Source organism: Paucibacter sediminis, assembly GCF_030254645.1.
Lineage (GTDB): Bacteria > Pseudomonadota > Gammaproteobacteria > Burkholderiales > Burkholderiaceae_C > Paucibacter_B > Paucibacter_B sediminis.
On sequence record NZ_CP116346.1, the window covers coordinates 3,080,102 to 3,137,068 of the forward strand.

At 68.9% G+C, this 56,967-nt stretch carries 46 protein-coding genes and 1 tRNA gene (2 of these 47 only partly in view); 22 read left to right on the forward strand and 25 right to left on the reverse strand.

Features of this window, described 5'->3' with window-relative positions; translation table 11 throughout:
- The 7 genes from PFX98_RS14255 to PFX98_RS14285 form a co-directional block, all read left to right on the forward strand.
- On the forward strand, positions 1-886 hold the 3' portion of the coding sequence (locus PFX98_RS14255; protein WP_285231166.1) for a GAF domain-containing protein. Its footprint begins 6,902 nt before the window's first position; 886 of the gene's 7,788 nt are visible here — the last part of the coding sequence; its start codon lies off the left edge, out of view; it ends in the stop codon at positions 884-886.
- A complete protein-coding gene (locus tag PFX98_RS14260) occupies positions 876-3,071 on the forward strand; it encodes a response regulator (protein WP_285231167.1) in 2,196 nt (731 codons plus the stop codon). The genes PFX98_RS14255 and PFX98_RS14260 overlap by 11 nt, the downstream gene beginning before the upstream one ends.
- A gap of 3 nt (positions 3,072-3,074) precedes the next feature.
- The gene (locus PFX98_RS14265; RefSeq protein WP_285231168.1) at positions 3,075-3,434 is read left to right on the forward strand and encodes an Hpt domain-containing protein; all 360 of its coding nucleotides are present in this window, start codon (positions 3,075-3,077) and stop codon (positions 3,432-3,434) included.
- Positions 3,427-4,464 (forward strand): adenylate/guanylate cyclase domain-containing protein, encoded by a 1,038-nt coding sequence (locus tag PFX98_RS14270; RefSeq protein ID WP_285231169.1) that lies wholly within the window; start codon positions 3,427-3,429, stop codon positions 4,462-4,464. Before PFX98_RS14265 ends, PFX98_RS14270 begins: the two co-directional genes overlap by 8 nt.
- Positions 4,461-5,174, forward strand: a complete 714-nt coding sequence (locus PFX98_RS14275; protein ID WP_285231170.1) for a Crp/Fnr family transcriptional regulator — start codon at positions 4,461-4,463, stop codon at positions 5,172-5,174. The genes PFX98_RS14270 and PFX98_RS14275 overlap by 4 nt, the downstream gene beginning before the upstream one ends.
- Positions 5,175-5,275: 101 nt before the next feature.
- Entirely contained in the window at positions 5,276-6,220 is a 945-nt protein-coding gene (locus PFX98_RS14280) for a hypothetical protein (protein WP_285231171.1), read from the forward strand.
- On the forward strand, positions 6,220-6,738 hold the full coding sequence (locus PFX98_RS14285) for a nuclear transport factor 2 family protein (protein ID WP_285231172.1): 519 nt from the start codon (positions 6,220-6,222) through the stop codon (positions 6,736-6,738). Before PFX98_RS14280 ends, PFX98_RS14285 begins: the two co-directional genes overlap by 1 nt.
- A 20-nt stretch (positions 6,739-6,758) precedes the next feature.
- Here PFX98_RS14285 and hutH read toward each other — a convergent pair whose 3' ends face one another.
- Together hutH and hutU are read right to left on the reverse strand one after the other, a co-directional pair.
- Positions 6,759-8,306, reverse strand: a complete 1,548-nt coding sequence (hutH, locus tag PFX98_RS14290; protein ID WP_285231173.1) for a histidine ammonia-lyase — start codon at positions 8,304-8,306, stop codon at positions 6,759-6,761.
- 19 nt (positions 8,307-8,325) lie between these two features.
- On the reverse strand, positions 8,326-10,008 hold the full coding sequence (hutU, locus tag PFX98_RS14295) for a urocanate hydratase (protein WP_285231174.1): 1,683 nt from the start codon (positions 10,006-10,008) through the stop codon (positions 8,326-8,328).
- Between the two features lie 93 nt (positions 10,009-10,101).
- On the opposite strand from hutU, the gene hutC reads away from it, so the two are divergent.
- From hutC to PFX98_RS14325, 6 genes are all read left to right on the forward strand, one after another.
- Positions 10,102-10,824, forward strand: a complete 723-nt coding sequence (gene hutC / locus PFX98_RS14300) for a histidine utilization transcriptional repressor HutC (protein WP_285231175.1) — start codon at positions 10,102-10,104, stop codon at positions 10,822-10,824.
- Positions 10,821-11,372, forward strand: a complete 552-nt coding sequence (locus PFX98_RS14305; RefSeq protein WP_285231176.1) for a HutD/Ves family protein — start codon at positions 10,821-10,823, stop codon at positions 11,370-11,372. The genes hutC and PFX98_RS14305 overlap by 4 nt, the downstream gene beginning before the upstream one ends.
- Positions 11,369-12,592 carry an imidazolonepropionase gene (gene hutI, locus PFX98_RS14310; protein WP_285231177.1) on the forward strand — a complete coding sequence of 408 codons (1,224 nt, stop codon included), beginning with the start codon at positions 11,369-11,371 and terminating at the stop codon, positions 12,590-12,592. The genes PFX98_RS14305 and hutI overlap by 4 nt, the downstream gene beginning before the upstream one ends.
- A 5-nt stretch (positions 12,593-12,597) precedes the next feature.
- Positions 12,598-13,401: an N-formylglutamate deformylase gene (gene hutG / locus PFX98_RS14315; protein WP_285231178.1), complete on the forward strand. Its 804-nt coding sequence runs from the start codon at positions 12,598-12,600 to the stop codon at positions 13,399-13,401.
- Positions 13,398-14,777: a formimidoylglutamate deiminase gene (locus PFX98_RS14320; protein ID WP_285231179.1), complete on the forward strand. Its 1,380-nt coding sequence runs from the start codon at positions 13,398-13,400 to the stop codon at positions 14,775-14,777. Before hutG ends, PFX98_RS14320 begins: the two co-directional genes overlap by 4 nt.
- Positions 14,778-14,854: 77 nt before the next feature.
- The gene (locus PFX98_RS14325) at positions 14,855-16,411 is read left to right on the forward strand and encodes a methyl-accepting chemotaxis protein (protein ID WP_285231180.1); all 1,557 of its coding nucleotides are present in this window, start codon (positions 14,855-14,857) and stop codon (positions 16,409-16,411) included.
- Positions 16,412-16,414: 3 nt separating this feature from the next.
- Here the strand turns inward: PFX98_RS14325 and PFX98_RS14330 are convergent, their stop codons facing one another.
- The 3 genes from PFX98_RS14330 to PFX98_RS14340 all read right to left on the reverse strand — a co-directional run bounded on the left by PFX98_RS14330 (position 16,415) and on the right by PFX98_RS14340 (position 21,460).
- A complete protein-coding gene (locus PFX98_RS14330; protein ID WP_285231181.1) occupies positions 16,415-18,088 on the reverse strand; it encodes a GGDEF domain-containing protein in 1,674 nt (557 codons plus the stop codon).
- 48 nt (positions 18,089-18,136) lie between these two features.
- Positions 18,137-19,816 carry a GGDEF domain-containing protein gene (locus PFX98_RS14335; protein WP_285231182.1) on the reverse strand — a complete coding sequence of 560 codons (1,680 nt, stop codon included), beginning with the start codon at positions 19,814-19,816 and terminating at the stop codon, positions 18,137-18,139.
- Between the two features lie 141 nt (positions 19,817-19,957).
- A complete protein-coding gene (locus tag PFX98_RS14340; RefSeq protein ID WP_285231183.1) occupies positions 19,958-21,460 on the reverse strand; it encodes a S10 family peptidase in 1,503 nt (500 codons plus the stop codon).
- 33 nt (positions 21,461-21,493) lie between these two features.
- Between PFX98_RS14340 and PFX98_RS14345 the strand changes: the two genes are divergently transcribed.
- Positions 21,494-22,336 carry a DUF429 domain-containing protein gene (locus PFX98_RS14345; protein ID WP_285231184.1) on the forward strand — a complete coding sequence of 281 codons (843 nt, stop codon included), beginning with the start codon at positions 21,494-21,496 and terminating at the stop codon, positions 22,334-22,336.
- Between the two features lie 10 nt (positions 22,337-22,346).
- Here PFX98_RS14345 and rocF read toward each other — a convergent pair whose 3' ends face one another.
- The 5 genes from rocF to PFX98_RS14370 all read right to left on the reverse strand — a co-directional run bounded on the left by rocF (position 22,347) and on the right by PFX98_RS14370 (position 27,803).
- Positions 22,347-23,267, reverse strand: coding sequence for an arginase (gene rocF / locus PFX98_RS14350; RefSeq protein ID WP_285231185.1), 921 nt, complete (start codon positions 23,265-23,267; stop codon positions 22,347-22,349).
- A 13-nt stretch (positions 23,268-23,280) separates the two neighbouring features.
- A complete protein-coding gene (locus PFX98_RS14355; RefSeq protein WP_285231186.1) occupies positions 23,281-24,165 on the reverse strand; it encodes an LOG family protein in 885 nt (294 codons plus the stop codon).
- Between the two features lie 52 nt (positions 24,166-24,217).
- Complete coding sequence (locus tag PFX98_RS14360) at positions 24,218-24,991, reverse strand: HesA/MoeB/ThiF family protein (protein WP_285231187.1); 774 nt, start codon at positions 24,989-24,991, stop codon at positions 24,218-24,220.
- 86 nt (positions 24,992-25,077) lie between these two features.
- A complete protein-coding gene (locus tag PFX98_RS14365; RefSeq protein WP_285231188.1) occupies positions 25,078-26,514 on the reverse strand; it encodes a S41 family peptidase in 1,437 nt (478 codons plus the stop codon).
- A gap of 194 nt (positions 26,515-26,708) precedes the next feature.
- Positions 26,709-27,803, reverse strand: coding sequence for an ABC transporter ATP-binding protein (locus PFX98_RS14370; protein WP_285231189.1), 1,095 nt, complete (start codon positions 27,801-27,803; stop codon positions 26,709-26,711).
- 70 nt (positions 27,804-27,873) lie between these two features.
- Here PFX98_RS14370 and PFX98_RS14375 point away from each other — a divergent pair, with 70 nt between their 5' ends.
- Together PFX98_RS14375 and PFX98_RS14380 are read left to right on the forward strand one after the other, a co-directional pair.
- Complete coding sequence (locus PFX98_RS14375) at positions 27,874-29,502, forward strand: ABC transporter permease (protein WP_285231190.1); 1,629 nt, start codon at positions 27,874-27,876, stop codon at positions 29,500-29,502.
- A gap of 64 nt (positions 29,503-29,566) precedes the next feature.
- Positions 29,567-29,926, forward strand: a complete 360-nt coding sequence (locus PFX98_RS14380; RefSeq protein WP_285231191.1) for a hypothetical protein — start codon at positions 29,567-29,569, stop codon at positions 29,924-29,926.
- A 3-nt stretch (positions 29,927-29,929) separates the two neighbouring features.
- On the opposite strand, the gene PFX98_RS14385 is transcribed toward PFX98_RS14380, so the two are convergent.
- The 6 genes from PFX98_RS14385 to PFX98_RS14410 all read right to left on the reverse strand — a co-directional run bounded on the left by PFX98_RS14385 (position 29,930) and on the right by PFX98_RS14410 (position 41,035).
- A tRNA-Arg gene (locus PFX98_RS14385) sits at positions 29,930-30,004 on the reverse strand.
- A 54-nt stretch (positions 30,005-30,058) separates the two neighbouring features.
- Positions 30,059-32,122 carry a hypothetical protein gene (locus tag PFX98_RS14390; protein ID WP_285231192.1) on the reverse strand — a complete coding sequence of 688 codons (2,064 nt, stop codon included), beginning with the start codon at positions 32,120-32,122 and terminating at the stop codon, positions 30,059-30,061.
- 11 nt (positions 32,123-32,133) lie between these two features.
- On the reverse strand, positions 32,134-33,315 hold the full coding sequence (locus PFX98_RS14395; protein ID WP_285231193.1) for a hypothetical protein: 1,182 nt from the start codon (positions 33,313-33,315) through the stop codon (positions 32,134-32,136).
- Positions 33,316-33,792: 477 nt separating this feature from the next.
- The gene (locus PFX98_RS14400; RefSeq protein ID WP_285231194.1) at positions 33,793-38,010 is read right to left on the reverse strand and encodes a translocation/assembly module TamB domain-containing protein; all 4,218 of its coding nucleotides are present in this window, start codon (positions 38,008-38,010) and stop codon (positions 33,793-33,795) included.
- An 8-nt stretch (positions 38,011-38,018) separates the two neighbouring features.
- Positions 38,019-39,857 (reverse strand): autotransporter assembly complex protein TamA, encoded by a 1,839-nt coding sequence (locus PFX98_RS14405; RefSeq protein ID WP_285231195.1) that lies wholly within the window; start codon positions 39,855-39,857, stop codon positions 38,019-38,021.
- The gene (locus PFX98_RS14410) at positions 39,854-41,035 is read right to left on the reverse strand and encodes a vWA domain-containing protein (protein ID WP_285231196.1); all 1,182 of its coding nucleotides are present in this window, start codon (positions 41,033-41,035) and stop codon (positions 39,854-39,856) included. Before PFX98_RS14410 ends, PFX98_RS14405 begins: the two co-directional genes overlap by 4 nt.
- An 88-nt stretch (positions 41,036-41,123) precedes the next feature.
- Between PFX98_RS14410 and PFX98_RS14415 the strand changes: the two genes are divergently transcribed.
- Complete coding sequence (locus tag PFX98_RS14415; protein ID WP_285231197.1) at positions 41,124-42,404, forward strand: sensor domain-containing phosphodiesterase; 1,281 nt, start codon at positions 41,124-41,126, stop codon at positions 42,402-42,404.
- A 3-nt stretch (positions 42,405-42,407) separates the two neighbouring features.
- On the opposite strand, the gene PFX98_RS14420 is transcribed toward PFX98_RS14415, so the two are convergent.
- The 4 genes from PFX98_RS14420 to PFX98_RS14435 are packed head-to-tail and all read right to left on the reverse strand — an operon-like array spanning position 42,408 to position 46,151.
- Positions 42,408-44,420 carry a S9 family peptidase gene (locus PFX98_RS14420; RefSeq protein WP_285231198.1) on the reverse strand — a complete coding sequence of 671 codons (2,013 nt, stop codon included), beginning with the start codon at positions 44,418-44,420 and terminating at the stop codon, positions 42,408-42,410.
- Between the two features lie 47 nt (positions 44,421-44,467).
- Entirely contained in the window at positions 44,468-45,082 is a 615-nt protein-coding gene (locus PFX98_RS14425) for a GNAT family N-acetyltransferase (RefSeq protein ID WP_285231199.1), read from the reverse strand.
- Entirely contained in the window at positions 45,079-45,297 is a 219-nt protein-coding gene (locus PFX98_RS14430) for a hypothetical protein (protein ID WP_285231200.1), read from the reverse strand. The genes PFX98_RS14425 and PFX98_RS14430 overlap by 4 nt, the downstream gene beginning before the upstream one ends.
- Entirely contained in the window at positions 45,297-46,151 is an 855-nt protein-coding gene (locus tag PFX98_RS14435) for an AAA family ATPase (protein ID WP_285231201.1), read from the reverse strand. Before PFX98_RS14435 ends, PFX98_RS14430 begins: the two co-directional genes overlap by 1 nt.
- Before the next feature lie 354 nt (positions 46,152-46,505).
- On the opposite strand from PFX98_RS14435, the gene PFX98_RS14440 reads away from it, so the two are divergent.
- The 5 genes from PFX98_RS14440 to PFX98_RS14460 all read left to right on the forward strand — a co-directional run bounded on the left by PFX98_RS14440 (position 46,506) and on the right by PFX98_RS14460 (position 52,116).
- Positions 46,506-47,150 (forward strand): c-type cytochrome, encoded by a 645-nt coding sequence (locus PFX98_RS14440; protein ID WP_285231202.1) that lies wholly within the window; start codon positions 46,506-46,508, stop codon positions 47,148-47,150.
- Between the two features lie 147 nt (positions 47,151-47,297).
- Positions 47,298-48,548: an HD-GYP domain-containing protein gene (locus tag PFX98_RS14445; RefSeq protein WP_285231203.1), complete on the forward strand. Its 1,251-nt coding sequence runs from the start codon at positions 47,298-47,300 to the stop codon at positions 48,546-48,548.
- A gap of 71 nt (positions 48,549-48,619) precedes the next feature.
- Positions 48,620-50,224 (forward strand): ABC transporter substrate-binding protein, encoded by a 1,605-nt coding sequence (locus tag PFX98_RS14450; protein WP_285231204.1) that lies wholly within the window; start codon positions 48,620-48,622, stop codon positions 50,222-50,224.
- 38 nt (positions 50,225-50,262) lie between these two features.
- Positions 50,263-51,117 carry an urease accessory protein UreD gene (locus tag PFX98_RS14455; RefSeq protein WP_285231205.1) on the forward strand — a complete coding sequence of 285 codons (855 nt, stop codon included), beginning with the start codon at positions 50,263-50,265 and terminating at the stop codon, positions 51,115-51,117.
- A gap of 72 nt (positions 51,118-51,189) precedes the next feature.
- Positions 51,190-52,116, forward strand: a complete 927-nt coding sequence (locus PFX98_RS14460) for an NF038122 family metalloprotease (RefSeq protein ID WP_285231206.1) — start codon at positions 51,190-51,192, stop codon at positions 52,114-52,116.
- A gap of 6 nt (positions 52,117-52,122) precedes the next feature.
- Here the strand turns inward: PFX98_RS14460 and urtE are convergent, their stop codons facing one another.
- From urtE to urtA, 5 genes are all read right to left on the reverse strand, one after another.
- Complete coding sequence (gene urtE, locus PFX98_RS14465; protein WP_285235595.1) at positions 52,123-52,815, reverse strand: urea ABC transporter ATP-binding subunit UrtE; 693 nt, start codon at positions 52,813-52,815, stop codon at positions 52,123-52,125.
- An 8-nt stretch (positions 52,816-52,823) separates the two neighbouring features.
- Positions 52,824-53,669, reverse strand: coding sequence for an urea ABC transporter ATP-binding protein UrtD (gene urtD, locus PFX98_RS14470; RefSeq protein WP_285231207.1), 846 nt, complete (start codon positions 53,667-53,669; stop codon positions 52,824-52,826).
- Positions 53,666-54,769: an urea ABC transporter permease subunit UrtC gene (gene urtC / locus PFX98_RS14475; protein WP_285231208.1), complete on the reverse strand. Its 1,104-nt coding sequence runs from the start codon at positions 54,767-54,769 to the stop codon at positions 53,666-53,668. Before urtC ends, urtD begins: the two co-directional genes overlap by 4 nt.
- Complete coding sequence (gene urtB / locus PFX98_RS14480) at positions 54,769-56,367, reverse strand: urea ABC transporter permease subunit UrtB (protein WP_285231209.1); 1,599 nt, start codon at positions 56,365-56,367, stop codon at positions 54,769-54,771. Before urtB ends, urtC begins: the two co-directional genes overlap by 1 nt.
- Positions 56,368-56,447: 80 nt before the next feature.
- Positions 56,448-56,967: the end of an urea ABC transporter substrate-binding protein gene (gene urtA, locus PFX98_RS14485; protein WP_285231210.1), read on the reverse strand. 755 nt of this gene lie beyond the right edge of the window; 520 of the gene's 1,275 nt are visible here — the last part of the coding sequence; its start codon lies beyond the right edge, outside the window — the gene reads right to left on this strand; its stop codon occupies positions 56,448-56,450.

Sequence of the window (56,967 nt, forward strand, 5' to 3'; positions counted from 1 at the left end):
GGCGAGCTTCCACTTCACGCTCGCGCTGCCGGCGGTGACGGCGCCGGCGGCGCGCAGCGCCCTGGTGGGCCCTCAGCCGGCGCTGCATGGCAAGCGCCTGCTGGTGGTGGACGACAACGCCACCAACCGCCGCGTGCTGGCCCTGCAGACGGCGCGCTGGGGCATGCTGCCGCAGGACTGCGCCAGCGCCGAGCAGGCCCTGGCCTGGATGGCCGCGGGCGGGGTCTGCGACCTGGCCCTGCTGGACATGCACATGCCGGGCATGGACGGCGTAACGCTGGCGCGCCTGCTGCGCAAGACCCGACCCCAGCTGCCCCTGGTGCTGTTCAGCTCGCTGGGGCGCAAGGAGGCAGGGGTGGAGGAGGGCGTGTTCGCCGCCTATCTGCACAAGCCGCTGCGGCAGAGCCAGCTGTTCGACACCTTGATGAATCTGCTGGGCGAGCGCAGCGCGGCGCGCGTGCTGGCGCCGGTGGGCCCCAGCCAGCATGCCGGCCTGGCCGAGCGCCACCCGCTGCGCATCCTGCTGGCCGAGGACAACGCCGTGAACCAGAAGCTGGCGCTGCGCCTGCTGAGCCAGATGGGCTACCGCGCCGACCTGGCCAGCAACGGCCTGGAGGCGGTGGAGAGCGTCGAGCGCCAGCCCTACGACCTGGTGCTGATGGACGTGCAGATGCCCGAGATGGACGGCCTGGAGGCGAGCCGGCGCATCACCGCGCGCTGGCCGGCCGGGGCGCGGCCGCGCATCGTCGCGATGACCGCCAACGCCATGCAGGGTGACCGCGAGGACTGCCTGGCCGCCGGCATGGACGACTACCTGGCCAAGCCGATACGCGTGGAGGCGCTGGTGCAGGCGCTGCTGCGCGCGGAGCTGCGAGATGCCCGCTGAGCCGCTCGATCCCTCCCTGCGCCAGTTGGTCCAGGCGGCGCAGTTCGACGTGCTGGCGCGCAATATGCGCAAGGGCATCGCGGCCTCGCCGGTCGCCGTGGCCCTGTTTGGCTGGGCGCTGTTCCAGCGCGGTTCCACCGCGGGTTTCTGGTGGTGGGCCGGCCTGGTCTGGCTGATGACGCCGTTCTACTACCTCGTGCTGGCCCCCTGGCAGCAGCGCCTCGCGACCCAGGGCCGGTTCGACCGCCTGGGCCGGTCGCAGCTGTTGTTCCATGCCTGGTTTGGCGGGCTCTGGGGGGCGGCATGCGTGATCTTCTACGACGACGATCTTGTGCGCCTGCTGGTGCTGCTGGCCGCGGTGCTTGGCAATGTGACCGCGGTGGCGATGGCGGCGGCCAATCACCTGCCCAGTGCCTATGCCTACTGCCTGGCCATCTCGCTGCCGTTTGCGCTGCGCGCGGCGGTGGCCGGCGAGGGCGTCAGTCTGATGGTGGGCGCAGCGGCGCTGCTGGTGGTGGGCAATGCGCTGGCCTATGCGCACCAGCATGGCCTGGCGCTGCGCGACGCCGTGCGGGTGCGTTTCGAGAACCAGCGTCTGCAGGAACAGCTCACCGAGCAGAAGGTGCGCGAGCGCACGCGCGCGCTGGAGGCCGCCAGCCAGCACAAGTCGGAATTCCTGGCCACGGTCAGCCATGAGATCCGCACGCCGCTGAACGCCATCATCGGCATGAGCGGGCTGATGCTGGACACGCCGCTGGATGCCGAACAGCGCGATTACGCGGGCACCATCCGCGACTCCGGCGAGACCCTGCTGACCATCATCAACGACATCCTGGACTTCTCCAAGATCGAGGCCGGGCGCATGGACATCGAGCACCACCCCTTCGAGCTGCGCGACTGCGTGGAGTCGGCGCTGGAGCTGGTGGCGGCGCGCGCGGCCGAGAAGGGGCTGGACCTGGCCTATCTGTTCGAGGGCGAGCTGCCGGTGGCGTTGAACGGCGACGTCACGCGGCTGCGCCAGATCCTGCTGAACCTGCTCTCCAACGCCGTCAAGTTCACCGAGCGCGGCGAGGTGGTGCTGAGCGTCAGGGCGCTGGGCGACGACGCGTGGCAGTTCAGCGTGCGCGACACCGGCATCGGCCTCAGCGAGGCCGGCATGAGCCGGCTGTTCCAGAGCTTCAGCCAGGCCGACAGCTCGACCACGCGCAAGTACGGCGGCACCGGCCTGGGCCTGGCGATCAGCAAGAAGTTATCCGAGCTGATGGGCGGGCGCATGTGGGCCGAGAGCGCCGGCCCGGGCTGCGGCAGCAGCTTCCATGTCTGCATCCGCGCCGAGCCCGCCGAGCCGCCCGCCAACGCGCGGCGCGAGTTCATCGGCCAGCAGCCGGCGCTGCGCGCCAAGCAGTTGCTGGTGGTCGACGACAACGCCACCAACCGCCGCGTGCTGGCGCTGCAGACCGCCAAATGGGGCATGCTGCCGCGCGACTGCGCCTCGGGCGAGGAGGCGCTGCAGCTGCTCGAGCAGGGCGGGCGCTTCGACCTGGCGGTGCTGGACATGCACATGCCGGGCATGGATGGCCTGACGCTGGCGCGCCGCATCCGCAAGACCTGGCCCCAGCTGCCGCTGGTGATGTTCAGCTCGCTGGGGCGCAAGGAGGCCGGTGCCGAGGACGGGCTGTTCCAGGCCTATCTGCACAAGCCGCTGCGCCAGAGCCAGCTCTTCGACGCCCTGGTGGGCCTCTCGGGCGAGGCGCTGGCGCCGCGCCCGCCGGCGCAGGACAGGCCCGGCATCGACGCCGGCCTGGCCGCGCGCCACCCGCTGCGCATCCTGCTGGCCGAGGACAACGCGGTGAACCAGAAGCTGGCCTTGCGCCTGCTGGCGCAGATGGGCTACCGTGCCGACGTGGCCAGCAACGGCATCGAGGCGGTGGAGAGCGTGCAGCGCCAGCCCTACGACCTGGTGCTGATGGATGTGCAGATGCCCGAGATGGATGGGCTGGAGGCGGCGCGCGAGATCTGCCGCCGCTGGCCGGCCGGCCGCCGGCCGCGCCTGGTGGCGATGACCGCCAACGCCATGCAGGGCGATCGCGAGGCCTGTCTGGCCGCGGGCATGGACGATTACGTGACCAAACCGATACGCACCGAGGCCCTGGTACAGGCCCTTATGCGCGGCCAGGGAGGCTGAGAGATGAATGTCATCGATGCACAGATCTTCACCGAGCTGCAGGACAGTGCCGGCGCCGACTTCGTGGCCGAGCTGGTGCAGACCTTTCTGGAGGATGCGCCGGGCCTGCTGCAGACGCTGCGCCAGGCGCATATGAGCGGCGATGCGGCGGGCTTCCGGCGCGCCGCCCACACGCTCAAGTCCAATGGCAACACCTTCGGCGCGCTGCACCTGGCCGAGCTGGCGCGCGAGCTGGAGCAGCGCGGCCAGCAGCCGCTAAGCACGGGAGAGGCCGACGATGCCGAGCTGGCGGCGCGCCTGCAGAACCTGGAGCAGGCCTACGCGCATTGCGCCGCGGCGCTGCGGAGCCTCGGCCATGCGTGACGATGCCGCCCGGCTGCTGCTGGTGGATGACAACCGCGTCAATCGCCTGTTGCTGGCGCGCCAGCTGGGCCAGCTGGGCCACCAGACCGAGCTGGCCGAGAACGGCCGCGAGGCCCTGCGCATGCTGCGCGAGCGCCGCTACGACCTGCTGGTGCTGGACATCGAGATGCCCGAGATGGATGGCTTCGAGGTGCTCAGCCGCATGCTGGAGGACCCCGAGCTGCGCGAGCTGCCCGTGATCGTGACCTCGGCCCTGGAGGGGCTGGCGAACGTGGTGCGCTGCATCGAGCTGGGCGCCGAGGACTATCTGTCCAAGCCGGTCAATCCGGTGCTGCTGAAGGCGCGCATCGGCGCCAGCCTGGAGAAGAAGCGCCTGCGCGACGCCCAGCGCGAGCTGGTGAGCCGCTTTGCCACCCTGGAGGTGGCGCAGGACCTGGAGCGCTCGGGCTTCAGCCTGGGCGGGCGGCGCGTGCATGGGGCGGTGCTGTTCTGCGACATCCGCGGCTTCACTGGCCTGGTGGAGACGCTCGCGCCCGAGCAGGTGATCGAGCTGCTCAACACCTACTACACCCTGATGTTCGACGCCATCAGCGGCATGGGCGGGGTGGTGAACCAGATCATCGGCGACGGCCTGATGGCGATCTTCGGCGCGCCCCTGCCTCTGGAGCAGCCGGCGGCCGCGGCGGTGGCGGCGGCGCTGGAGATGGTGGCGATGATGGAGCAGTTCAGCCGCGAGCAGCTGGCCGCCGGCCTGCCGCCGCTGCGCATCGGCATCGGCATTGCCAGCGGCGACATGGTGGCCGGCTACACCGGCACGCAGCAGCGCGCCACCTACACCTGCGTGGGCGACACGGTGAACCTGGCGGCGCGCCTGGAGGCCCATACCAAGGAGGCGGGGCGCGCCATCCTCATCGATGCAGCCACCCAACTGGCGTTGCAGGGGCAGGTCCCGACGGAGGCACTCGGCCCGGTGCTGCTCAAGGGCAAAGCCGCCGCTGTCGAGGTGTATGCAGTGCTGGGTGATCGATGATGTGGCAGACGCTGCTGGCGGCGATACAGAGCAGCTTCTTGGACAGCCTGGCCACGCCGCTGCAGATCCTCGCTCTGGGCTGCGCCGTGCTGGGCGTGGGGCTGCAGGTCGGCGGCTCGCTGGTGCGCACCATGCTGCCCTTGCGCTGGCTGACGGTGGCCAGCAGCCTGGCCCTGATGGTCTATGGGGCCTTGAGCCCCTCCATGAGCACGCTGGCGGCGTCGCTGCTGCTGTTGCCCATCAATGTCTTCCGCGCCGTGGAAGTGACGCGGCTGACGCATGCCGTCAAGGGCGCGGCGGCGGCGGCCGATCATGTCGGGCATTGGCTCAAGCCGCATATGAAGGTGCGCAAGCTCAAGGCCGGCCAGGTGCTCTTCCGCAAGGGCGATCGGGCCGAGCATCTCTACCTGCTGGTGCAGGGCGAGATGCGGCTGGCCGACATCGGCCAGCAGCTGCCGCTGGGCCGCATCTTCGGCGAGATCGCCCTGTTCGCGCCCGACCACCGGCGCACCCACACCGTGCAGGCGCTGAGTGCCTGCACGGTGCTTCAGATCCACGAGAGCACGGTGCGCCAGCTCTACTACCAGCATCCGGCCTTCGGCTTTCACCTCATCGACCTGCTGGCCGAGGGGCTGGCGCACGACGTCGCGCGCGCCGAGGCGGCGGCGCAGGCGACCCCCAGTCAGGGGGGGGCGATTCCCGAGGCCTAAGTGCTTTCCCCAGCACGCTGCCGGCGCGGCCGGCGTAACTTGATCAAGCTCAGTCCGGGCGCAGCCCGGCTCGTCAACGTCTTCCACTGGAGCGCAGCACCATGACATCGATCACCGGAACCAGTTTGCTGGCCTTGGCCCTCGGCCTCTCGGGCGCCGCGATGGCGGACGCCGACAAGGAAACCGTGCCGAACAAGATCTCGCACCGCCTCAACCCCGGCCATCCCACCATCGAGGCGGCGTCCACCGGCGGCACCGGCACGCTCAGCGCGATCAGCTGGCGCGGCGGGCCGGTCATGACCGGCGCTCCCAATGTCCACCTGATCTGGTACGGCAACTGGGCACAGAGCAATGGCAGCGATACCGCGGCGGGCCAGCAGATCGTGCGCGACTTCATGTCCGGCGTGAGCAACTCGCCCTACCTGGCCATCAACAGCACTTACACGGGCTCCAATGGCACGGTGAGCGGCCTGATCGGCACGGTCAGCGAAGCCAGCGTCGGCTATACCAATGGCACCCGCCTGCGCGATGCCGACATCTCCAAGATCGTCTCCAACTACATCAGCAGCAGCGGCAAGAAGGACAGCAACGCGGTCTACTTCGTGCTGACCTCCTCGGACGTGGCCGAGACCAGCGGCTTCTGCAACAAGTACTGCGGCTGGCATACCAGCGCCAACATCCAGAGCACCAATATCAAGTACAGCTTCGTCGGCAATGCGAACCGCTGCCTCGCCAGTTGCGCGGCACAGTCGACCAGCCCGAACGGCAACGCGGGGGTGGACGGCATGCTGTCGGTGGTGGCGCATGAGCTGGAGGAGACGCTCACCGATCCGAACCCGAGCAGCGGTTGGGTCGACTCCAGCGGCGCCGAGAATGCCGACAAATGCGCCTGGACCTTCGGGCATTTCCAGCAGACTGCCGCCAATGGTGCTTCCTACAACATGACCCTGAACACGGTCAGCGGCAGCAAGAACTATCTGATCCAGCGCAACCTGTCCAATGTGGACAACAAGTGCTACATGAACGGCGCGCGCACCATCTACTGATGGGCTTGATGCCATGCGGCCTGCGCCGCCGTCAGCTGCTCGCCCTGGCCCTGGCGCCGGCCCTGCCGGCGCCGGCCTGGTCGCAGCAGCATGTGACGCGCGCCGTGCAGGCCTTTTTGCAGCTCGAAGAGGCCCTGCTGCGGGCGCTGCGCGAGGCCGACACCGCCCAGCTCGATGCCTTGCTGGGGGCGGAGTTCGAACTGCTGGTGCAGCAACAGCCGTCCACCAGCACGCCGCGCGAGACCTGGCTGCAGCGCATGCGCCAGCCCGGCGCGACGGACTATCAGCCCGCCGACATGGCGGTGCGCGAACTCGGCGCGGTGGCCATCGTCAGCTTTGTGCTGCGCCCCCAGGGTAGGGAGGGCCGGGCCGGCCGTCCGCCCATCGCGGTGGTGGATGTGTGGGAGCGGGACGGCAGCCGCTGGGTGCTGACATCCCGCCATGCCTCGGCGCTGGCCGGGCCGCGCCGCCTGCTACCCGGCGAGGCGCCGGGCGAGGGCTTGCGCAAGCAGATCTGAGCCGCCGGGCCGGCTGAGCCTCAGCCGAACACCTTCAGGCCGGTCTCGGCCACCAGCAGCACGCTCAGCTGGCCGTCTTCCACCAGGGCGCTGGCATGCTCGATATCGGGCGCCAGGTAATGGTCGGTGGGCATAGGCGGGCAGTTCTGGCGCACCAGGGCGTGCACCCCTTCCAGGGCCTTGGAGCTCGCCAGCGGGCGCAGGAACTCGATGCCCTGCGCGGCCGCCAGCAGCTCGATGCCGATGATGTGGCCGGTGTTGTCCAGCATCTGGCCGAGGCGGCGCGCGCCGTAGGTGGCCATCGACACATGGTCTTCCTGGTTGGCGCTGGTGGGCAGGCTGTCGACGCTGGCGGGATGGGCCAGGCTCTTGTTCTCGCTGGCCAGGGCCGCGGCGGTCACATGGGCGATCATGAAGCCCGAGTTGAGGCCGGCGTTGGCGGTCAGGAAGGGCGGCAGGCGCGACACGCTGGCGTCGATCAGCATGGCAATGCGGCGCTCGGCGATCGCGCCCACCTCGGCGATGGCGCAGGCCAGCGCGTCGGCGGCCAGGGCCACCGGCTCGGCGTGGAAATTGCCGCCGGAAACCATATAGCTCGTGCCGTCCTGGTTGGCGAACACCAGCGGGTTGTCGGTCACCGCATTGGCCTCGCGCAGCAGCACGTCGCGCACATAGCGGGCCTGGTCGAGGCAGGCGCCCATCACCTGGGGCTGGCAGCGCAGGCAGTAAGGATCTTGCACGCGCTCATCGCCCTCCTGGTGCGATTGACGGATGGCGCTGCCGGCGAGGATCTGGCGGTAGGCGGCGGCCGCCTCGATCTGGCCGGGCTGGCCACGCACCGCATGGATGCGCGGGTCGAAGGGGCCGTCGCTGCCGCGTGCGGCATCCAGGCTCAGCGCACCGCTGACGATGGCCGAGGCATAGACCTGCTCGAAGCGCAGCAGGCCCTCCAGCGCCAGCGCGGTGCTGGTCTGGGTGCCGTTGATCAGGGCCAGGCCTTCCTTGGCCTGCAGCACCAGGGGTGCGATGCCATGCTTGTTCAGCTCGGGCAGGGCGGGCACGCGCCGGCCGTCCACCAGCATCTCGCCCTCGCCCAAGAGGGCCAGGGTCATGTGCGAGAGCGGGGCCAGGTCGCCCGAGGCGCCCACCGAGCCCTTGGCCGGCACATAGGGCACCAGGCCGGCGTTGAACACGTCCAGCAGGCTTTGCACCACCGCCTCGCGCACGCCGGAATGGCCGCGCGCCAGCGAGGCCGCCTTGGTGGCCAGCATCAGGCGCACCACGCTGGGCTGCAGGGGTTCGCCCACGCCCACGCAATGCGAGCGGATCAGGTTGAACTGCAGTGTGGCCAGCTCTTCCTTGCTGATGCGCTTGGAGGCCAGCTTGCCGAAGCCGGTGTTGACGCCGTAGACCGGCGCATCGCCGGCGGCCGCGCCCTGCACCACGGCGGCGCTGCGGCGGATGCTGTCGGCGGCGCTGGCATGCAGGCCCAGCTTGACGCCGCCGTTGCGGATGCTGCGCAACTGGTCCAGGGTCAGCTGGCCGGGGGTGATTTCGATATGGGTCATCTGGTTCTCTTTCTGAAGATCAGCCGGTGATCATGGGGAGGTTCAGGCCGCGCTCCTTGGCGCACTTGACGGCGATGTCATAGCCGGCGTCCGCATGACGCATCACGCCGGTGCCGGGGTCGTTCACCAGCACGCGGGCGATGCGCTTGTCGGCGGCCTCGCTGCCGTCGCAGACGATCACCACGCCGCTGTGCTGGCTGAAGCCCATGCCCACGCCGCCGCCATGGTGCAGCGAGACCCAGGTGGCGCCGCCGGCGGTGTTCAGCAAGGCGTTCAGCAGCGGCCAGTCGGAGACGGCGTCCGAGCCGTCCTTCATGCTCTCGGTCTCGCGATTCGGGCTGGCCACCGAGCCGCTGTCCAGGTGGTCGCGGCCGATCACGATCGGGGCCTTGAGTTCGCCCTTGCGCACCATTTCATTGAAGGCCAGGCCGGCCAGATGGCGCTCACCCAGGCCCAGCCAGCAGATGCGTGCCGGCAGGCCCTGGAAGCTGATGCGCTCCTTGGCCATGTCCAGCCAGCGGTGCACGCCGGCATGGTGGGGGAAGAGCTCCTTGATCTTGGCGTCGGTCTTGTAGATGTCCTCGGGGTCGCCCGAGAGCGCCACCCAGCGGAAGGGGCCGCGGCCCTCGCAGAACTGCGGGCGCACATAGGCGGGCACGAAGCCGGGGAAGTCGAAGGCGTTCTTCACGCCCTGGTCCAGCGCCACCTGGCGGATGTTGTTGCCATAGTCGACGGTGGGGATGCCCATGGCCTGGAAGTCCAGCATGGCTTGCACATGCACGGCGCAGCCCTTTGCGGCGGCGGCCTTGAGCTCGGCATGCTGGGCCGGGTCGGCGGCGGCAGCCTTCCACTGCGCCACGCGCCAGCCCACCGGCAGATAGCCGTTGATGAGGTCGTGTGCCGAGGTCTGGTCGGTCACCAGATCGGGCTTGATGGCCGTGCCTTGCTTGCAGCGCTCGGCCAGCGCCGGCAGGATCTCGGCCGCGTTGCCCAGCAGCGCGATCGAGACCGCCTTGCCCTCGGCGGTGTACTTGGCGATGCGGGCCAGGGCGTCGTCCAGGTCGGCGGCCTGCTCGTCCACATAGCGGGTCTTGAGGCGGAAGTCGATGCGCGATTGCTGGCACTCGATGTTGAGCGAGCAGGCGCCGGCAAAGGTGGCCGCCAGGGGCTGGGCACCGCCCATGCCGCCCAGGCCGGCGGTGAGGATCCAGCGGCCCTTCAGGCTGCCACCGTAATGCTGGCGGCCGGCCTCGGCAAAGGTCTCGTAGGTGCCCTGCACGATGCCTTGCGAGCCGATATAGATCCAGCTGCCGGCCGTCATCTGGCCGTACATCATCAGGCCCTTGCGGTCCAGCTCGTTGAAGTGCTCCCAGTTGGCCCAATGCGGCACCAGATTGCTGTTGGCGATCAGCACGCGCGGTGCGTCTGCATGGGTCTTGAACACGCCCACCGGCTTGCCGGATTGCACCAAGAGGGTCTCGTCATCGTTGAGCTTCTTCAGCGATTCCAGGATGGCGTCGAAGCATTCCCAGTTGCGCGCGGCCTTGCCGATGCCGCCGTAGACCACCAGCTCGGCCGGGTTCTCGGCCACCACCGGGTCCAGGTTGTTCTGGATCATGCGGTAGGCGGCTTCGGTGAGCCAGTTCTTGCAGCTGAGGGTGGTGCCGGTGGGGGCGCGGACGACACGGGACGATGCAGACATGGGGAGCTCCTGGCGGTTGCAGAGAGAGGAAGAAAAGAAGGAATGAGGCGAACTCTAGTTGTCTATACAAGTAAAGTCAACTACCATTCGCTCATGTCCAGAAAAGTCCCGGCCGGCCCCGAGCCGCAGTACCTCAAGGTCAAGAACTTCCTGCGCGAAGGCATCAGCAGCGGCCGCTGGGTGGCGGGCGACCTGCTGCCCTCGGAGGCCGAGCTGGGCGGGCAGTTCGAACTCAGCCGCATGACGGTGAACCGCGCGCTGCGCGAGCTGACGCAGGAAGGCCTGGTCGAGCGGGTGCAGGGCGTGGGCACCTTCGTGGCCCAGCTGCATCGCATCTCCTCCACGCTGACGGTGCGCGACGTGCACGACGAGATCGCCGAGCGCGGCCACCAGCATGAGGCCAGGGTGCAGCTGCTGGAAAAGACCAAGGCCACGGCCGAGCAGGCGGCGGAGTTCGGCTTGCGGGCTGGGGCGGTGCTGTTCCACAGCGTGATCGTGCATCTGGAGAATGGCGTGGCGATCCAGTGCGAGGACCGGCTGGTCAATCCGGCCTGCGCGCCCGACTATCTGGCGCTGGATTTCGCCAGCACCACCCCCACGAATTACCTGCTGCAGGTGGCGCCCCTGTCGGAGGCACGCTATACGATTGAATCGACGCTGCCGAGCGATGCCGAGGCCAAGCTGCTGGGCATCGCGCGGCGTGATCCCTGCCTGGTGGTCAAGCGCACCACCTACAGCCATGGGCAGACCGTGACCACGGTGCGGCTCACGCACCCTGGTTCCAGATACCTCTTGCAAGGAAGTTTTCAAGCATGAGTTGGAGCATCATCAGCGCGGACGAGGTCACCCCTCAGCCCTGGCGCAACGGCGGTGGCCAGACGCGCGAACTGCTGGCCTGGCCGCACAGCAACGACTGGGCGCTGCGCATCAGCGTGGCGGACATCGCGGCCAGCGGCCCGTTCTCGAAATTCGAGGGCGTGGACCGCTGGTTCGCGGTGCTGCAGGGCGAGGGCGTGCGGCTGTATGAATACGAGCTGCGCGTGGGCGACGAGCTGCTGCACTTCGATGGCGCGTTGGCGCCCGACTGCGAGCTGATCGGCGGCATGACGCGCGATTTCAATCTGATGCACCGGCGCGGCCGTGGCGTGATGAAGGTGCAGCCGGCCGCCCATGCCCTGCTGCCCGAGGCCGGCGCGGCGCGCTGGGTCGGCCTGTTCAGCGCCCAGGGCGGCCTGCTCGAGCATGGCGCCCGCGCCATGCCGCTGCGGCCCCTCAGCCTGGCCTGGTGCGAGACGCCGGCGGCGCAGTCCTGCGTGTTCAGCGGCGAGGGCGCAGCCTGGTGGATGAGCTGGAGCGAGGCATGAACAGCAGCGGCAGCAAACGTACGCTCTGGCACAACGCGCGCCTGGCCACCCTGGCCGGCGACCAGCCCTGGGGCTGGCTGCCGCAGGGTGCGCTGATCACCGAGGGCGAGCAGATCGTCTGGGTGGGCGAGGCATCGCAGCTCTCGCCCGAGCTGAGCGCCAGCATCGCGCAGCAGCGCGACCTGGGCGGCGCGGTGGTGACGCCGGGCCTGATCGATTGCCACACCCATCTGGTCTATGGCGGCTCGCGTGCGCATGAGTTCGAGCTGCGCCTGCAGGGCGCCAGCTACGAGGAGATCGCGCGCGCCGGTGGCGGCATCCGCTCCTCGGTGGCGGCCACGCGCGAGGCCGGCGAGCATGAGCTCTATGCGCTGGCGGCCCAGCGCCTGCAGACGCTGCTGGCCGAGGGCGTGACCACCATCGAGGTGAAGTCGGGCTATGGCCTCTCGCAGGCCGCCGAGGCCAAGATGCTGCGCGTGGCGCGGCGCCTGGCCGGCTTGGGGCTAGAGGTGCGCACCACCTATCTGGGCGCCCATGCACTGCCGCCCGAGTACCAGGGCCGGCCGGATGCCTATGTGAAGGCGCTGTGCGACTGGCTGCCCGAGCTCAAGCGCGAGGGCCTGGTGGACGCGGTGGATGCCTTCTGCGAGGGCATCGGTTTCACGCCGGCACAGACGCGCCAGGTCTTCGAGGCCGCCAGGGCCCTGGAGCTGCCCGTGAAGCTGCACGCCGAGCAGCTCAGCGACCAGGGCGGCACCCAGCTGGCCTGCGAGTTCGGCGCGCTCTCCTGCGATCACCTCGAGTACCTCGGCGAGGCGGGCATCCGCGCGCTGCAGGCCAGCGGCACGGTGGCGGTGCTGCTGCCGGGCGCCTACTACTTCCTGCGCGAGACCAAACTGCCGCCGGTGCAGGCGCTGCGCGAGGCCGGCGTGCCGATCGCGATCGCCACCGACCACAACCCCGGCACCTCGCCCACGCTCTCGCTGCTCCTGATGCTGAACATGGCTTGCACGCTGTTCCGCCTCACGCCCGAGGAGGCCCTGCGCGGCGTGACCCAGCATGCGGCACGCGCGCTGGGTCTGGCCGACCGCGGCCAGCTGGTGGCGGGGCAGCGCGCCGATTTCTGCATCTGGGACATCGCCCACCCCAACGAACTGGCCTATTACTTCGGCCGCAACCCGCTGCGCCACACGGTGCGCGGCGGACAGCTACGGAACTGAGCACGATGAGCAACGCCGTCTTTCGATTGAAGCAGGGGCGCACGCCGCTGCTGATCAGCATGCCCCATGTGGGCAGCGCCATTCCCGCCGACCAGCAGCAGCGCTACCAGCCGCGCGCGCTCGCCAGCGAGGACACCGACTGGCATCTGGAGCGCCTCTATGGCGAGATCGCGGAAGAGCTGGGCGCCAGCCTGATAGCGCCGCATTACTCGCGCTACCTGATCGACCTGAACCGCCCGCCCGAGGACACGCCCATGTACCCCGGCGCGGCCAACACCGAGCTGTGCCCGACGCGCTTCTTCACCGGCGAGCCGCTCTATCTGGAGGGCCAGGAGCCCGATCTGGCCGAGAAGCAGCGCCGCCGCGAGCAGTATTGGCTGCCCTACCACCGCGCCCTCACGGCCGAGATGCACCGGCTCAAGAGCCTGTATGGCCACGCCCTGCTGTTCGATGCGCACAGCATCCGCTCCGAGCTGCCCTGGCTGTTCGAGGGCCGCCTGCCCGACCTGAACCTGGGCACCGCCGAGGGCAGGTCCTGCGACCCCGCCATCACCGCGTCCTTAAGTGATCTGCTCGCCTCGCAAAGTACTTACAGCCAGGTGGTGAATGGCCGTTTCAAGGGCGGCTTCATCACGCGCCACTATGGCCAGCCGCAGCAGGGCTGGCATGCGGTGCAGATGGAGATGTGCCAGTGCTGCTATATGAGCGAGCAGCCGCCGTACGACTACGCACCGGCTCTGGCGGCCGGGGTGCAGCCGCTGATGCGGGCGCTGCTGCTGCGCCTGCTGGCCTGGAGGCCCGCCCCATGAGCCGCCTCTACTTTGCCCGGCAGGCCTGGGTGGGCGGCGGCTGGCAGCGCGATGTGCTCCTGCGCGTGGATGGGCGCGGCCATTGGGCCGAGATCCTGCCGGGCCAGCTGAAGCCGGTGGCGGCCGAGGAACTGCCCGGCCCGGTGATTCCCAGCCTGGTCGATGCCCACAGCCATGCCTTCCAGCGCGCCATGGCCGGCCTGGCCGAACGGCGCGAGGCGGGCGAGGATGATTTCTGGTCCTGGCGCGACCGCATGTATGGCCTGGCCCTGCAGCTGAACCCGGCGCAACTGCAGGCGATCGCGGCCCAGCTCTATCTGGAGCTGCTGCGCGGCGGCTATACCCAGGTCTGCGAGTTCCACTATCTGCAGCACCAGCCCGACGGCTCGCCCTATGCCGACGAGCTGGCGATGAGCTGGGCCCTGGCCGATGCCGCCGAGCAGGTAGGCCTGGGCCTGACCCTGCTGCCGGTGCTGTACGCCCGCTCCGGCTTCGGCAAGCCGGGGCTGCGCGAGGATCAGCGCCGCTTCGCCACCGATGCCGCCTGGGTCTGGCGTGCCAGCCAGCGTGTGCAGGCGGCCGGCCGGCCGCTCGTCAGCGCCGGCGTGGCCCTGCATTCGCTGCGCGCCGCCAACACCGAGGACATCCGCGCCCTGCAGGCCCTGGTGGGCGATGCCGATCTGCCCATCCACATCCACATCAGCGAGCAGCAGCAGGAGCTGCGCGACTGCCTGGCCGCGACCGGCCAGCGCCCCATGCAATGGCTGTGCAATGAATTCAAGCCCGATGCGCGCTGGCATCTGGTGCATGCCACGCACAGCACGCCCGCGGAGATTGCCCAGGTGGCCGCGAGCGGCGCCAGCGCGGTGATCTGCCCCGGCACCGAGGGCAATCTGGGCGATGGCCTGTGCGATCTGAGCGGCTGGCTGGACGCCGGCGTGCCGATCAGCATGGGCTCGGACAGCCATGTCACGCGCGCCTGGGTGGAGGAGCTGCGCTGGCTGGAATATGGCCAGCGCCTCGGCCTGCAGCAGCGCAATGTGGCGGCCGCGCCGGGCCGCGGCGAACCCGCCACCGCGGCGCGCCTGTTCGAGGCCTGCGTGCGCGGCAGCGCCGCCCCGGCCGGTTTCAAGCAATGGGGGCTGGAGCCCGGCGCGCGCGCCGACTTCCTGGTGCTGGACACGCGCTGCTCGGGCCTGCTGGGCGTGCCGGCCGCGGCACGGCTGGACGCGCTGGTGTTCGCCAGCCAGGGCGAGGCGCTGCGCGAGGTCTATGTGGCGGGCGAATGCCGGCTGCGCGAGGGCCAGCATCCGGCCCAGGCGGGGGTGGCGGCGGCGTTTGAGGCGAGCATGAAGGAGCTCTGGGGCAAGGACTGACCCCCTAGAATTCCTGGCAGGGCCAGGGGTTTCACTGCTACGCTTAGCGCTCAAATGCCAGTCGCTGGGGGTATGCCATGCTTGACCTGCGCAACTACACGATCCGGGCTCGTCTGTACCTGCTGGCCGGCCTGGCCATCGTCACCATGCTCATCATCGGCGGCAACGGGCTTTACAGCCTGGCCCAGGCGCGCGCCGACTTCACCCACTATGTGGACAACGACGTCGAATCGCTGGCCCAGCTCGCCACGGTGCGCGCCGGCGTCGGCAATCTGCGCCGCTACGAGAAAGACCTGCTGATCAATCTGGTCGACACCAAGGCGGTGGAGAAGTACCGCGGCGAATGGGAGCACAGCTACCAGACCGTGGCCAAGGGCCTGGACGTGATCGAGCAGCTCAATATCGCGCCGCAGGCCAAGAAGATGCCGCCCGAGCTGCGCAAGTCCCTGGCCGACTACCGCAGCGGCCTGCAGTCCATCATCGAGCGCGTGCTGAAGGGCGAGTTCCCCGACACCGCGAGCGCCAACCGCGCCACCGAGCCGATCAAGGGGCCGGTGCGCGCGATGGATGCGCAGCTGGCCGAGATGACCAAGCTGATCACCGAGCATGGCGACGAGGAGGTCAAGCGCCTGGACGCGAAGGAGCACAGCATCCGCTTCTCGCTCAGCGCCGTGATCCTGGTGGGCGTGCTGGCGATCGGCACCTACACCTTCTTCAATATCCGCTCCATCCTGGCGCCGCTGACGCATGCGGTGGAGAGCTCGGAGCGCATGGCGCGCCAGGATCTGAGCCAGCGCATCCAGGTGCAGGGGCGCGACGAGACCGCCGCGATGATGCGCGGCGTGCAGGGCATGCAGACGGCGATACGCGAGGTGGTGTCGGGCGTGCGCAGCGCCACCGACAGCATTGCCACCGCCTCGGCCGAGGTGGCCACCGGCAGCCATGACCTCAGCCACCGCACCGAGCAGGCGGCCTCCAATCTGGAGGAGACGGCCTCGGCGATGGAGCAGCTCACCGCCAGCGTGAAGCACAACGCCGAATCGGCCGGGCAGGCGAACCGCCTGGCCAGCGAGGCGGCCGAGGTGGCGCAGCGCGGCGGCGCGGTGGTCAGCGATGTGGTGGCCACGATGGACCGCATCAGCGCCTCCTCGCGCAAGATCAGCGACATCATCTCGGTGATCGACGGCATTGCCTTCCAGACCAATATCCTGGCGCTCAACGCGGCCGTGGAAGCGGCGCGCGCCGGCGAGCAGGGGCGTGGCTTTGCGGTGGTGGCCAGCGAGGTGCGCAGCCTGGCGCAACGCAGCGCCGAGGCGGCCAAGGAGATCAAGGGCCTGATCACTAGCAGCACCGAGAGCGTGGAGGCCGGCGCGGCCCTGGTTGCGCGTGCCGGCGAGACCATGCAGGACATCATGAGCTCGATCGGCCGCGTCAGCCATATCGTCGGCGAGATCAGCCATGCCACCGCCGAGCAGAGCTCGGGCATCAACCAGATCGGCATGGCGATCAGCCAGCTCGATCAGATGACGCAGCAGAACGCCGCGCTGGTGGAGCAATCGGCAGCGGCGGCGCAGAGCCTGCAGCAGCAGGCCGACGAGCTGGCGCAGACGGTGGCGGTGTTCAAGCTGGCCTAGGGCCTAGAGGATCTCCACGCGGTTGCGGCCGGCGCGCTTGGCCGCATAGAGAGCGTGGTCGGCGCCGTCCACCAGCAGCTTGGCCTGCTCGGGCGGCGCGCCGCCGGTCAGGCCCAGGCTGATCGTCACCGCCAGGCCCGGTGCCAGGTCTTGCCAGGAATGCGCGGAGATCGCCACGCGCAGGCGCTCGCAGATGTCCTGGGCCTGCAGCAGCGGCAGGCCCACCAGGGCGATCATGAATTCCTCGCCGCCGACGCGCGCCAGCAGGTCCGCGCTGCGCGTGTTGTAGCGCAGCACGCCGGCGAGTTGGCGCAGCACCTCGTCGCCCACGCCATGGCCGTGGCGGTCGTTGATGTCCTTGAAGTGATCGACGTCCAGCATCGCCAGGCAGATCACGCTGTGCTCCTGGCGGGCGCGCTCCAGCAGCACCGGCAGGGCGAACTCGGCATGGCGGCGGTTGTGCAGGCCGGTCAGCACGTCCTCATGGGCGGCGCGCCCCCATTCGGCGGCCTGGTGGCGCAGCCGCTCCTGCTCGCGCTCCAGCCGGGTGGCGCGCTCGCGCTCGCGCCGCGCGTCCACCAGCGCATGCTCGGCGCGCGCATGGGCCTGCTCGACGTCCTGGCGTATCAGCATCACCTCGGTCTGCAGCGCCATGGTCTCGCGCGCGATCTGGCGCTCCAGCTCGGCATGCTGCTCCAGATAGGCCAGCGCGGCCTCGAAATCGCGCCCCGCCTTGCTGGCCTCGTAGAGCGCATGGATGAGCTTGCGGCGCAGCGCCGGCGGCAGATGCTCGCGCCGCTGCGCCAGTATCAGCATCAGGCTGGCCACGCAGGCCTGGTGCTGGCCGCGCAGCATCAGCAGCCAGGCGCGCTGCATCTGCGCCTGCAGCTCCAGCGCCAGATAGCCGTGGCGGTGGGCGAGGGCCTGGTATTCGTCGATCAGGGCCACGCTGTCCTCGTGATCGGCCATGCCCAGCATGGCTTCGACCAGATTCGACAGCGCCACCGTGACCTGGAACTCGCTGCGCGAGGCGCGCGCCTGCGCGCTGGCCTGCTCGGCAAGCGCACGGGCCTGGCTCAGGGCCTCGGGCAGCAGCTTGGCCTCGCTGCCGCCGTTGTGGGCCTCGGCCGCGAGCTGCAGCCAGAAGTAGGCGAGGTTGTTGAGGCAGGAGAAGCTCAGCTCGCCATCGCCCAGCGGCGTGGCTACCTCGAGCGCCTGCTGGGTGCTTTCGCGCGCCTGGGCGATGTTGTCCATGCTGCCATAGGCCACGCCCAGGCGGTTCAGCGCCCAGGCCTCCTGCACGCGGTTGCCGGCGCGGCGCGCCGCCTTGAGGGCATGCAGGGCGGCGTCCAGCGCATCGCGCCCCATCAGCAACTGGGCATAGACATAGGACAGCGAGGTCTGGGCCTCGGCCACCAGCCGGGGTTCGTCCATGTGCTGGCACAGCGCCACCGCCTCGCTGGCGCAGCGCACGCTGTCCTGCAGATTGCCCAGGCGCGGGTAATGGTGCGCCAGCAGGGCCAGCACGCGCGCCCGTGCGGTGTCGTCATGGCACAGGGGCAGGGCCTGCTGCAGCGCCGCAACGGCATCGACATAGTCGCCCCGCAAGGCGTGCTGCGCGGCGGCGCCAAGCAAGGCATCGAAGTCGGGGTGGCTGGTTTGGCGGAGGGATCCCATGTCGGCGCAGGCTGCTGCCGCCCAGCATCGGGCAGCGGCCCGCCCGCGTCAAGCCGCTGTGGGGACTTCGCGACCGGCCGTCCCGGCATCGGCCAGGCTCACGCGCACCTGGTTGCGGCCGGCATGCTTGGCGGCGTAGAGGGCCTGGTCGGCGCGCTCCAGCAGCCGGCCATGTTCCTCGGCGGTCTGGGCGCAGGCCAGGCCGATGCTGACGCTCACCTTCAACTCGGGCGCCAGCGCCTCCCAGTCGTGCCCGGCAATCGCGCTGCGTATGCGCTCGCAGATCTCGCGCGCCTTGGCCAGCGGCGCCCCCAGCAGCGCGACGACGAATTCCTCGCCGCCGATGCGCGCCATCAGATCGGCGCTGCGCACGCTGGTGCGCAGGTGCTGGGCCACGGCGCGCAAGACCTGGTCGCCCATGGCGTGGCCATAGCGGTCGTTGATCTGCTTGAAGTGATCGAGGTCCAGCATCGCCAGGCTGAGCGGCTGGCCCTGGCTGATGGCGCGCTGGCTCAGCACCGGCAGGGCCTGGTCGGCGTGGCGGCGGTTGAAGAGGCCGGTGAGCACGTCTTCCACGGCAATGCGGCCCAGCTCGGCGGCCTGGCTGCTGAGGGCCTCGTGCTCGTGCAGCAGGCGCTCGGCGCGTTCGCGCTCGCGCTCGGCATCGCGGCTGGCGACGTCGGCGCGCGCCTGGGCCTGCGCCACTTCCTCGCGTATCAGCAGGGCCTTGCTGTGCAGGGCCAGCTTGTCCCGGGCCCAGCGGCGGTCCAGCTCGGCCAGCTGCTCGAGGCATTGCAGGGCCTCGTAGTACTCGCCCCGCTGCTTGTGCAGGCCGACCAGCATGTGCACGGCGCGGCGCTTGAGCTTGGGTGGCATGCGATCCAGATCGGCCGCCAGCAGGCTGCGCAGGATGGCGATCGCGCGCCCCGCCTGATCGCCCAGCTGCAGCAGCCGCGCGCGCTGCAGCTGGGCGTGCAGCACCAGCCAGGCAAAACGATGTTCCTGCGCCAGCGGCAGGTACTCGTCGATCAGGGCCGCGGCCGTGTCGAGCTCGCTGCCGGAGAGCAGGGCATCGACGCGGTTCGCCAGCGCCGCCGCGCGCCAGTGCACATTGCCCGAGGCGCGGGCCAGCTGGCAGGCCTGCTCGGTCAGCTGCAGGGCCCGCAAGGCATGGCCCTGGGCGCGCGCGTCCTGATGTTCCAGCAGGGCCTCGTGCTCGGCCAGGCTGGCAAAGCAGCAGAGGTTGTTGATGGCCGCGAAGTGCAGCTCGGCCAGCTCCTGGCGCTGCGCGATCTCGAGCGATTGGGTGGTCGAGGTCTGGGCCTGCTGCAGATCGCCCAGGGCTTCGTAGGCCAGGCCGATGCGGTTCAGTGCCCAGGCCTCCAGCTCCGAATTGCCGGCCTCGCGGGCGCTGTGCAGGGCGCGCAGGCCGGCCTGCAGGGCCTCCTGGCCCATGCGCAGCATGGCGTAGCAGAAGGAGAGCGCGCAATGCGCCGTCGCCAGGCCGGCCAGCCCGCTGGGCAGGCGCTCGAACAGTTGCACCGCCGCATGCGCCGCGCGCAGCCCCTGCTGGCTCTGGCCCAGGCGCGGGTAGTTGACGGCCAGGCGGTTCAGCAGCTGGCCGCGCAGGCGCGGGTGCTCGGGGGCGAGCTCGGCCAGCAGGTCTTCCAGCAGGGCCACGGCCTGCGCATGCTGGCCCGCGGCCATCATGGCGTCGGCTGTGGCCATGCCGGCCTTTGCTGCGCTGCTGTCTGATTCCACGCCGCCAACCCCCTTGCCCGGATCTGCGTCCGGGCCGGATCAGCTTCCACCCAAGCGCCGGGCAGCGTCAAGCCCGGGAAAACCTTGGCCTTGCCTTCAGCCCAAGCCTCAGCCCTGGCCGACGAAGGCGCGCAGTTCGCCGGCCATGCGGGCCAGCGAAGGCTGGTGGATGTACATCATGTGGCCGCCCTCGAAATAGCTGACCTGGATGCGGTCCTGCAGGCTGTGGTGCAGGCCCAAGTGGCTGAGCGTGTAGTCGCCCGCCGCATGCGGGGTGGCGAGGTCGTAGTAGCCGCTGGCCACGTAGACGCGCATGTCCGGGTTGGCGTGCAGGGCGCGGCGCAGGCTGTCACCGGCGGCGATGTATTTGTTCTCGAAGCCCTTCCAGGACCAGGTCTTCCACAGCGGTGCATGCACGAGATAGGGGCTGTCGCTGCGGTAGTCGAGCTTCTCCACCAGCAGGCGGTTGATGCCGGAGGCATAGGCGCCGATCAGCTGGTTCATGCTGGCGTCTTCCTCCGGATGCTCGCCGGCATCGTCCTTGTCCAGGCCGAGGAAGCGCGAGTCCAGCCGGCCCACGGTCTGGCCGCGCGCGCGCAGCAGCTCCTTGAAGAAGCGGAATTCGTCCACGCGCAGCCGGCAGCGCAGCACGAACTCGATGCTGAGGCCGCTGTACATCGCCACCTGCTCGGCGATGTGCTGGCGCTCGGCCTCGGGCAGGCGCGAGCCCTGCATCAGGGCCAGCGTGTAGTCGCCGTTGGCGAAGGCCTCGGCCGCCGCCACCACCTCCTTCAGGGGCTTGTTCTGCAGCGTCGGCCGCAACGCCTGGTGGTACCAGGCGGTGGCCGCGTAGGTGGGCAGGTAGAGCGGGTAGGGCAGGTCGTTGCCATGGTCGAAGCTGAGGGTCTGGAAGTCCATCGCCAGCGAGACCAGCATCAGCCCGTTCAGGTAGATGTCGTGCTTCTCTTGCAGATGGCGCGCCAGGCCGGCGGCGCGCGTGGTCCCGTAGCTTTCGCCGATCAGGTACTTGGGCGAGCCCCAGCGCTCGTTGCGCGTCACGTAGAGGCGGATGAATTCGCCCACCGAATCCAGGTCGCGCTGGTAGTCGTGGAACTCGGCCGGTTTCTCGCCCTCGGCGACGCGCGAGTGGCCGGTGCCGACCGGGTCGATGAAGACCAGGTCGGAGTCGGTCAGCAGGCTGTACTCGTTGTCGGTGAGCTGGTGCGGCGGTGCGCCGCAGTGGCCCTTGTCGTCGCAGGGCACGCGTTGCGGCCCCAGCAGCCCCAGGTGCAGCCAGACGCTGCTGGAGCCGGGCCCGCCGTTGAAGCTGAAGGTGAGGGGGCGCTGCTGAGCATCCTTCTTGCCCGTCTTCAGCGTGTAGGCGATGAAGAACACCGTGGCGCGGGCCTTCTCGCCCTTGTAGCCTTCCTTGCCATCGCCAGCCTTGGCTTCGCCCGCATCAGGTTCGCGCAACACCAGGGTGCCGCAGGTGGCGGTGTACTCGAGCGTCCTCTTGCCGATCTGCAGTTTGTGCTCGGTGCTGACGATGCGCTCCACGGGGGCGGGCTGGTCGCCGGGCTTGGGCTCGGTGCGGGCGGCGTCATTGGGCATGGAGTCTCCGGGGGCGCGGCTAAAGTGCCAGCCATGCACTCTAGCGCTCAATCCACAGGCCTGCCGCTGATCGGGGTCGACTTCAGTAGTTCCCCCAGTAAGCGCAAGCCCATCACCCTGGCCCAGGGGCAGCTGCGGGGTCAGGCCTTGCTGTTGCAGGGCCTGCGCCTGTTCGACACCCTGGCCGGCCTGGGCGACGAGCTGGCGCGCCCGGAGCCCTGGGTCGGCGGCTTCGACTTTCCCTTCGGCCTGCCGCGTGAGCTGGTGCTGGCGCTGGGCTGGCCGACCGACTGGCTGGCGCTGATGCAGCATTACTGCGCCCTGCCACGCGCGCAGATCCGCGCGCAGTTCGCGGCCTTCTGCGCGGCGCGCCCCGTGGGCGGCAAGTTCGCGCACCGCGCCTGCGACCTGCCGGCCGGTTCCTCGCCCAGCATGAAATGGGTCAACCCGCCGGTCGCCTACATGCTGCATGCGGGCGTGCCGCTGCTGTTGCGGGCGGGGGCGCTGCTGCCGGGCCTGCATGCCGGTCTGCACTTTGGCGATAGGCGGCGCGTGGCATTGGAGGCCTATCCGGGCCTGCTGGCGCGCGAGCTGCTGGGCCGGCGCAGCTACAAGAGCGACGAGCGCGCCAAGCAGACCGATGAGCGCCTGATCGCCCGCAAGGACCTGCTCGAGGCCTTGGAGCAGGGCCGCAGCCGCCTGGGCCTGCGCTTGAAGCTCAGCCATGCGCGACGCGACGAGCTGGTGGCGGATGCCAGCGGCGACAAGCTGGATGCCGTGCTGTGCCTGCTGCAGGCGGCCTGGGGCGCGCAGCGCGAGGGCTGGGGGCTGCCGGCGCGCATCGATCCGCTGGAGGGCTGGATCGTGTCGGCCTAGCCAGGCGACTTCACTTGCGCATGAGGGTGGATTTACCGAACAACGATTCGATCAGGTCCACCGCCAGCAGCGCGGTCTTGTTGCGTACGTCCAGCGCGGGGTTGAGTTCCATCACGTCCAGCGAGGCCATGCGGCCGGTGTCGGCAATCATTTCCATGCACAGCTGGGCCTCGCGGTAGGTGGGGCCGCCGGGGATGGTGGTGCCCACGCCGGGAGCGATCTCCGGGTCGAGGAAGTCGACGTCGAAGCTGACGTGCAGATGGGTGTTGGCGTCCAGCGTGGCGAGTGCCAGCTCCATGGTGTGGCGCATACCCATCTCGTCGATGTAGCGCATGTCGAAGACCTCCAGGTCCTGCTCATGCACAAAGCGCTTCTCGCCCTCGTCGACGCTGCGGATGCCGATCTGGCGTACCCATTTGGGGCTGATGGCGGGCACATGGCCGCCGATCTCGATCAGCTCCTGGGGCCCGAAGCCGCACAGGCAGGCCACCGGCATGCCGTGGATATTGCCGCTGGGGGTGAGGGCGCTGGTGTTGAAGTCGGCATGCGCATCCAGCCACAGCACGCGCAGCTTCTTGCCGGCCTCGCGGCAGTGGCGCGCCACCGCGCTGATCGAGCCCAGGCCCAGGCAATGGTCGCCGCCCAGCAGGATGGGCAGGCGGCCCAGTTGCAGCTCGGCATAGACGGCCTCGTGCACGGCGCGGTTCCAGGCCGTCACCTCGGGCAGGTGGCGGTAGCCATTCACCGGCGGCTGCCAGGGGTTGTAGGGGCCGCTGAGGTTGCCGCGGTCCACCACCTCGACACCGTGGCCCTCCAGCGTCTGGGCCAGATTGGCCACGCGCATGGCCTCGGGGCCCATGCTGGCACCGCGCGCGCCTGCGCCGATGTCGGTCGGGGCGCCGATGAGGGAGACGGATCGGAGGATGGTCATGATGGACTCTGGCTCAATCGTTGTGGTCGTGGTTGGGGTTCATGTCGTACTCGCGCTCGAGCAGGGCCCAGGCCTCCTCGGCGTTCTCGACATAATGGAAAAGTTGCTCGTCACCCGGGCTGATCATGCCGGTCTCGATCAGGTAGTCGAAATTGATCAGCTTGCTCCAGAACTCGCGCCCGAACATCAGGATGGGGCGGCGACGGCTCTTGCCGGTCTGCACCAGGGTCATGGTCTCGAACAGTTCGTCGAGCGTGCCGAAGCCGCCCGGGAAGCACACCAGCGCCACCGAGCGCATCAGGAAGTGCATCTTGCGCAGCGCGAAGTAGTGGAAGCGGAAGCACAGCTCGGGCGTGATGTAGGGGTTGGGCAGCTGCTCGTGCGGCAGCACGATGTTCAGGCCGATGCTCTTGCCGCCGACCTCGTGCGCGCCGCGGTTGCCTGCCTCCATGATGCCGGGGCCGCCGCCGGTGACCACATAGATGGGGTTGTGCCGATCGCTGGAGGCCTTGGTGACGAGCGAGGCAAAGCGGCGCGCTTCCTCGTAGTAGCGGCTCATCGCCAGCTGCATCTCGGCGCGCTTGATGGCCGCGGCGTCGCCACCGGCCTTGGCGGCCTGCACGGCGGCCAGCGCGCCCTCGCGGTCGAGGATGCGGGCGCTGCCGAACATCACGATGGTGGAGTGGATGCCCTGCTCCTGCTGCACCAGCTCGGGCTTGAGCAGCTCCAGCTGCATGCGCACCGGGCGCAGCTCCTCGCGCAGCAGGAAGTCGGTGTCGGTGAAGGCCAGGCGGTAGGCGCTGTCTGGGCCTTCGTAATCCGGCGAGGGTTTGAGGTGCTTGGCTTCTTCCTTGGCGGTGGGGAAGTTGCGAGCGTGCAGTTTGTTGTGCTTTGACATGGCAATGTGGTCTGGCGGGGACTGTAAATTGTCCGATGGGAAATTTTGTTTCTTAGTTTGGCGAATCCGTGGCCAAAGATTGGCCGCCGCAACAGCTGCAGCCGGGATCGCGCTGCACCTGGATCTCGCTCCACTCCATGCGGCGCGCATCCAGCATCTGCAGCCGGCCGGCCAGGCTGCCGGGCAGGCCCATCAGCAGCTTCAGCGCCTCGGCCGCCTGCATGCTGCCGATGATGCCCACCAGGGGGGCGAACACGCCCATGGTGGCGCAGCGCACCTCCTCGTAGGCAGCGTCGGGCGGGAACAGGCAGGCGTAGCAGGGCTGCCTGCCGTCGCGGCTGTCGTAGACGCTGATCTGGCCGTCGAAGCCGATCGCCGCGCCCGCCACCAGCGGCCTGCCATGGCGCACGCAGGCGGCGTTCACCGCATGGCGGGTGGCGAAGTTGTCCGAGCAGTCCAGCACCACGTCGGCCGTGGCCACCAACTCATCGAGTTGGGCGGCATTGGCGCGCAGCTGCAGGGCCCGGACTTGCACCTCGGGATTGAGCTGGGCCAGCGTGCGTGCGGCCGAGGCCACCTTGGGCGTGCCCACGGCGTCGAGCCGGTGCACGATCTGGCGCTGCAGATTGGTCAGGTCCACGGTGTCGTGGTCCACCAGGGTCAGGCGGCCGACGCCGGCGGTGGCCAGGTAGAGAGCCACCGGCGAGCCCAGGCCGCCGGCACCGATCACCAGGGCATGCGAGTCGGCGAGCTTTTGCTGGCCTTCCACGCCGATTTCGTCCAGCAGGATATGCCGCGAGTAGCGCAGCAATTGTTCGTCATTCATGCGCCGAGCATACTGCGCCGCCAAGCACAACGGCCCGCAAAAAGGCCCGCGCTAGGCGGGCCGTTCGCGTGCGGGAAAGCGGTGCCTTATTCGCCCGGCTTGGCCTCGGCCTTGCGCTCTACCGCCGTCTTCGACACGGCCACCGGCCGGCCCTTGAGTTGGTTGAGCGCCTGCTGCAGCGGGAAGTCCTCGGCCGAGCCGAATTCGGGCAGGGGCTTGGGCGGCTCGTTCTTCTTGGCGAAGTCGGCCTCGAGCTTCTGGCGTGCTTCCTCGCGTGCCTTCTCGCGCGCCGCATCCTTCTCTTCGGCACCGTTGTTGAGGTGCTTCTCGAGATCCGCCTCGCGCATGCGCAGGGCGGCGAACACATTGCCCTCGGCGGTTTCGTCCAGCAGCACGTCAGGCACGATGCCCTTGGCCTGGATGGAGCGGCCGCTGGGCGTGTAGTAGCGCGCGGTGGTGATCTTCAGCGCGGTCTCGGGGCCCAGTTGGCGCACCGTCTGCACCGAACCCTTGCCGAAGGTCTGGGCGCCCATCACGATGGCGCGCTTGTGGTCCTGCAGGGCGCCGGCGACGATCTCGCTGGCCGAGGCCGAGCCTTCGTTGACCAGCACCACCAGGGGCACGTTCTTCAACGCGGCCGGCAGCTTGCGCAGCGGGTCGCTGCCGCCACGGCGCTGATAGAAGTCGGGGCTGGCCTTGAAGCTGGCCTTGGACTCGGCGATCTGGCCGTTTGTGCTGACCACTTCCACGCCTTGCTGCAGGAAGGCGGCGGAAATCGCCACCGAAGCCTCCAGCAGACCGCCGGGGTCATTGCGCAGGTCCAGCACCAGACCCTTGAGATTGGGTTCGGCCTTGTAGATTTCTTCCAGCTTGCGCGCGAAGTCTTCCACCGTGCGGTCCTGGAACTGGCTCACGCGCAGCCAGGCATAGCCGGGTTCCACCACCTTGGAGCGCACGCTCTGCACGCGGATCTCTTCGCGCGTGATGGTGATGGGGAAGCTGCGGCTTTCGCTCTTGCGGTAAATCGTCAGCGAGACCTTGGTGTTGGGCTCGCCGCGCATGCGCTTGACGGCCTGGTCCAGCGAGAGGCCCTTGACGGCCGTGTCGTCGATCTTGCTGATCAGGTCGCCGCTCTTGAGGCCGGCGCGGAAGGCGGGCGAGCCTTCGATCGGCGAGACGATCTTCACCAGACCATCTTCCATGCCGATCTCGATGCCCACGCCGACGAACTTGCCGGTCGTGCCTTCACGGAATTCCTTGAAGCTCTTCTGGTCGAAGAACTGCGAGTGCGGATCCAGGCCGGAAACCATGCCCGAGATGGCATCGTTGATGAGTTTCTTCTCATCCACCGGCTCCACGTATTCGGCCTTCACCAGCCCGAATACCGCCGCCAGTTGCTGCATCTCTTCCAGGGGCAGCGGAGTGAGGCTGCTGCGGGCGTTTGCCTGCAACTGCATCGTGGTCAGCGCCCCGGCCACGGCGCCCAACGCTACCCAGCCTGCGACTTTCAGTTTGGCACCCATGATGCGAGTGTTTCCTATCGGTGAGATCCTGCACGACTGCAGTCTGCGCCCCCTATGAGGCGGGCAGACCCTCTGCGAAACCAGTATATGCGCAGCCCTGCGCCGAATGCTTGGGTGTGAGCCCGGATTGGGCCACCAATTCCGGGGATCGCAGTGAACAAATAGACGAAACCGGGCCGGCCCGGCATCAACCTTCAGTCCGCCGCCACGCCGGCCGGAATGCCGAAAGTCACGACATGGTCCACATGGGCGCGTATGCCTATCCATTCGCCCAGCTGATGGTCGTGGTGCGAGGGCACATGGGCCATCAGGCGTTCGCCGCTGGCCAGGCGCAGGGTGTAGAGGAACTCGGCGCCGCGGAAGATCTTGCGCTCGATCTGCGCCTTCACCGGCGCGAGGTCGTCGTGCACGATGTCGTCGGCGCGCAGCAGTACCTCGCAAGCGCCATCGGGATAGGCCGTCGGCAGCGGGCATTCGCCCGCATCGGTCAGCTCGCCCACGGCGGTCCGCACCAGCGGGCCGTCCGGCCCGGCGACGATGCGCGCCGGCGTGAACACGCCATGGCCGATGAAGTCCGCCACGAAGCGCGTGGCCGGGCGGTGGTAGACGGTGTAGGCCTCGTCCCATTGCTCCAGCCGGCCCTGGTGCATCACGCCCACCACGTCGCCGATCGCGAAGGCCTCGGCCTGGTCGTGGGTGACAAACAGGGCGGTGGTGCCGCTGGCGTGCAGGATGGCGCGCAGCTCCTGCGAGAGGTGCTCGCGCAGGTCCACGTCCAGGCTGGAGAAGGGCTCGTCCAGCAGCATCAGGCGCGGTGCCGGCGCGAGCGCGCGTGCCAGCGCCACACGCTGCTGCTGGCCACCCGAGAGCTGGTGCGGCGCGCGCTTGGCCGCATGGGCCAGGCCCACCAGTTCCAGCATCTCGCGGACGCGCTGCTCGCGTTGCTGGCGCGGCAGACCTTGCAGGCCGAAGCCGATGTTCTGGGCAATGCTGAGGTGCGGGAACAGCGCGTAGTCCTGGAACACCATGCCGATGCGGCGCGCCTCGGGCGGCAGGTGCAGGCCGCTGCCGGCGTCGGCCAGGGTTTCGCCATCGATGCGGATGCGGCCGGCCTGCAGCCGTTCCAGCCCGGCGATGCTGCGCAGCAGCGAGGTCTTGCCGCAGCCCGAGGGGCCGATCAGCACGCCGATCTGTCCGCGCCCGAGCGCCAGGGTGACGGCATCGACCGCAGCACGGCGGCCATGGGAATTCGGGTAGCGCAGACCGACCTGGTCGAGGGCAAGAAACATGGTCCTATGATACCGGCCTGAGCCTGTTTCTCGAATGCGCATTATTCGCATTTGATCCCTGTCAAGCCGAATGCTGCGCTTCATCATCCTTGTCTGCCTGTTGCTGGCCGTGCCCGTCGCGGGCGTTTTGGGCTCCTGGCTGGCCCTCGATGCCCAGGCCTGGGCCATCCTGGCGCATCAGTGGCAGACCGTGCTGCCCGAATACGCCTGGTCTTCGCTGCTGCTGTCGGTGAGCGTGGCCCTGGGCGTGGCACTGCTGGGCGGGGCCACGGCCGCCGCGGTGAGCCTGTTCGAGTTTCCGGGCCGGCGCTGGTTCGAATGGGCCTTGCTGCTGCCCATGGCGATGCCGGCCTATGTGGCCGCCTATGCCTACACCGATGTGCTGCAGTACAGCGGCGCGCTGCAGAGCACGCTGCGCCAGTGGACCGGCGCGCAGGGCGCGCTGTGGCCGGATCCGCGCAGCCTGCCCGGGGCGGTGCTGCTGTTCGTGCTGTGCCTCTACCCCTATGTCTATCTGCTCACCCGCACCGCCCTGGCCGAACGCGGCGTGGCGCTGATGGAGGCGGCGCGCATGCTGGGCGCAGGCACCTGGCGGCGCGTGCGCGAGGTGGCGCTGCCGCTGGCGCGCCCGGCGCTGGCGGCGGGCGTGGCCCTGGCGCTGATGGAAACCCTGGCCGACTATGGCGTGGGCGCCTATTTCGGCCTGACCACGCTGACCACTGGCATCTACAAGGCCTGGCTGGTGATGAACGATCGCATCGCCGCGGCCCAGCTGGCCTCGGTGCTGCTGCTGGTGGTGGCCCTGTTGCTGTGGCTGGAGCGGCGTGCCCAGGCCAGGCTGCGTTTCGTCGGCAGCCGCAGCGGTGCCCTGCATGCGGCCGAAGCCAGGCCGCTGCCGCTGCAGGGCCTGGCCGCACTGGGCGCCTTCCTGCTGTGCGCGCTGCCGGTGCTGCTGGGCTTTGTGCTGCCGGTGCTGGTGCTGCTGCAGCTGCTGTGGCAGGAGGGCATGCATGGCGAGATGGGCCTGCCGCTGGCGCGCTTTGCGCAATGGGCCTGGACCAGCCTGCAACTCGCCGGCCTGGCGGCCGTGCTGGCGGTCTCGCTGGCCCTGGTGCTGGCCTATGCGACCAGGGTGCGCAGTGCCTCGCCCACGTTGGCGGCGCTGCTGGGTGTGTCGAACCGCATCGTCTCGCTCGGCTATGCCGTGCCCGGTGCGGTGCTGGCGGTGGGCATCCTGCTGCCGCTGGGCTGGCTGCAGACCCATGCGCCGCAGCTGGGTCTGACGGCGCTGATGACGGGCAGCATCGCCGGCCTGATCTACGCCTACCTGGTGCGCTTCTCGGGCGTGGCCCTGCAATCGGTGGAGGCCGGCTATGCGCGCATCTCCACCACCGTGGACGAGACCGCGCGCATGCTGGGCGCCTCGCGCCGCCGCCTGTTCCTGGAGCTGCATGCGCCGCTGCTGGCGCGCTCGGCACTGGCGGCCGCCTTGCTGGTGTTCGTCGACGTGATGAAGGAGTTGCCCGCCACCCTGGTGCTGCGCCCCTTCAACAGCGACACCCTGGCGGTGGTGGCCTACCAGCTGGCGCGCGACGAGCGCCTGGGCGAGGCGGCCCTGCCGTCGCTGGCCATCGTGTTGGTGGGTTTGGTGCCGGTGCTGATGCTGTCGCGCGCCATGCGCAAGAAACCTGGGACTTGACCACCACGCCCCGGCGCTTTGATACTGACTCGCAATATGCGTCGTACAGGAGCCCGGATCCGCTATGGATAGCAACCACTGGCTGATGGCCATCGCAGGCCTGGTGATCGGCATCGGCCTGGCCTGGGGCGCCGCGATGTGGTGGTTCGGCCGGCTGCTGAAGCAGGCCGCGCTGCGGCTCGACAAGACCGAAAAAGCCCGCCAGTTCTCCGCCACCCAGACAACCCAGGCGCGCAAGCAGATCGAGGCGCTGCAGCATGAGCTTGGCGAACTGAGGCATGCGATGCAGCACAAGGCCCATATCGCGCGCTCCCTGCCGGACAGCCCGGAGATGATTCTCCCGGTCGCCGACACACCGGCAAGCCGGTCCGGCCCCGGCGATGGATTCGCCGATACCCAGATACTGCTGCCGAGCAAGCGCTGAGTCTGGTCCCCCCGACAGGAATCGAACCTGTATCTGCCGCTTAGGAGGCGGCCGTTCTATCCATTGAACTACGGGGAGGCTGTGGCTCGAAGAGCGCGCAATTCTAGCCGCGCTTCAATGCCTCGCTCGCCGTCAGATCTTCATCGGGCCTATGTAGGCGTCGCCATAAGCCAGGCCGCTGATGAACAGCACGCGATCGATGCTGTTCTTGGTCAGGCCGCCGTGGAACCAGTTGAACCATATATGGGCGACGCCGAGCTCGCGGATGCCGGGCAGATAACCTGGCGGTTGCGTCACCAGGGGTAGCGAGCGCATCACCATGCCGGTACTTTCGTAGGCCAGGCGTCCGTCGACCCAGCAACGCACCTCGCCATCGGCGGTCCAGTACTGCTGCACACCGTTGATCAGATGCGGCTGCCCGTTCACGATGGCGGGCTGGTCCACCGAGTTGAGCTTGATTTCCTCTTCGACGCAGTACCAACGGTCGGCGTACAGCACACCGCCAAGACCGCCGCGCTGCCCCAGTGAGTGGAAGGCCCGGTCGCCGATGCCGGCGTAGTTGTGCCCGGGTGGATTGTTCTGGTAATCGTAGAACGACCAGGCGTTGCCCCAGCCGCCGGCCGCCGGGCTGTCGGGGTCGGCCACCATGTCGTAGAACTCGCGCCGCAGGGTCCAGCCGTAGCCGCCACCTGCCGTGCCGCTATTGCCGCCCCGCTTGGTCTTGTGGGCTGCGCCGATCGAACATTTGCCCGCGCAGTCGGTCCATGTCGGCACTCCTTGCTTCAGGACCTGGTACTTCTCGCTCAGGTTGACACGGTAGGGTGTCCGATGGCGTGAGCCGATGCGCATGTAATAGCGCACGAACAAACGCTGCTGGCGGCCGAAGCGGCTCTCCGGAAGGAAGATGAAGCCGTTGGCGGCCAGCGTGCCGGACTGACCGACCTCCGCGCCGTCGCCAATGCCGGGCGTCTTGTCCATGCGGACCTTGAGCGCTCCCATGCCAGGGGCAAGGGGCTCAAAGTGCTCGCCGCGGTAGCTGCTGTTGACGACTTCGGCGCCGCCCGCATCCCAGCTCGCGATCCATTTGCCCAGGCCACGATGCGGTAGCTTGCTCTTGTCCGGCGTACCGCCCCACAAGGCCGGGTCGTACAAGTTCTGCAGTTCGATGTTGAGCGCCTCGCCGGTGTAGAAGTAGCTGGACGCTGGCGTCCCATCGTCGTAGCGGTGTTGTCCAATGATGCTGGGATGAGTGCCCAGGCCGGCATCCAGCGGGTATGCGCTGGCGACACCCTGCTGTACGGGATCGTCGTTGATGGGCGGATCGGCGAGGAAGAACTCCAGCAGCGGGTTGCTGCCGTCCCAGTGCTGGGTGACCCGGAAGCGCAGGCTGGCGCTGCGCACCGGCTTGCTGGGGCGGTCGAATTCCAGGGTCGCGGGCAGGGGCAGATCGGGCAATGCGCTGGCAGGTTGCGACAGTCCCTCGGTCAATGGCGCGGAAACACGGCAATTCAAGGTGGCAGTGCTGCCATCGGTGTAGCTGACCTCGATCACCGGTCGCCATGCCGCCGTGGCATTGAAACGTCCCGCAACAAGCCGAGGGGCGGTGCTGCCGGGTGTGCGCCGCAGGATCCAGGCATTCCAGCGGCCACTGCTTTCCACCAGCTTCAGCGCAGTGCCGATGTCAACCGCGTAGTCCGCTCCCGCCGAACTGCCGGCCGCGGCGTTGGTCAGCACCGTGGCCCAGGGGGTCGCGCCCATTGTCTTCTGTTTGGCGTCGATCCAGTCGCCGCCGGCGTTGCGCCACTTCCAGCCACTGCTGAAATCGACATAGTTGCGATGCGGTCCGACCGCGTCCAGCTTGAGATCCTCGCTGCCGGGCAGTCGCGCCGGTTCCAGCGGCTTGGCGATGCTGGAAAACAAATACGGCTGCTTGTAACGGTAGGCCGAGCCTGCCGCAGGCGGAGGATCGACCGGCGCGGGCGCTGGTGCAGGTGCGGGTGCGGGTGGCGGCGGACTGGTGGACGCCGCCGGCGATGGCGCCGGTGCACCGGCATCCTCGCCACCACCGCCGCTGCAGCCGGAGCAGCCGGCCGACAGCGAGGCCAGCCCAACCGCAAAGCTTTTCAACGCCAATCGACGTTGGCCGTCGGCGCCATCTGGTTGTTGCGGGAGGGCGTTGCTTGAATGGTGGGTCATGCTTGGATTGCTCAAGTCCCGCGTGGGCGGTAGACAAACACCTGCTCGTCACCGCTGCGCGCGGCGTAGGGCATGTAGACGATCGCCCGCACATAGGGGTTGTACGACCATTTCTTGTAGCAGGTCTCGGGTGCCCAGGTGATGCGCTGACCCGCGGGCAGCGGCGCGCGACTCACCGGCCAGGGCTTGTCGATGTCGGAGGGGATTTCGATCTCGTACACCGCGGCGTCGTCATTCAGCACATTGCCCACCAGGATGCGCCCGTTGTCCGGGCACCAGCAGGCGGCCGACCAGGAACCCGGCAGGGGCAAGGGCTGACTCAGTGGCCGCGGCGCGTTGATCCAGGAGGGTTGATCGACGGCCACATTCATGCAGCGCAGGCGCAGGTGGCCGGCCTGCACATCGGCGTGGATCAGCAGATTGCGCCAGCTGACATGGAACATGATGCCGCAGTCGGGGGTGTCCTGATCGTTGTTGCGCTTCGTGCCGCTGCCGTCCACATAGCGTTGGCTGGGCAGGTCAAACCAGCGCGGCACCATCGAGGCTCCATGACCTTGTGTCTCGATATAGATGCGCTGCTGAGCGGGCACATGCGCCGTCCAGTTCGGTGAGCCTGAACGCACGGATTGGCCCGGCGCGCTGCTTGGCCCGGTCATGCCCGGCCGCTGCGTCGCGCGCGCCCAGCTCAGCTTGTCGGTGAGCGAGCTGAAATCCACCTTGTGAGCCACCTCTCCACCGGCCTGGCCGTGCACGGCGCCGGCGCTGACCAACACGCGCATGAAGGTTCCATGGCGCGCGCCCCCATCATCGGGACCGATGACGTCCTGGGCCCCATAACTGTGACGTGACGTGGGCTGATGATCGACCGTGTACTCGGCCCAGGCGAAATCGGTGAGCACGGTGACTTCCGCCGACGCCTTGCTGTTGCTGCCGCGGGTGGCGGAATCCGGGTTGCTTCCGAACAGGGGTGTCGGGTCGGTGACGCGACGGAAGCTGGCGCTCTTGAGCCCCAGTTCCAGAATGTGCACGCTGTTGTCGTTGCTGTCGGCATGGCCACCGCCCTCGAACACCACTGCGCCATAGGTCCCGAAGTACGGATTGACGACGCTGCCGCTGTAGGCATTGACGGTGTTGACTGAGTGGAAGGCGTCGTAGTAAGGCGCCACGGTGTCCCGGAAGCTGTTCGTCAGCAAGCCATTGGACTGCGTCAGCAGAGCCACCTCGCCGGGTGCCGGCACCCAGGCCGGTAGGGGGCCACGCAGCGGCACCGGTGCCGGCAGAGGGCCGGCTGGACCCGGCAGCTCGCCGCTGGGCGGGCTGGGTGCTGGTGCTGGAGGTGCCGGGCTGGGCGTGGGGGCAGGCGACGGGGCGGGTGAGGGCGGTACCTCGTTGGACGCGCCCATCGCGCTGGCGCTGCTGCCACCACCACAGGCGGCGAGCGACGCGACGCCGGCTCCCGCCAGCAGCAGGCGGCTCAGAAAGGCACGCCTGTCATCTGCTTGCGCTGCCTCAGGCGTTGGCCCGTCCGTCGATGACTGTCGGTCGGCTGGAAGATTTTCTGCGGAAGGCTTGGGCATGGGCAGGGATCGGATGGAGCCCGCATTATCGGCACAGCAAGCACCGCCTCCGGCCTGGCGGCGCTTCGAGCTGTCACTTGCCGTAACGCCGCCTCACTCCCACTTCCACTGCCAGATGAAGTCCAGCGCGTTGTCGTCGCCCGATTGCGCGCGCAGGGTGAAGCGCTGGGCGATGCGGTAGATCAGCTGCCAGCTGCCGGTGGTGGCGTTGAGCCCGCGCTCGTAGCCCACGTAGACGCGTTTGCTGAGCTGCTTGCCCAGGCGCACCACCGTGCCCTTGGCCTCGTCGGCATCCTGGTGCACCGAGAGCTCGTCCAGGCCCAGGTTGCGCATCAGCTTGCCGCTGGCGCTTTCGCCCTCGCCGCTCAGCAGCGCCATGGCGGCGCGCTGCAGCAGGGCGGTGTCGCCGCGCCCCAGGCTTTCGGGGGCGCGGCCCAGCACCAGCCAGGAGAGCTTGTCGCTGTCGCGCATCTCGGGCTCCGAATAGAGCTTGATGCGCGGGTTCAGCGCCGTGCCGGTGACGGTCACGCCCACCCGCACATCGTCGAGGCCGGGCCGTATCGCCAGTACGTCCAGGCGCGGGTTGTCGGCCGCGCCGGCGAAGCTGATCTGGCCGCGCTCGATCTCGAGTTTTTGCGCATAGGCATCGAAGCTGCCGCCCACCGCCGAGACCACGCCATGCAAGGCCGGCTTGCCGTTGCTGTGCGTGAGCTTGAGCTGGCCCGCCAGCAAGGTGTCGAGCCCGCGGCCGCGCAAGCGCAGCTTCTTGCCCAGGTCCAGCTCCAGCTGCACATGCACGGGCAGCTTGCTGGCGCCGTTGCCGGCCTCGCTGCGCTCTTCCTGGCTGTCCTCGGGGCGCAGCACCAGCACATCCTCGTCCAGCTGCGGTGCATTGCCGCGTGTGAAATCGAACAGGCCCTCGTCGGCGCGCAGCTTGCCGCCCACGTCCAGGCCCTGGCGGCTGAGCTTGACCAGGCTTTCGCCGCTCAGCACCAGGCGCCGGTCGACGCGGCGCAGCAGCGCGAAGCGCTCGGCGCTGAGCCTGAACTCGGCGCTGGGCTCGGCGCCCAGCAAGACCTGACCCTCGGCGCGCAGGCTGCCCTCGCCGCCGCGCGCGCTGAGATGCTCGAGGCGGGCGCTTTCGCCGCTCAGGCGCAGGCCGAACTCGCCCTGCTGCAGGTCCACGCCATAGAGCGGGTTGCGCAGCGAGAGGCCCTGACCGCCGGCCTGGCCGGTGATCTGTGGCGCGCCCAGCTTGCCGCCCAGGCTGAGGCTGGCGAACAGGCTGCCACCCAGGCGCCAGCCGGTCGGCACCCAGGCGCCCCAGGTGCCCAGATTGGCCACGCGCGCCTCCAGCACGCCTTCCAGCGGCGCGGCCGGGCCGGGCAGCAGATGCGGCGCGGCCGCATGCGCGGTGAGGGCGCCGCCCAGCGCGCCGAGGTTCTGGCCGGCCATCGCCTGCGTGAGGTGCCACACGCCCTGGTCGGCCAGCAGTCCGAAGCGCAGTTCGGTGAGGCCCAGCGCCTGGGTGCCGCGTTCATCGGTCACGCTCAGGTCGCCGGCGCTGCGCTGCACCGCCACGTCCACCTTGAGATTGCGGGCGCCGCTGCTGACGCGCGCCGCACCGCCCATCACCAGATTGCCGCCCCAGCCGAAGCCTGGCTGCCAGCGTGCCAGCAGCGGTGCCACCGCCAGCGGCTCCATCGCCAGCTCGAGTTCCAGCTGGGGGGCGGCCGCGGTCAGCGCATCGAGCTGGAACTGGCGCCAGGCAAAACCTGCCCCCAGCAGTTCGAGCCGCCCCGGCGCGGCCTGCAGGGCCTCGAGGCGGCCCTGCGCGCCGAACTCCAGCTGCAGGGCCAGCTGGGAGGCCGCCAGCCAGGCCGGCAGGGCCGCGTTGTCCGGCCGCGCCAGCAGCTCGAGCTGGCGCGCCTGCCAGCGCGCGCCCTCGCGCCAGGCACGCGCCAGCGGCTGCGACCAGGCGCCCTCCAGGCTCAGCCTGAGCCCGCCGCTCTGCACAGGGCCTTGCGCACTGCCGTTCAACCAGCCGGGCAGGCGGTAGTCGCCCTGGGCGCTAAGCGTGAGCTGGTGCTTGGACCAGGGCCCGTTGAGCGCCAGCGCCAGCTCGCGCAGATGCAGGCTGCTGCCGGCGTCGAGCTGCTGGACGCCGGCCTGCAGCCGCAGCAGGGCATCGTCGCCGCCGCCCAGGGCGGCTTGCAGCTGCGCCTGCCTGATTTGCAGCGCCGGCAGCTGCTTGGCGCTCAGGCGCAGCTCCTTGATCTGCAGCTGTGCCTCGCTGCTCAACTGCCAGGGCAGTGCGGCATCCGTGCCGGCGGGGCTCAGCTCCAGGCCCAGCGTGCCGGCCAGCTCGCCCTGCAGGCTCAGGCCGGGCAACAGGGCGGGGAATAGGCCGCTCAACCAGGGCTGCAGGGCCGCTAGCTGGGGCGCCTGCCAATCGCTCTCCAGGCGCAAGCGTTCGGCACCACGGTCGGCCTCGCGCCCGGCCAGCTTGGCCTGCAGCTGGTTGCCTGCCAGCTTGAGCGCGAGCTGGGCCTGCGGCGCGGCCTCGGCCTGGCGCACATAGCGCAGCTCGCCCGTCAGCGGCAGGCCCGCCAGCTGGCTGGGCTGGATCTGCAGCAGGGCCTGGCCCTGCGGTGCGTTGCGCCAGGGCGCGGTGCCCGCGGCGGTCGGGCCGCGGCTCAGCCTGGCGTCCAGGCTGGCGTTCAGGCTCTGGCTGCCGCTGCGCCAGGCGCCGCCGGCGGCGCCGCGCCAGAAGTGGCGCAGGTCCAGCGCGCTCATGCGCGCCTGCAGCTCGGCGTTCCAACCGCGGCTCCAATGGCCGGCCTGCTGCAACGTCAGCGCGCCCTGCGCCTCGAGGCGGCCGCCGCCCGAGAGCAGGCGCCATTGCCGCAGCTTTGCGCCGGCGAGGCTCAGCTCGCTCTCGGCCTGCAGGCTGAATTCGGCGGCCTGCAGTTCGGGCGCGAGCCGGCCCTTCAGGTCCAGCGTCAGCGCCACCGGCGGCCAGCTGGCCAGCGCCTGCATGCCGGCCTGGCTGTGCAGGCGCAATTGGCCGGAGGCCAGGGCGGGGGCGAGCCGGCCGTCCAGCAGCTCGCTGCGCAGGCCATCGATTTCGATGCTGAGCGTGGAGCCCGCCTGGCTGGCGCTGCTGCCAAGAGCGCCTAGATTGCCTACAGCATGCAGACGTCCGGCGGCCTGCGTCTGCGTGCCCAGCTGCAGATCGAGCTGGTGCAGGCGCAGGCTGGCCGGGTCCCAGGGCTTGAGCTCCAGATCCAGTGCCAGCTGGCGCAGCGGCAGGGCCTGCGCGTCGAAGCGGCCGGCCATGCCATTGCGCAGCGCGGCGCTGATGCGCAGCGGCGCCTGAGCCTGCGCGGCACGCAGGCTGACGCTGCCCACCAGGCTGGTGCGTGGCGCGCCGCGCTGCAGCTGCGCCAGGTCCAGGCCCTGGGTCTGCAAGTCCAGGGCTTGCAGCGGCCAGGCCTCGAAGGGCGCCAGCGTGGCGCTGGCCTTGAGCGTCTGCGGGCTGCTTGGCTCGGAGCTGTAGCCAGGGCTGTCCAGCTGCGCCTGCACCGGCAGGTGCAGGAGCGGCCCGTCGGCTTGCAGCCGCGCCGTCCAGGCCGGCAGCTGCGCGGCACCGAGGCTAGCAGCGGCGGGCTGGCGCGCCAGCAGCTGGGCCCGTACGCGCATCTCGCCGCCGCTCTGCACGCTGGCCTCGCCGCTCAGCTCGCGCTGATCCCAGCGCAGCGCGGTGATGCGTGCGTGGTGCAGCGCGCCGCCTTCCGCGCTCAGCGACAGGCTGGCTTGCAGGGCCTGCAGCGGCTGATCGCTCAGCGAAGGGATGCGCAGTTCGGCAACGCTCAGGCTGGCGATCTCGAGCGCGAAGGGCAGGCGCAGGTCCTGCGGCGCGGCCGTGGCCTCGGTGGTCGGCGCAAGGCTGAGCTCGACGCGCTCGGCGCTGACGCTTTCGAGCAGCAGCCGACCCCAGAGCTGAGGCGAGCGATGCCAGCCGAGCGCGGTGCCATGCGCCCGCAGGCCCTGGATGGTGAGCGTGTCGGCGCCGCCGGGAAGGTGGTAGCGCAGGCGGCGTGCAGAGAAATCGCCCAGCACAGTGCCCTGCGCACCTTCCAGTTCCAGCCCCGGCACCTGGCGCAGCAGCCAGGCGCTGCCCGGCTCGGTGGCCAGGCCCCACCACAGCGCCAGGCCGCCGCCGGCCAGTGCGCAGGGCAGCAGCAGGGCGCCCAGCAGCAGGCCACGGCCGGGCTTGCGTCGGCGGGCGGCTGGTGCGGGCGCGCTCACGGGCTCATTCACAAAGCGATCCCCACGCTGAAGTGGAGGCGCCAGCTGCCCAGGGCCTGGGCGCGCGCCACGTCCACGCGCAGCACCCCTACCGGGCTGCGCAGGCGCAGGCCGAGGCCATAGCCCAGCGTGGGCTTGAGTTCATGCCAGTGCATCGCGGCCTGGCCGGCATCCACGAACACCGCGCCCAGCAGGCTGGGCAGCTTGCGGCTGAGCGGATGCGCCAGCTCGGCGCTGCCGGTCCAGAGCACGCGGCCGCCGACCTTGTTGCCCAGCGCATCCTGCGGCCCCAGATCCTCGGGCGCATAGCCGCGCACCGAATCGTCGCCGCCGGCGCGGAAGCGCAGCGCATCGGGCAGTCCCACGGCGTCGCCGGCCAGCAGCTGGCCCAGCTCGGTGCGCAGGGTGCTGGTCCAGTCGGCGCCCAGGCGCTGGTACCAGAACAGGCGCGCATGCAGCTTGCCGAACCAGCCGTTCTGGGCCACCGAGTTGTCGGCGCGGCCCAGGCCCAGCAGCCAATGGGCGGTGAGGCCCTGGGTGGGCACGATGATGCTGTCCACGCGGCGCCAGCTGCGGTCCAGGTTCAGCGAGATCGCACTGCCATGCACCTCGCTGCCGGGAAAGCGCTCGTCGGTGCGCAGCCATTCGAGGTAGTAGGTGCGATCGTTGTTCTCGGTCTCGCGCTGGCGGCCCAGGCGGGCGCGCCAGTTGAGCTTGGTCTGGTTCTCGATCAGCTGGTCGCGCTCCACCGCGAAGGCGGCCAGATTGCGCTCCATATCGGTCTGCGGGTGCGAGGTCAGCTCCAGGTCCAGCGCGCTGCGGTCGCGCCCCAGCTCGATCTTGCTGCGCGCGCGCAGGTCCAGGCCGAAGGGGCGGCGGTGCAGATGCTCGAGGCCCACACGGGGCCCATTGGTGGTGTGGTAGCCGACGCTGGCGGTGGCCTGCTGGCGCGCGGCCTCGCGCACCGTCACCAGCACCGGGGTGGCCGCGGCTGTCTCCGCATCGGGGCTGATCTCCACGCTGATGCTGTCGAACAGCCCGGTCTTGATGAGGCGCTCCTGGAAGTCCAGCAGCGTCTTGGCGCTGTAGGCATCGCCCTCGCGGTAGGCCGCCAGGCGTTCGATGCTGGAGGCGGGCTGGTGCTTCAGCCCCTCTATCCTGAGCGCGCCGAGGCGGAACAGCGGGCCGCTGGCTAGCGTCAGCGCGAGCTCGGCGGCATTCGTCTCGGTGCGCACCAGCGCGCGGCTGCTGGCCCAGTGCGCGAGTGGATAGCCCTCCGTGCGCGCCAGATTGAGCAGGCCGTTCTTGGCCTCGCTCCAGGCCGGCTGGTCATAGGCCGCGCCGACGGGCAGGGCCCAGGCCTCGCCAAGGCGCTGGCGCAGTGCCGCGCCAGCGGGCTCCGCCAGCGCGCCGGCAAAGTCCAGCTGCACGGCGCTCACCTGCACCTGCGGGCCGGGCTCGACCGTCATGCGCAGGCGCTGCAGCTGCGCGTCGCCCTGGCGCTGCATCGCGACCTTGGCGTTGAAGTAGCCGGCCGTCTCGAGCAGGGCGCGCGCCTGTTCGGGGGCGGCGGCGCTGAGGCGGTCCAGCTCCACCAGGCTGAGGCGCTCGTCCTCGGCGGTGTTGCGAAAGCGTGCCAGGTCCAGATGCTCGTAGAGCAGGGCCCGCAGGGCCGCGGGCGCGTCGATATCGAGTTCGTAGGCGGCCACCAGGCGGGCGGGCGCGCCGTCCTGGGCGGCCTGGATGGCGGGTTTGCGGCTGAGGGCATCGCTCAAACCCTTGAAGCTGGCGCAGCCGCCCAGCCCTAGCGCGACCATCAGCATGGCCGCGATGCGCAAGCCGCTCATTTGCTCAGCAAGCGCATCGCACCTTCCAGCCCGGCGAGCGAGAGCGGGAACATGCGCTGGTGCAGCAGCTGCTGGATCAGCGCGATGCTCTGCCGGTACTGCCACACGCCCTGCGGCTCGGGGTTGATCCAGGCGTTCTTCGGGAAGGCGTGGGTGAGGCGCTGGATCCATTCGGCGCCGGCCTCCTCGTTGTTGTACTCGACGCTGCCGCCGGGCTGCAGGATCTCGTAGGGGCTCATGGTGGCATCGCCCACGAAGATCAGCTTGTAGTCCTTGTTGTACTTGCGAATGATGTCCCAGGTGGGCGTCTTCTCGGCAAAGCGGCGGCGGTTGTTCTTCCACACGAAGTCGTAGACGCAGTTGTGGAAGTAGAAGAACTCGAGGTGCTTGAACTCGCTCTTCACCGCCGAGAACAGCTCCTCCACGCGGTGGATGTGTTCGTCCATGGTGCCGCCCACGTCCATCAGCAGCAGCACCTTGACCTTGTTGTGGCGCTCGGGCTGCATGCGGATGTCCAGCATGCCGGCGTTGGCGGCGGTCTTGTGGATGGTGTCGTCGAGGTCGAGTTCGAGCTCCGAGCCCTCGCGCGCAAAGCGGCGCAGGCGGCGCAGCGCCACCTTGATATTGCGCGTGCCGAGCTCGAGGTTGTCGTCGTAGTCCTTGTAGGCGCGCTGTTCCCAGACCTTCACCGCGCTCTTGTTCTTGCCGGCGCCGCCGATGCGTATGCCCTGCGGGTTGTAGCCGCCATGGCCGAAGGGGCTGGTGCCGCCCGTGCCTATCCACTTGCTGCCGCCCTCGTGGCGTTCCTTCTGTTCCTCGAAGCGCTTCTTGAGCGTCTCCATCAGCTCGTCCCAGCCCATCTTCTCGATGGCCGCCTTCTGCTCGGGCGTGAGCTCCAGCTCCAGGTGCTGGCGCAGCCATTCCAGCGGCACCTCCTTGGTGAAGTCGGTGAGCATCTCCACGCCCTTGAAGTAGGCGGCGAAGGCGCGGTCGAACTTGTCGAAATGCGCCTCGTCCTTGACCAGGCTGGTGCGCGCCAGGAAGTAGAACTTGTCGACCGTGGGGCCGCCTTCGTCGTCGATCACGCCGGCCTTGAGCGCCTCCAGCAGGGTGAGGAACTCCTTGACCGAAACCGGCAGCTTGGCAGCGCGCAGGGTGTAGAAGAACTTGATCAGCATGGTGTGGCGGCGCTCGGGGGCTTCGGTTCATTATCCATGTCCGCCGGCTTGCTTTAGCATCGGCACACCGCAGCCACCGGCCCTCGCGATGAACATCGAAGTCGAACAGATGCTCAAGGCACTCTACGGCGCCATTTCCGACGATGGCGAGGGGCGCTGGGTGGCGCGGCTGGGCGAGCAGGTGCTGCGCAGCAGTTTCCAGCCCATCTACAGCTTCCCGCACCGCCGGCCGGTGGGCTACGAGGGCCTGATACGCGTGACCGACGCGGCCGGCCAGCCGCTCTCGCCCATCAGCGCCTTCGAGCGCGTGGCCAGCTTCGACGAGCAGGTCAAGCTCGATCGCCTGTGCCGCCTGCTGCATGTACACAACTTCGTCGAGCAGAAGGTGCCCGATTGCTGGTTGTTCCTCAACATCCACCCGGCCGTGTTCGTGCATGCCGCCAACCAGGCCGAGATGCTGGCCAAGGCGGTGGAGGTGGTGCACCAGCTGGGCCTGCCCATGCACCGGCTGGTGTTCGAGGTCACCGAGGACGTGATGGCGCAGGATGCCAAGTTCGAGGCCGCGGTGGAGAGCGCACGCGCCACCGGCTGCCTGCTGGCGCTGGACGACTTCGGCGCCGGCCATTCCAATTTCGACCGGATCTGGCGCATCCGCCCCGAGATCGTCAAGCTGGACCGCAGCCTGCTGCAGCGCGCCATGGGCTCGGGGCGCATCTCACGCGTGCTCACGCAGATGGTCGCGCTGCTGCACGAGTGCGGTGCGCTGGTGCTGCTGGAGGGTGTGGAGACGCGCGACGAGGCGCATCTGGCGCTGGACGCCGACATCGATCTGGTGCAGGGCTATGCCTTCGGCCGGCCGCAGCCCGAGCTGATCTCGGACGGCGCCGTCTCCAGCGAACTGGAGAGCATCTGGGCCCTGTTCGACGACCGCCACCTGGTCGGTCGCGCCGCCTACCAGGAGCGCGTCGCGCCCTACCAGACCGCCATGGCCCTGGCCCTGTTGCCGCTGCAGCAGGGGCGCGGGTTGCGCGAGGCCTGCGACGCCTTTCTGCGCCTGCCGGGCGTGCAGCTCTGCTATCTGCTGGACGAGCAGGGCCGCGAAATCGGTGCGCGCGTGGCGCCGCTGGGCCTGGACCAGGCGCATGACCAGCGCTTCGGCCCGCTCGAGCGCGCCGGCGACGCACGCTGGGCGCGCCGCCCCTATTTCCGCCGTGCCATCTCGGCGGTGGGCGAGGTGCAGGTGACGCGCCCCTACCTCAGCCTGCACGGCGCGCGCATGTGCATGACCGTCTCGGTGGCCTATTGGCAGGACGGGCGGCTGCGCGTGCTGTGCGGCGATGTCGACTGGGCCCAGGGCGAGCCGGGCTGAAGCTCAGCGTTTTTTGTCGTACTGCTTCAGCCAGCCGAAGAATTCGCCGTACCAGAGCTTGCTGTTGCGCGGCTTCAGCACCCAATGGTTCTCGTCCGGGAACCACAGCAGGCGCGCATCCACGCCGCGGGCCTTGAGCGTGTTGTAGTAGGCCAGGCCCTGGGCATCGGGCACGCGGTAGTCCAGCGCGCCGTGGATCACCAGGGTGGGCGTCTGCATATGCTGGGCAAAGGCATGCGGGCTTTGCGAGGCCACCTTGGCCGGGTCGTCCCAGTACCAGGCGCCCAGCTCCTTGGCATGCCAGGTGTAGGCATCGTCGGCAAACATGGCCTGCCAGTCGTAGCAGCCGGCATGGCAGACATAGGCCTGGTAGCGGCCCGGTTTCACATGGCCGTTCATCCAGGCGACCATATAGCCGCCGTAGCTGCCGCCGGTGGCGAACACGCGCTGCTTGTCGGCCCAGGGCTTCTTGAGCAGCAGGGTGGTGGCGGCCTCCACGTCCTGCAGCTCCAGCTCGCCCCAGCGCTGGGTGATCGAGTCCAGGAAGGCATGGCCGAAGCTCGAGGAGCCGTGGTAGTTCACGCAGGCCACCACATAGCCCTGCGCGGCAAAGGCCTGGTGGTTCCAGCGCCAGTGCCAGCTGTCGCCAAAGGCGGTGTGCGGCCCGCCGTGGATCACATGCATGAGCGGGTATTTGCGGCGCGCGTTGAAGCCGGGCGGGTAGATCAGCCACATCTGCACCTGCTCGTCGTTCGCGCCCTTGAACCAGACTTCCTCTTCCTTGCCGAAGGCGTACTGCGCCAGCAGCTTGTCGTTGACGCTCTCGATGCGCCGCCACACGGCGCCCAGGCCTTCCTCGTCGCCCTCGCTCTCGAGCACCGAGATGCGCGCGGGATGTTGCACGCCGTCGTGGTTGACGACGATGGTGCCGGCCTCGAGCGCGAAGCTGGCCGCATGGCCGCCGCGGAACAGCACGAAGGCGCCGCCGGTCTTGACGTCGAAGCGCCAGAGATGGCGACGGCCGCGGTCCTCGGCGCAGAACAGCAGACCCAGATCGTCCTCGTCCCACAGCAGCGGGGCGGCGACCTCGTGGTCCCAGTGCTCGGACAGCACGGCCCAGTGGCCGGCCGTGTCCAGCACCGCCAGCTGATTGGGCATGGTGTGCTTGAGCCCCTGGTGGCTGGCCAGAAAGGCCAGGTGCTGGCCGGCGTGGCTGTAGACCGGCGCGGTGAAGTCCCAGGCCTCGTCCCGCAGCAGGGTGCGGATCTCGCCGCTGCGCAGCTCCACCTCGGCCAGCGCATGGCAATGGTCCAGGCGCTGCTCGGGCTGGGGGTCGTAGCTGAAGACGATGCGCTTGCCGTCGGGCGAGATGTCGAAGCTGTTGGCGCTCTGCTCGGCGCGCGTGAGCTCGAAGTCGCTGCCCTCGAACAGGTCGCGGGTCCTGCCGGTGGCGATGTCCAGCACATGCAGATGCGCCACCCGGCCCATCGGGATGTGGTGGTCCCAGTAGCGATAGAGCGCCTCCGAGGTCACATAGCCGCTGGTCTTGCGATCCTTGAAGGCCTGCAGGGCCTTGGCCTGCGCGGCCGCGCCCTTCAGACCGGGCCAGACCCAGGAGATGAAGGCGATGCGCTTGCCGTCGGGGAACCACTTGAAGGCCTCGACGCCGGTGGCCACGCTGGAGACGCGCCGCGCCTCGCCGCCATCCGGCGGGATCACATAGAGCTGGGTCTCCTCGTCCTTCGCGCCCTCCTGCTCACGGCGCGCCATGAAGGCGATCAGATCGCCCTTGGGGCTCCACAGCGGCGCGCCGTCCTTCTCGCCGCAGCTGGTGAGCGTGCGCGGCTCGCCGCCCAGGGTCGAGAGCAGGCTCAGCGTCGAGCTGCCCTTGTTCTTCTCCATGTCGTAGCGGGCCAGGCTCACGACCGCCTGTGCGCCATCGGGCGAGAGGCTGGGCGCGCCCAGGCGCTCCAGCTGCCAGAGTGCATCAACGTCAAACAGGGGCTTCTTCGCCATGGCGCGAACCTTTGTGGGGTGAGGTCAGGGGGGAAGGCAGTGGGGGCTCAGCGCGGTCGCGCCAATTGCCACTGCAGATGGGTTTTGATGGTCGGCCACTCGGGCGCGATGATGCTGTAGACGCAGGTGTCGCGCAGATTGCCGTCGGCGGTGCGCAGGTGTGAGCGCAGGATGCCGTCCAGCTGCGCGCCCAGGCGCTCGATGGCGCGCCGGCTCTGCGTGTTGAGGCGATGCGTGCGGAACTCCACCGCGATGCAACCCAGCGTCTCGAAGGCATGCGTCAGCAGCATCAGCTTGCACTGGGTGTTGAGGCCGGTGCGCTGCACGCGCGGCGCGTACCAGGTGGAGCCGATCTCGACGCGCCGGTTGGCGTGGTCGATGTTCATGTAGGTGGTCATGCCGGCGATGCGGCCGGCGGCGTCGAACACCGTGAAGGGCAGCATGCTGCCGGCCGCGTGCAGGGCCAGGCGGCGCTCGATCTCGGCCGGCACGCGTGCCGGCGCGGGCACGGCGGTGTACCAGAGCTGGTGCACGCCGCCATCGGCGGCGGCTTCGGCCAGGCCCTCGGCATGCGAGCTGTGCAGGGGCTCCAGGCGGGCATGCTGGCCCTGCAGGGTGACCCAGTCGGTGAGCTTGGGGGCGGCGGTGTTGTTTTCGCTCATGGCTTGATCAGCAGCCGGCGCAGCAGCCAGCGGCCCAGGCCCGAGCCGGCCACGATCAGCACCAGGCTGGCGATCTGCGGCAGGCCGTAGCCGGGAGTGTTGACGAAATCCAGGCCGAACTGCTGGCCCAGCAGCCAGCCGCCCAGGGCGCCGACGATGAAGCCGATGCCATCGGCCAGGCCCTCGCGCAGCGCGGCTTCGGTTTGCTTGCTCATCAGCGGTTGTGGCGTTGCATGAAGACGAGCTTCTCGAACAGGGTCAGGTCTTGCTCGTTCTTGAGCAGGGCACCCACCAGCGGCGGGATCGCGACCTTGTCGTCCTGGCTTTGCAGGGCCTCGGTGGGGATGTCCTCGGCCACCAGCAGCTTGAGCCAGTCCAGCAGTTCGGAGGTGCTGGGCTTCTTCTTCAGGCCCGGCAGATTGCGCACGTCGAAGAAGGTCTTCATGGCCGCCGCGAGCAGCTCCTTCTTGATGCCGGGGAAATGCACGTCGACGATCTGCTGCATGGTCGGCGCGTCGGGGAACTTGATGTAATGGAAGAAGCAGCGGCGCAGGAAGGCGTCGGGCAGCTCCTTCTCGTTGTTGGAGGTGATGAAGACCAGCGGCCGGTGCTTGGCCTTCACGAGCTGGCGCGTCTCGTAGACGTAGAACTCCATGCGGTCGAGTTCGCGCAGCAGGTCGTTGGGGAACTCGATGTCGGCCTTGTCGATTTCGTCGATCAGCAGCGCTACCGGCTGGTCGGCCGTGAAGGCCTGCCAGAGCACGCCCTTGACGATGTAGTTCTCGATATTGCGGACCTTGTCCGAGCCCTCGATGGAGGCCAGCTGGCTGTCGCGCAGCCGGCTCACCGCATCGTATTCATACAGGCCCTGCTGGGCCTTGGTGGTGCTCTTGATATGCCACTGCAGCAGCGGCAGGTCCAGCGCCGTGGCGACCTCCTCGGCCAGCATGGTCTTGCCGGTGCCGGGCTCGCCCTTCACCAACAGGGGGCGCTGCAGCGCGATGGCGGCGTTCACCGCCAGCATCAGGTCAGCGGTGGCAACGTACTGGTCCGAACCTTGAAACTTCATGGAGAGGTCCTGTTAACACTGTGTTTGCCTGTGCGATCGGGGCTGACAGGGCCCAGGTCTAGGCGGACGACGAAGCCCAGGCTGCTTGCCTGGGCGAGGAGTTCAACAACGACATGGGCCCTGTCAGCCCCGATCCCTTCGGGTTGCCAACAGAAAAGCCGTGCACGTCGTTGCGAAGCCTCGTCGGGAAAGATACCCCGACTTCGTTTCGCGCCTAGTTCACGGCTTTTCTGTTGGCAACGCATCAGGCAAACACAGTATTAACAGGACCTGGATCAAACCCAAAGAGGCGGCGGGCCAGTATAAGGTGGTGCCTATAATGCGCCCCGGTGTCAGAACAAGACTTTCGGGATCATGAACAAACTTCTGCATATTGCACTCGCCCTCGCCACCACCTGCGCCGCTGGTCTGGCGCAAGCTCAAGACGTGAAGGCCGGTGAGACGAAGGTCGCCATGTGCATTGGCTGCCATGGCATCCCTGGCTATCAGGCCAGCTTCCCCGAAGTGCACAAGGTGCCGATGATCGCGGGTCAGAGCGCCAAGTACATCGCCGCCGCGCTGACGGCCTATGCCAAGGGTGAGCGCAAGCATCCCACCATGCGCGGCATTGCCCAGACCCTCAGCGATGCGGACATCGCCGACGTGGCCGCCTTCTACGAGCAGCAGGCCAAGGCGCCCGAAGCGCCGCTGACCATCAACACGCCCAGCGATGAGGTCAAGGCCCTGCTGGACAAGGGCGCCTGCGCCTCCTGCCACGGCGGCAACTTCAGCAAGCCGATCGATGGCGCGTATCCCAAGCTCGCCGGCCAGCATGCCGACTACCTCTACGTGGCGCTGAAGTCCTACCAGACCGAGGGCAATGCGGTGGTGGGTCGCGGCAACGCCATCATGGGCGCGCAGGTCAAGCAGTTCAGCCACAGCGAACTGAAGACCCTCGCCAAGTACCTGGCCTCGCTGCAGGGCGAACTGCGCACAGTGCCGCAAAGCAAGATGCGCTGATGCTGCTGTCGCCTGGGTGACAGGCGCAGCCAACAGTGATCTGCAGCAAGCCGCCGACACGGGCGGCTTTTTTGTGTCCGAATGCGCATGCGGCCGCGGCCAAGGCGTCGCATACTGGCGGCGTACCCCGCCGCAGCCGCCCGCTTCATGCTCAAAAAGATACCGACCAGCCAGCTCAAGCTCGGGATGTTCCTGCAAGCGATGGAGGGGTCGTGGTTCTCCCATCCCTTCTGGAAGACCAAGTTCGTGCTGCGCGAACAGGGCGATCTGGACGCCTTGCTGCGCAGTGAGGTGGCGTTCTGCGTGATCGATGTGTCGCAGGGCCTGGACGTCGAGGCCGCACATGACACCGGCTTCGCCGCCACCGAACCCGCGCCGCTGCGGGTCGAGCAGGCGCCCGACGCCCCGGTCATGGCGCCGAGCCCGCCCAAGCCGGCCGCCGAGGCGCGCGTCAGCATGTCCGCGGAGCTGGAGCGCGCGGCCCAGTTGGTGAACCGCTCCAAGCAGGCGGTGGTGTCGCTGTTCGGCGAGGCCCGCATGGGCCGCGCCATCGATGCCGAGCAATGCCTGCCCCTGGTCGAGGAGGTGGCCGACTCGGTGGCGCGCAACCCCTCGGCGCTGATCAGCCTGGCGCGCCTCAAGACCAAGGACGACTACACCTATATGCACTCGGTGGCGGTGTGCGCGCTGATGGTGTCGCTGTCGCGCCAGCTGGGCCTGAGCGAGGCGCAGACCCGCGAGGCGGGGCTGGCCGGCCTGCTGCATGACGTGGGCAAGATGATGATGCCGCTGGAGGTGCTCAACAAGGCCGGCGCCCTCACCGACGCCGAGTTCAGCGTGATGCGTTCGCACCCGGTGCGCGGCTACGAGGCGCTCAAGGCCGGCGGCATGGTGCCCGAGTCGGCCCTGGACGTCTGCCTGCACCACCACGAGAAGATGGACGGCAGCGGCTACCCGAACAAGCTCAAGGGCGACGACATCAGCCTGCTGGCGCGCATGGGCGCGGTGTGCGATGTCTACGACGCCATCACCTCCACCCGGCCCTACAAGGCGGCCTGGGGGCCGGCCGATTCGCTCGCACGCATGGCGCAATGGTCCGGGCATTTCGATGCTTCGGTGTTCCAGGCCTTCATCCGCAGCGTGGGCATCTATCCGGTGGGCACGCTGGTGCGGCTGCAGTCGGGTCGGCTGGCGGTGGTGATCGACCAATGCCCGGCATCGCTGACCATGCCCACGGTGCGCGTGTTCTTCTCCACCAAGTCGCAGATGCCCATACCCGTGCAGGTGGTGGACCTCGCCCAGCCCGGCTGCAACGATCGCGTCACCGGCCGCGAGAACCCGGCCGACTGGGGCTTCACGCATATCGACGAGCTCTGGTCGCGCCCCACGGCGCATTAGGGTCGCCCCGCTGCGCCGACGCGCGGGCGCTCCCTACACTCGGCCGCAACAACATCGTTTGGGGGCTGGGCATGAAGCATCGCTTGCTGATGGTGGGTGGTTGGGCCCTGGCGGCGCTGTTGGCTGCCGCGGGCAGCTCAGCGCAGACGCTGCGATGGGCCAGCCAGGGTGATCCGCAGACCATGGATCCCCACTCTCAGAACGAGAGCATGACCAACAACATGAACGGGCAGATCTACGAGCGCCTGACCCGTCGCGACAAGCAGCTGCAGCTCGCCCCCAGCCTGGCCACCGAATGGACCCAGCTCGCGCCGCTGCAGTGGCGCGTCAAGCTGAGGCCGGGCGTGAAGTTCCACGATGGCACGCCCTTCACCGCCGATGACGTGGTGTTCTCGGTGAATCGCGCCAAGGAGCAGACTTCGCAGATCGCCGTCTACGCCAATGCGGTGGGCGTGCCGCGCAAGCTCGACGAGCTGACGGTGGAGTTCCAGCTCGCCAGCTTCAACCCGATCTTTCTGCAGCATCTGGACACGCTGTGGATCATGAGCAAGAGCTGGTGCGAGAAGCACAAGGCCACGCGGCCGCTGGACTTCAAGAACCGCGAGGAGTCCTACGCTGGCATGAATGCCAATGGCACCGGACCTTACCGCCTGGTGACGCGGCAGCCCGGCATCAAGACGGTGTTGCAGCGCAACCCCGCCTGGTGGGACCGGCATGAGGGCAATGTGCAGGAGATGATCTACACCCCCATCAGCAACGATGCCACGCGGCTGGCCGCGCTGGTGTCGGGTGAGATCGACTTCGTGCTCGACCCCGCGCCGCGCGATGTGCCGCGCCTGCGCGCCACGCCCGGGCTGAAGGTGATCGAGGGGGTGGAGAACCGCATCGTCTTCATCGGCATGGACCAGCAGCGCGAGCAGCTGCAATACGCCAAGGTGCCCGCCCTGAATGGGCAGGAGCGGAACCCGTTCAAGGACCTGCGCGTGCGCCGCGCCCTCTACCAGGCGGTGGACATCGAGGCCATCCGCAGCAAGCTGATGAACGGGCTCTCGGCACCCACCGGCGGCATCACCGCCTCCACCCTGGGCGCCTACAACGACCCCGCGCTGGAGACCCGCCTGCCGCTGGACCTGACGGCGGCACGCCGGCTAATGGCCGAGGCCGGCTATCCGGATGGCTTCGAGGTCACGCTGGACTGCCCCAACAACCGCTATGTCAACGACGAGTCCATCTGCCTGGCCCTGGCCAGCATGTGGGCGCAGATCAAGGTGAAGGTCCGGGTCAACGCGATGCCGCGCGTCAACTACTTCCCCAAGATCGAGAAGTACGACACCAGCATGTACATGCTGGGCTGGGGCGGCGCCATCACCGATGCCGAGACCCTGCTCACCGCGGTGCTGCGCAACCCGGGCGAGAAGGGCGTGGGCTCCTACAACTACGGCCGCGCGCGCAACGACAAGTTCGACGCCCTGGCGGCGCAGAGCAGCAACGAGCCCGATGCCAGGAAGCGCGAGGCCCTCATCAAGGCCGCGCTGGCTGAGTACCGCGAGCAGATCCAGCTGATCCCGCTGCACCGCCAGGTGATCCCCTGGGCGGCGCGTGCCGGCGTCAATGCGGTGCACCGCGCCGACAACTGGCTGGAGCTCTCCTGGGTGAGCATGGCGGCGGCGAAGTAGGCGACCAAATAGGCAGGCTTCTTGCTGACCATGCCCGCATGACCGACGCCCCACCCGCACATCCCTCCTGGCACGCCAGCCTCGCCCTGCAATACGCGCTCGAGCAGGGCCGCACGGTGGCCCGGCATCAGCACGAGGGGCCGCTGCGCGTACTCAAGAGCCTCTATCCCGAGGGCGACGCGATCTGCCACAACGTGCTGGTGCATCCGCCCAGCGGCCTGGTGGGCGGCGACACCCTGGCGATGCAGCTGGAGCTGGGCGAGGGCGCGCATGGCCTCGTCACCACCCCGGGCGCGACGCGCTTTTACCGCAGCGCCGGCGCGCAGGCCGCGCAGACCCTGCATGCCAGGCTGGCGCCCGGCGCGCGCCTTGAATGGCTGCCGCTCGAGGCCCTGGCCTACCCGGGCTGCCATGCGCTCAACCGCGCCGTGTTCGAGCTGGCGCCGGAGGCCGAGCTGCTGGCCTGGGACATCACTGCGCTGGGCCTGCCGCAGGCCGGCCGGCCCTTCGAGCATGGGCGCTTTGCCCAGCATCTGGAGATCCCCGGTATCTGGCTGGAGCGCGGCGTGATCGCGGCCGAGGACGGCCTGCTGCTGGACGGCGCGCTGGGCCTGGCCGGCCAGCGCTGCCTGGCCACGCTGGTGTTTGCGGCGGGGGCGGCCTTGCCGCGCGCACGCCGCGAGCGCGCGCTGGACGCCGTGCGCGCCCTGATCGAGGGCCATGCCTTGCGCAGCATGGCCGGCGCCACCGCCGCCCATGAGCGGGTGCTGGTGCTGCGCTGCCTGGCGCCGCTGGTGGAGCCGGCCGCCGATCTGCTGCGCGCCTGCTGGGCCGCCTGGCGCCGCGAGCTCTGGGGCCTGACGGCCGTGCCGCCGCGCACCTGGTCACTCTAGTAAGGGACTCGCCCTGCGGGGTTGGCGGGCGTAGAGTCGGCGGCTGGTCTACCGGTCGACGAGGTGCTCCCTATGCCCGCAGTTGCTCGCCCCCTGCGCCCCCTAAGCCGTCTGGCGCGGTCAATCGCGCTGTCGCTGGCCTGCGCCGCGGCAGGCCCGGCCCCGGCCCTGGTGATCAATGCCAGCTTCGGTGCCGGCGTGGACCCGGCGGCCCAGTCCGTCATCCTCGGCACCATCGATATCTACGAGGCGCTGTTCAGCGACAACATCACCCTCGGCATCCGCTTCGAGAACATGAACACGGGCCTGGGCCAGAGCAGCACCAATATCTACCAAGTGCCCTATGCCAGCTTCATGGACAAGCTGCGTGCCGATGCCAGCAGCCCGATCGACAGCCTGGCCCTGGCGCATATCCCGCTCGGCGCCAACCCGGTGAACGGCGCTGCCAACATCATCCTGACCCGTGCCACCGCCAATGCGGTGGGCTTCAATGTGCCGGCGCCGCTGAACGGCCTGGACGCCACCATCAGCCTCAACCTGGCGACGATGAACTTCAGTCGCCTCAGCATCGACCCCGACAAATACGATCTGCAGACCGTGGCGTCGCACGAGATCGATGAGGTGCTGGGCACCATCTCGGGCGTGGGCGGCAGCCTCATCTTGCCGGTGGACCTCTACCGCTACAACGCCGCTGGCGCGCGCAGCTTCACCACCCTCGGCGACGACGCCTATTTCTCCATCGACGGCGTCAACATGCTGGTGCGCTACAACCAGAACCCGGCCGGCGACTATGGCGACTACTGGGGCGCAGGCCCGCATCCGGTGCATGTGCAGGATGCCTTCGGCACGCGCGGCAGCTTTGCCGACCTGGGCGTGGAGATCGTTGCGCTGGACGCCGTCGGCTTCACCCTGGCCGCCGCGGTGCCCGAGCCCGCTCCTGTGGTGATGCTGCTCGCTGGCCTGGGCATGCTGGGCTGGCTGAAGCGCCGCCAGGTCTAATCGCCTTCAGATCGCCACGATCTGCCGCACGCCCCTGGCGGCCATCTCGCTGCCCAGCCCCTGCGAGATCACCGCGCCGCGCTCCAGCACCAGGTAGTCGTCGGCCAGCTCCTCGGCGAAGTCGACGTACTGCTCGCACAAGAGGATCGCCATGTCACCGCGGTCCGCCAGCAGGCGGATCACGCGGCCGATGTCCTTGATGATGCTGGGCTGTATGCCCTCGGTAGGCTCGTCCAGGATCAGTAGCTTGGGGCGGGCGCAGAGTGCGCGCGCGATCGCCAGCTGCTGCTGCTGGCCACCGGAGAGGTCGCCGCCGCGGCGCTTGAGCATGGCCTTCAGCACCGGGAAGAGCTCGAACAGCTCGGCCGGTATCGGCGCGCTGGCGGGCTGGGTGGCCAGGCCCATGCGCAGGTTTTCCTCCACCGTCAGGCGCGCAAAGATCTCGCGCCCCTGCGGCACATAGCCGATGCCGGCGCGTGCGCGCTCGTAGGGGCTGGCCTTGCTGATGTTGGTGCCGTTGAATTCGATGCTGCCGCTCTTGATCGGCACCAGGCCCATCAGGCTCTTCAGCAGGGTGGTCTTGCCCACGCCGTTGCGACCCAGCAGCACGGTGATGCGTCCGAGCGCAGCGCTCACCGACACATCGCGCAGGATGTGCGAGCCGCTGTAGTACTGGTGGATGTTCTTGGCTTCCAGAATCATGGCGTTCAGCGCCCCAAATAGACTTCGATGACGCGCTCGTCGGCCTGCACCTGGTCCAGGGTGCCCTGGGCCAGCACGGCGCCATCGCAAAGCACCGTCACCGTCTCCGCGATGCGCGCGATGAAGCTCATGTCGTGTTCTACCACCATCAGCGAGTGCCTGCCCTTGAGCGAGAGGAAGAGCTCGGCGGTGCGCTCGGTCTCCTGATCGGTCATGCCGGCCACCGGCTCGTCCAGCAGCAGCAGCTTGGGGTCCTGCACCAGCAGCATGCCGATCTCCAGCCACTGTTTCTGGCCGTGGCTCAGCAGGCCGGCGGGGCGCTGCCATTCGTCTTGCAGCCGGATCAGCTCCAGCACCTCGGCCAGGCGCGTGCGCTGCGCGCCGGAGAGCTTGTGCCACAGCGCACTGGGCACGCTGCGCGAGCCCTGCAGCGCCAGCTCCAGGTTCTCGAACACGCTGAGCGGCTCGAACACCGTGGGCTTCTGGAACTTGCGCCCTATGCCCAGCTGGGCGATCTCGGCCTCGCTGTGGCGCAGCAGGTTGATGGTGCTGCCGAAGAAGACCTGGCCGGCATCGGGGCGGGTCTTGCCGGTGATGATGTCCATCATGGTGGTCTTGCCCGCACCATTGGGCCCGATGATGCAGCGCAGCTCGCCCGGCGCGATGTCCAGCGAGAGCCCGTTGATGGCCTTGAAGCCGTCGAAGCTCCTGTTCACATCCTCCAGGTAGAGGATGCGGCCATGCGCCAGGTCCAGCGCGCCGGGCTCCAGCACGCGGCCGTAGCCGGCCGCGCGGCCCCCCGAGAAATGTTGCAGGCGCTCGCTGCCTTGTTCCATCAGCTCGGGGGTCATGCCTTGCCTCCTGCGCGCCGCGTGATCTTGCTGGCCAGACCCGCCAGGCCCTGCGGCAGGAACAGGGTCACGCCGACGAACAACGCGCCCAGGAAGTAGAGCCAGATCTCGGGCGCGCTGACGGTGAGCCAGCTCTTCGCGCCGTTCACCGCGAAGGCGCCGGCGATCGGGCCGATCAGCGTGCCGCGCCCGCCCACCGCGGCCCAGACCGCGATCTCGATCGAGTTGGCCACGCTCATCTCGCTGGGGTTGATGATGCCCACCTGCGGCACATAGAGCGCGCCGGCCACACCGCACATCACCGCCGAGAGGGTCCAGATGGCCAGCTTGTAGGGCAGGGGCGAGTAGCCGCAGAACATCAGGCGCGACTCGGCATCGCGCACCGCCTGCAGCACGCGGCCGAACTTGGCGGCCATGATCCAGCGCGCCAGCAGCAGGCAGGCCAGCAGCGTGAGCCCCGTCAGCACGAACAGGCCCATGCGCATCTGCGGCGTGGCGATGGGCAGGCCCAGGATGCGCTTGAAATCGGTGAAGCCGTTGTTGCCGCCGAAGCCGGTCTCGTTGCGGAAGAACAGCAGCATGGCCGCATAGGTCATGGCCTGGGTGATGATGGAGAAGTACACGCCCTTGATGCGCGAGCGGAAGGCGAAGTAGCCGAACACGAGGGCCACCAGGCCCGGTACCAGCACGACCAGCGCCAGCGTGGCGGCGAAGCTGTCACTGAAGTGCCAATGCCAGGGCAGGCTCTTCCAGTCCAGGAACACCATGAAATCGGGCAGGGCGCTGCGGTACTGGCCGTCGCTGCCGATCTGGCGCATCAGATACATGCCCATGGCATAGCCGCCCAGCGCGAAGAACAGGCCATGGCCCAGCGAGAGGATGCCGGTGTAGCCCCAGATCAGGTCCATGGCCAGGGCGCAGATGGCGTAGCACATGATCTTGCCCAGCAGGGCCACGGCGTAGTCGCTCAGGTGCAAGACCTGACCCTCGGGCACCCAGAGATTGAGCAGCGGCGCCACGCCGCAGACCAGCAGCAGGGCAAGCAGAAAGGCGGCCCAGCCACGGCGCGAGAACAGGGTTTGTGCTGTGTTCGTCATCATCATGCTTCCGCCGATCTGCCCTTCATCGCGAAGATGCCCTGCGGCCGCTTCTGGATGAAGACGATGATGAACACCAGCACGGCGATCTTGGCCAGCACCGCGCCCACCACGCCCTCCAGCAGCTTGTTGCTGAGGCCCAGGCCCAGCGCGGCGTAGACGGTGCCGGCCAGCTGGCCCACGCCGCCCAGCACCACCACCATGAAGGCGTCGACGATATAGCTCTGGCCCAGGTCGGGGCCGACATTGCCGATCTGGCTGAGCGCGCAGCCGGCCAGGCCGGCGATGCCCGAGCCCAGCGCGAAGGTGAGGGTGTCCACGCGCGCGGTGTTCACGCCCATGCAGGCGGCCATGGGGCGGTTCTGCGTCACGCCGCGCACGAACAGGCCCAGCCGGGTGCGCTTGATCAACAGCGTCATGCCGCCCAGCACCAGACCGGCGAAGAGGATGATGAGCAGGCGGTTGTAGGGCAGGCTCAGCGAAGGCAGCAGCTGCAGGCCGCCGCTCATCCAGGCCGGGTTCTCCACGCCCACGTTCTGCGCGCCGAACAGGCTGCGCACGCCCTGCATCAGCGCCAGGCTCAGGCCCCAGGTGGCCAGCAGGGTTTCCAGCGGGCGGCCGTAGAGCCAGCGCAGCACGCCGCGCTCCAGCACCGCACCCACGCCGGCCGAGGCCAGGAAGGCCACCGGCAGGGCGGCCAGCAGGTAGTAGTCGAACAGGCCCGCCGGCAGGAACTGGCGGAAACCTAGCTGGACCAGATAGGTGGCGTAGGCGCCGATCATCATCAGCTCGCCATGGGCCATATTGATCACGCCCATCAGCCCGTAGGTGATGGCCAGGCCCAGCGCCACCAGCAGCAGGATGCTGCCCAGGCTCAGGCCGGTGAAGAGGGCGCCGAGGCGCTCGCCCCAGGCCAGCGAGGCTTGCACTTTGCGCAGGGAATTCTGCAGCGCGCTCTTCACCGCCATATCGCTCTCCTCGGCCAGGCGCTGGTTCAGCAGCAGCAGGGTACTGGGGCTGTCCGAGCCGCCCAGCAGCTTGGCGGCATGCAGGCGCTTGTTGACATCGGCGCTGCCGGCCAGGGCCGCGGCGCTGGCGAGTTGCAGCTCGGCGCGCACGGCCGCATCCGACTCCTGCGCCAGCGCATTCGCCAGCAGGGGCAGGCGCGCCTCGCTGGCGTCCTGCTGCAGGGCCTTGGCGGCGGCCAGGCGCTCGCTCGGCTTGGCGCTGAAGAGCTTGAGCGCGGCCAGCGCCTGGTCCAGCTCGCCACGCAGGCGGTTGTTCAGGCTCACGTCGTCCAGCCTGGCGGGGGGGGGCGTGATGGCGGCGCCGCTGAGCGCGTCCTCGGCCTTGCCGTCGGCGTGCACGATCAGCAGCTGCGCGCCGGCGAGCTTGAGCTCCTCGGCGGACAGGGCCTGCAGAAAAGGCTGCAGCCGCGCGTCCGGCTTCACCGCGGCCGCGGCCAGGGACGCATTCATCGCGGCGATGCGCGCGTCGGTGTCATCGCCGCTGGCGATCGCGTGGGCCTGTTCGGGCGTGAGGGCCCGCGCAGGCGCCGTGCACAGCAGCAGGCAGAGCAGAAGCGGTAGCAAGCGGAACATGAGACCTCGGGCCGTCGTCGTCGGGGTGTGTCGGCGCGCCCCATGTCAGCGACAGGGGGCACGCTCATGCGCCTGCTTGCTTACTTCTTCACCGGCTCGTCGGGCTTCTTGTCGTTGCCTTCGATGTAGGGGCTCCAGGGCTTGGCCTTCACCGGGGCGGGCGTCTTCCACACCACATTGAACTGGCCATCGGCCTTGATCTCGCCGATGAACACCGACTTGTGCAGGTGGTGGTTCTTCTCGTCCATCTTGGAGCTGATGCCCGAGGGCGCGGTGAAGGTCTGGCCGGCCATCGCGGCGATGACCTTGTCCACATCGGTGCTCTTGGCCTTCTCGACCGCCTGCTTCCACATATTGATGCCGATATAGGTCGCCTCCATCGGATCGTTGGTGAGCGGCTTGTCCTTGTGGCCGGGCAGCCCCTTGGCCTTGGCGTAATCGCTCCACTTCTTGATGAACTCGGTGTTGGCCGGGTTCTTGATCGACATGAAGTAGTTCCAGGCGGCCAGGTGGCCCACCAGCGGCTTGGTGTCCACGCCGCGCAGTTCTTCCTCGCCCACCGAGAAGGCCACCACCGGCACGTCCTTGGCCTTCAGGCCG

Excerpts from the sequence above, each read along its gene's own strand:
- PFX98_RS14405 (WP_285231195.1), bottom strand. The coding sequence starts at position 39,857 with ATGAGCGGCTTGCGCATCGCGGCCATGCTGATGGTCGCGCTAGGGCTG.
- PFX98_RS14455 (WP_285231205.1), top strand. The coding sequence starts at position 50,263 with ATGACCGACGCCCCACCCGCACATCCCTCCTGGCACGCCAGCCTCGCC.
- PFX98_RS14365 (WP_285231188.1), bottom strand. The coding sequence starts at position 26,514 with ATGGGTGCCAAACTGAAAGTCGCAGGCTGGGTAGCGTTGGGCGCCGTG.
- PFX98_RS14445 (WP_285231203.1), top strand. The coding sequence starts at position 47,298 with ATGCTCAAAAAGATACCGACCAGCCAGCTCAAGCTCGGGATGTTCCTG.
- PFX98_RS14335 (WP_285231182.1), bottom strand. The coding sequence starts at position 19,816 with ATGGCCACAGCCGACGCCATGATGGCCGCGGGCCAGCATGCGCAGGCC.
- PFX98_RS14415 (WP_285231197.1), top strand. The coding sequence starts at position 41,124 with ATGAACATCGAAGTCGAACAGATGCTCAAGGCACTCTACGGCGCCATT.
- PFX98_RS14410 (WP_285231196.1), bottom strand. The coding sequence starts at position 41,035 with ATGCTGATCAAGTTCTTCTACACCCTGCGCGCTGCCAAGCTGCCGGTT.
- PFX98_RS14265 (WP_285231168.1), top strand. The coding sequence starts at position 3,075 with ATGAATGTCATCGATGCACAGATCTTCACCGAGCTGCAGGACAGTGCC.
- PFX98_RS14450 (WP_285231204.1), top strand. The coding sequence starts at position 48,620 with ATGAAGCATCGCTTGCTGATGGTGGGTGGTTGGGCCCTGGCGGCGCTG.
- PFX98_RS14270 (WP_285231169.1), top strand. The coding sequence starts at position 3,427 with ATGCGTGACGATGCCGCCCGGCTGCTGCTGGTGGATGACAACCGCGTC.
- urtD (WP_285231207.1), bottom strand. The coding sequence starts at position 53,669 with ATGACCCCCGAGCTGATGGAACAAGGCAGCGAGCGCCTGCAACATTTC.
- PFX98_RS14345 (WP_285231184.1), top strand. The coding sequence starts at position 21,494 with ATGCACTCTAGCGCTCAATCCACAGGCCTGCCGCTGATCGGGGTCGAC.
- hutH (WP_285231173.1), bottom strand. The coding sequence starts at position 8,306 with ATGACCCATATCGAAATCACCCCCGGCCAGCTGACCCTGGACCAGTTG.
- PFX98_RS14420 (WP_285231198.1), bottom strand. The coding sequence starts at position 44,420 with ATGGCGAAGAAGCCCCTGTTTGACGTTGATGCACTCTGGCAGCTGGAG.
- urtC (WP_285231208.1), bottom strand. The coding sequence starts at position 54,769 with ATGATGACGAACACAGCACAAACCCTGTTCTCGCGCCGTGGCTGGGCC.
- PFX98_RS14430 (WP_285231200.1), bottom strand. The coding sequence starts at position 45,297 with ATGAGCAAGCAAACCGAAGCCGCGCTGCGCGAGGGCCTGGCCGATGGC.
- PFX98_RS14330 (WP_285231181.1), bottom strand. The coding sequence starts at position 18,088 with ATGGGATCCCTCCGCCAAACCAGCCACCCCGACTTCGATGCCTTGCTT.
- PFX98_RS14370 (WP_285231189.1), bottom strand. The coding sequence starts at position 27,803 with ATGTTTCTTGCCCTCGACCAGGTCGGTCTGCGCTACCCGAATTCCCAT.
- rocF (WP_285231185.1), bottom strand. The coding sequence starts at position 23,267 with ATGACCATCCTCCGATCCGTCTCCCTCATCGGCGCCCCGACCGACATC.
- PFX98_RS14380 (WP_285231191.1), top strand. The coding sequence starts at position 29,567 with ATGGATAGCAACCACTGGCTGATGGCCATCGCAGGCCTGGTGATCGGC.
- PFX98_RS14305 (WP_285231176.1), top strand. The coding sequence starts at position 10,821 with ATGAGTTGGAGCATCATCAGCGCGGACGAGGTCACCCCTCAGCCCTGG.
- PFX98_RS14435 (WP_285231201.1), bottom strand. The coding sequence starts at position 46,151 with ATGAAGTTTCAAGGTTCGGACCAGTACGTTGCCACCGCTGACCTGATG.
- PFX98_RS14275 (WP_285231170.1), top strand. The coding sequence starts at position 4,461 with ATGATGTGGCAGACGCTGCTGGCGGCGATACAGAGCAGCTTCTTGGAC.
- PFX98_RS14280 (WP_285231171.1), top strand. The coding sequence starts at position 5,276 with ATGACATCGATCACCGGAACCAGTTTGCTGGCCTTGGCCCTCGGCCTC.
- hutI (WP_285231177.1), top strand. The coding sequence starts at position 11,369 with ATGAACAGCAGCGGCAGCAAACGTACGCTCTGGCACAACGCGCGCCTG.
- hutC (WP_285231175.1), top strand. The coding sequence starts at position 10,102 with ATGTCCAGAAAAGTCCCGGCCGGCCCCGAGCCGCAGTACCTCAAGGTC.
- PFX98_RS14360 (WP_285231187.1), bottom strand. The coding sequence starts at position 24,991 with ATGAATGACGAACAATTGCTGCGCTACTCGCGGCATATCCTGCTGGAC.
- hutG (WP_285231178.1), top strand. The coding sequence starts at position 12,598 with ATGAGCAACGCCGTCTTTCGATTGAAGCAGGGGCGCACGCCGCTGCTG.
- PFX98_RS14390 (WP_285231192.1), bottom strand. The coding sequence starts at position 32,122 with ATGACCCACCATTCAAGCAACGCCCTCCCGCAACAACCAGATGGCGCC.
- PFX98_RS14325 (WP_285231180.1), top strand. The coding sequence starts at position 14,855 with ATGCTTGACCTGCGCAACTACACGATCCGGGCTCGTCTGTACCTGCTG.
- PFX98_RS14285 (WP_285231172.1), top strand. The coding sequence starts at position 6,220 with ATGGGCTTGATGCCATGCGGCCTGCGCCGCCGTCAGCTGCTCGCCCTG.
- hutU (WP_285231174.1), bottom strand. The coding sequence starts at position 10,008 with ATGTCTGCATCGTCCCGTGTCGTCCGCGCCCCCACCGGCACCACCCTC.
- PFX98_RS14460 (WP_285231206.1), top strand. The coding sequence starts at position 51,190 with ATGCCCGCAGTTGCTCGCCCCCTGCGCCCCCTAAGCCGTCTGGCGCGG.
- PFX98_RS14375 (WP_285231190.1), top strand. The coding sequence starts at position 27,874 with ATGCTGCGCTTCATCATCCTTGTCTGCCTGTTGCTGGCCGTGCCCGTC.
- PFX98_RS14440 (WP_285231202.1), top strand. The coding sequence starts at position 46,506 with ATGAACAAACTTCTGCATATTGCACTCGCCCTCGCCACCACCTGCGCC.
- PFX98_RS14355 (WP_285231186.1), bottom strand. The coding sequence starts at position 24,165 with ATGTCAAAGCACAACAAACTGCACGCTCGCAACTTCCCCACCGCCAAG.
- PFX98_RS14260 (WP_285231167.1), top strand. The coding sequence starts at position 876 with ATGCCCGCTGAGCCGCTCGATCCCTCCCTGCGCCAGTTGGTCCAGGCG.
- PFX98_RS14425 (WP_285231199.1), bottom strand. The coding sequence starts at position 45,082 with ATGAGCGAAAACAACACCGCCGCCCCCAAGCTCACCGACTGGGTCACC.
- PFX98_RS14340 (WP_285231183.1), bottom strand. The coding sequence starts at position 21,460 with ATGCCCAATGACGCCGCCCGCACCGAGCCCAAGCCCGGCGACCAGCCC.
- PFX98_RS14320 (WP_285231179.1), top strand. The coding sequence starts at position 13,398 with ATGAGCCGCCTCTACTTTGCCCGGCAGGCCTGGGTGGGCGGCGGCTGG.
- urtB (WP_285231209.1), bottom strand. The coding sequence starts at position 56,367 with ATGTTCCGCTTGCTACCGCTTCTGCTCTGCCTGCTGCTGTGCACGGCG.